We start from the raw sequence: 56,226 nt of genomic DNA, 5'->3' as shown, positions 1-56,226 counted from the left end.
ATTCCATAGACAAAAAATGCAGTGGCCATAGCCCCTATGAAAGATAGCCCTATAAGTCCAATTCCGGAAGAAATGTTCAGGTACGCAATGCCAATAACTACCATGAGAGAGGCACCTGTGTTTACACCAAGAATGCTTGGGTCTGCAATGGGGTTTCTCGTGATAGACTGCATCATTGCGCCGGAAACGCCAAGGCAGCCCCCAGCTATGAGGCCGAAGACTGTCCTTGGAACTCTGGCAGCAATCACAGCTGCAATGAACTTATCTGTTTCTTCTCCGGTGAAAAAGCTGACGATATCCGCCACGGGTACATATTTACTTCCATATACTATAGAAAGGATAGCGCCTGCGATCACCAGAGCGATCAGTATAATTGTTCCTATGATTAATTTTGTATTACTGTATCTTTTTTGCTGCTTCATTTAACACTTCCAGATAGTCATCAATTGCATAAGGGATAGAAAGAACTGTTGGTGTGCTTGCTGCTGCAAGGGCGTCATTTGAATCAAGTAAAACAAATGCGCCGTTGTTTACAGCAGGGATATTTGAAAATCTTCCATCGTTCTGCATAGCTGTAACAAGTGATTCTGTGCCATATGTGATGATGATATCAACGTCGCTTAGTACATCAGCGTTTTCAGCACTTACTGTTATTGAAAAAGCATTTGGATCATCAATAAGTCCTGTAACGCTGTCTGGAGTTACAAATCCAAGATCTCCAAGAAAGGCTGCTCTTGGATCGTTGTTTGTATAGATGTAGAAAGTTCCCAGATCATCTTCTGAAAGCCAGAAGAATGCAACTCTTTTTCCATTGAGGTCAGGGTACTGTGAAAGCTTGTCGGAAATAAGCTGTTCAACATCAGCAACAAGGGCTCTTCCTTCAGCTTCAAGGCCAAGGGCTGCAGCATCATTTATGGTCTCTTCCTGCCAAGTAGTTGTCCATGCGATTGTAGGATATGCAACTACAGGAGCAATTTCGCTGAGTCTGTCATATTCTTCCTGGCTAAGTCCTGAGTAAGCTGCAAGGATTACATCAGGCTGGCAGTCTGAAATAGCTTCATAGTCCCATCCGTCTGTATCATCAAATACATTAGGAGTAGCACCGAGATCTTCAAATGCTTTTGCTGTCCATGCAAGAAGGCCGTTTTCATCCCTTGGTCCGAAATTCGCTTCTGAAATTCCAACAGGTACAATTCCAAGAGCGAGAGGAACATCAGGATTTCCCCAGGCAATTGCAACGACGTTTTCAGGCTTCTCCTCGATAACGGTTTCACCAAGTCCATGAGTGATCGTGAGTGGGAAAGTTGCATCGCTATTAGAAGCGCTGTCTTCAGATACTGAAGAAGATCCTTCTGTTGATTCTGATCCGGAAACAGTTGCTACTTCTGAACTGTCAGTTGCTACAGTATCTACTGTGGCGGTTTCGGATGTTGTTCCACAAGCCACAACGCTAAGGCCAAGGAGGCCTGCGAATAAAGCTGAAATAAGTTTGTTCTTCATAATTTTACTCCTCTAGTGTTTATAAGATTAGTTAATGCTAACAATGTGTTAGCAAGCGCTAACAATAATCTCATAGAAAACGCCAGTTGTCAACAATTAAATCTAGTAAAATCGATTAACCAGGATAAAAAATAAGTGTAAAACAGACCTGATTAAGTGTAATCAGGCTTGCTTTTATGTTGTGTGATATATTTCAAAAAGTGTTTCGGCTTTATGTTCGCTTTATTAAATTTTTATAATTTGAATTGTTAAAGCTTGATTTTAATTGGCAATTAGCGCATGATAAAGAATGACGTGGGATTAAATTGTGTAAAAGATGCGTAAGAAAGCTTCTTACGTTGAGGAATGTTATGAAAAAACTAGTTGAGATCAAGGATGTAAGTAAGATTTATAATCCTGGAGAAAATGAGGTAAGAGCTCTAAATCACGTGAGCCTTACAATCGGAGAGGGCGAGTTTGTCGCCATAATAGGTCAGTCCGGTTCCGGAAAATCTACCCTTATGAATATGCTTGGGTGTTTGGATACGCCAACCAGTGGAAAATATTTTCTGCATGGTCAGGACGTTTCTCATATGACAGATGATGAGCAGTCTGACGTGCGTAACAGGGAAATTGGATTCATATTTCAGGGATTTAACCTGATACCATCTCTTACAGCTTTGGAGAACGTGGAACTTCCACTTATCTATCGCGGAGTTGGCAAAAGAGAAAGAGACAGGCTTGCGAATGCTGCTTTAAACAGCGTCGGCCTTGAAAAAAGAAAGACTCATAAGCCAAATGAAATGTCAGGTGGTCAGCAGCAGAGAGTTGCGATAGCCAGAGCTATTGCACAGGCACCGCCAATTCTTTTGGCAGATGAGCCCACAGGTAACCTGGATACAGCTTCAACAAAAGAGATAATTAGTATTATCAAGAGGCTCTATAAAGAAGGAAGAACCGTTATTATAATCACTCATGACCCTGGAATAGCAGAGCAGGCAAAGAGAATCATCACAATCTCAGATGGTCAGATAAAGAGTGATGTGATCAATAAGAATTATAAGGATGATTGATCTGTTTAAATAAAACCCAGTGTTGAAAAGTATGGAGGAGAAAAATGTCAGAGAACAAGAATGACAAAAATCTTGAAGAAAATAAAGAAGTTGTGACAAATGAAGCTGTTAAGGAAGATGCAGCTGAAACTGCAGTTATAAAGGAAACAACAGGAAGTACTGCAGCAGAGGTTTATGATGATTACGAGGAGGCAACACCTCCTGAAGAAGTTACAGGTAAAAAGAAATTCAAATTAAAGAAGAGATATGTTGTTGGCGGTGTGGCAGCTGTTCTGATACTTGGCGCCATAGGAAGACAGTTCCTTGTTGGTAAGAATCAGGTGACAATGGTTGAGACTTCACCTGTTGTACTTGGAAACATAGAGAATGTTCTTTCTATTTCAGGAACAGTCCAGAGTGCTGAGACCAAAACTTACTTTTCAGAAGTAGCCGCCCCTATCGAAACTCTTGATATCAAGGTTGGCGATAAGGTGTCAAGCGGCGACGTTTTGTACACATATGACACAGAGGCGCTTGACCTTGCTGAGAAGACAGCCCAGCTTGCAATCACTCAGGCAAAGGGGAATTATAATTCCCTTTATTCAGCAGTTGGAGCTGCAGACAGAAAATATGCCGAGGGAATGACTGCTCAGCAGATCAATGACAGACTTGATGCGATCACTGCGGAGATCAATTCGCTTAACGACAAGATCACTGAGAAAACAAACAGGATTAATCAGACTCTTAAAGATATACAGAATACTCAGTACGATATAAACCAGAACAGTATCGATGATAAGTATGAATCATATTTTGATGGCGGAAGCGATTCATATATCACAAGAAATGAGTCGGGTAATAAGACTGATGGAGAATACAAAGAGCCATCAGAGAGCGACAGACAGATGATCCTTGCTCTTGAGCAGACATACAATGATGTATCATATGCGCTTAAGACTGATGCCGAGATCAAGTCATGGAATGATCAGATCACAGCCCTTAAAGAGGAGCAGAGCCACCTTTCATCTGCAAAGGCAGCTCAGGTTAATGGCGGAACAGCAGCTTCATCAAAGGCTTCCTATGAGTCAACCCAGCTCACTCAGCAGGATACAATTGATAAGCTCGAAGCTGCAAAAGAAGGCGTAAAGGCAGACTTTAACGGCGTAGTTACAGAAGTTGCTGTAGTAGAGGGGGCAACAGTTACTGCAGGAGCTAAGATGGTAACAATGGCAAATCTTGAAGATGTTCAGGTTGCTCTTTCTGTTTCAAAGAGTGATCTCCCTAAGATTGCAGTTGGACAGAAGGTTGATATCACAATCAATGGAAAAGCTTATGATGGCGAAGTTATCAAGATATCAGGTAATGCCACAAAGAATAGCAATGGCGTAGCAGTAGTCGAGACAATTATAAAGGTTACTAACCCTGACAATGACATAATCCTCGGTGTTGAAGCAACAAATAAGATCCATGCTGAAAAGGCTGACAACACTATCGTTCTTCCATATGAATATATTCAGACAGATGCAGAAGGCGACTATGTATATGTTGTTGAAAATGGCGTAGTAACAAGAAAAAATGTAACAGTTGGTATTTCAACCAGCACAGAGGCACAGGTGATTGAAGGATTGTCTGAAGGAGATGAAGTTATCTCATCAGATGTATCAATGCTCACGGAAGGTATGGCAGTAGCTGTTAATAACATGTGATAAGCATGTTTTGTCAGAGATGTTTGGATAAAAGATAATGGGACAGTTTGGTGAATATTTTAAAAGTGCGATCAAGCAGATAATTGGTAATGGCTATCGTACTCTTATGACGATGCTTGGAATTGTCATAGGTATAGCGGCAGTAATTGCTGTTGTTGCTCTTGGAAATGGCATGACTGAGTTTGTACAAAGTCAGCTTAACGGAATAACCGGCAATTACGGAATAATCAGTATCAATACAAAGAAAACCTCAGATTTTTTTACCAGAGAAGATATGAGTCTCATCGAAGATGAGCTTCCGGATATAAAAGGTATATCTCCTGAGTTTTCAGGATATGGAAAGGTGAAGGCGAAAAGAGGTACTTTTGAAGCAAATGTAAGTGCCGGAACAGAAGCTTTTGAATATGCTCTTGGTAATGGGATTGTAAAGGGATCTTATTTTACAAGGCAGCAGGTTGAAGCCGGACAAAGAGTGTGTGTCATGCTCATAGATGACGCTATAAAACTCTTTGGAACAGATGAATGTATTGGCAATGAAGTAGAGATAACCATGTTGGGAAAAACTGCAACCTATACTGTTGTAGGGCTTCGTGATCACATGAATGAAATGTACACTTTTCTTATGGAGGGGCAGGACTACTACGCCCAGATAGAAGCTCCATATACGGCTTTCTGCGCAGATTTTGATTATGAAGCAGATAAGCTTTATAGTCTGGTTCTTTTTGCTGATCAGGGAATACTAAATGACAGAGTTACCGAGGCCAAAAATATCCTTATGAATACTCATGGTCTTAGGGGAACTAATGCCATATCAGGATATAGTATGGCTGATTTCTCAAAGCAGCTTGATCAGATCCTGGGCTATGCGTCTTCATTTCTTTTACTGGTTTCAGTTATTTCCCTGGTGGTAGGTGGAATAGGTGTAATGAACATTATGCTTGTTTCTGTAACTGAAAGAACAAGAGAAATTGGTATAAGAAAATCAATTGGTGCAAAGACTGCAGCTATCATGTCGCAGTTTTTGTTTGAGGCATCCATCCTTACATTCCTTGGCGGAATTGTCGGGATTATTTTGGGAATTATTCTTGCGCATATAATCTGCACTGCTATAGGATTTGACGTTATCATTACACCTTCATCAGTACTTGGAGCAGCATTTTTCTCTATTTTGGTGGGACTGTTTTTTGGACTGTACCCGGCAAGAAAAGCTGCAAAAATGAAGCCTATTGATGCGCTGAGATTATAAGGAATATAAAATGGGAACTTTTGGAGAATATATAAAAAGTGCACTTTCAAGTATAAGAAACAATAAAGGAAGATCTTTTCTGACAATGCTTGGAATCATAATAGGAATTGCTGCGGTGCTGACCGTTCTGATCATCGGTGATGGTATGAAGGCTACGGTAAACAGTGAAATGGATTCCATTGGTGCCACTACTGTATCAGTTTCATTGGATAATACAAAAACAGATAAGCTTTTTACTAAGGATGACCTGGATAGGATTAGAGCGGGGCTAAGCAATATTTACGGAGTATCTCCAAGCATTAATATTTGGGGAGAAACTATGGTGCGAGGCGAGGCTTATGATATGAGCATAAGTTGCGGAAGCGAGGCAATGGAATACTCTGCCGGTGTGAAAATGGTTCATGGTCGTTACTTCAATGCTGCAGACGTAGAAGATGGTAAAAAAGTCATTGTCCTTAGTCAGTCTGCGGCGAAAAAGCTTTTTGGATATGAAGAAGCAGTAGGAGAGACTGTTACTGTCACAGCTTATGATCTTACCGGAGAGTTTTTGGTAATTGGCATACGAGAAGATACTTCAATGGATACAGCATATGCCAGCTATATGGATGAACCAGCGTATATGGGAGATGTGCCATATACTGCAGCTGCTGGTGTATACAGTCTGAATCTGGATACCCTGAACAGTTTTACAATTTATCTCGACAGTGAGTATAAAAATGCAGTACTTTCTCAGGCAAGGTCAGTTGTTGAAAATGTAATGGGACTTAGAGGCGAAGGTGCTGTAAAGGTGTCATCCGGTTATGGCTTTGACCAGACTACAGATACTATTCTTACGATCATCACCTCTGTTGTAGCCATAATAGCAGCCATATCTCTTTTGGTTGGAGGTATCGGTGTAATGAATATAATGACTGTTTCAGTCACAGAGCGTACAAGAGAGATTGGTATCAGAAAATCTCTTGGAGCACGCACATCTTCCATTCTTACGCAGTTTTTAGCTGAGGCATCTATACTTACATTTACTGGTGGAATAATAGGAATCATCCTTGGACTTTCACTGGCGTATCTGATTTGTCAGGTGGTAGGATTTGAATTCTCAGTTAATCCGCTGTTGGTGCTGATTGTAGTAGCTATTTCAACAGCTATCGGACTTTTCTTTGGAATATACCCTGCAAAGCGCGCAGCAGCGCTTGATCCAATTGAAGCCCTTAGAACGGAGTAAAGTTAGTTTCACTGTCACTCCATGAGTACTAAAAACAGCCTTTGTGTGATATACTAGGTAGTAAGAATGTTTTTGGGGTGAGCTTGTGAGAGAGATTGTGGAGAGACTCCTTAAGGGGCAGTTTGAATATGATGATAAGAGCCTGGATTTTTCTGTGCCAAGAGTTGAGATTACTATGGGCCCGGATGAAGAAGTCGAAGGCTCTTTTACTATATTCGGACCTGAGAACAGGTTTGTCACAGGCAGGATTTCCTCTACAGATCTTAGGATGAATATTGTAACTCCGGAGTTTACAGGTTCTCCATATGAAGTTTCTTATAGGTATGATGCAAGAGGTCTTTCCAAGGGTGATGTACTTCAAGGGGATTTCAGAATCATATCCAATCAGGGAGAGTATGTTCTTCCGTTTGTAGTCACTGTAAGGCATGATCATATAGAATCAAGTCTTGGTGATATCAAAAATCTTTTCCATTTTGCAAATTTAGCTAAAACTGATTGGAAGGAGGCAGTTGACCTTTTTTATTCCAAGGACTTTATAAATGTTTTCCAGGGAAATGACAGTCAGTATGAAAGTCTCTACAGAGGTCTTTCTGTAGCCAAAGGCAATGAGCAGAATGTGGAAGAGTTTCTCATAAGTATCAATAAAAAGAAGCCTGTTGAATATATAATTGATCAGGAAGAGATACATATTGATTTTACCGGAACGATTCACGACTATGGGATCCTTATAACCAGAAATGGCTGGGGGTATACTGATCTTCATGCAGATACTGATGGGGATTTTATAAACCTCGATAAGATGAATTTAAGTGATGAGAGTTTTAGTGGCAGTTCCTGTCATATAAAGATAAGGCTAAGGACCGAAATGCTCCATGAGGGCAATAATTTTGGCAGAATTATTTTCAGTAACGCTTTCTTTAAGACTGTGCTTCCTGTGACAGTGGCTGTTGAGCTTACAGGCAAGCATCCTACAGCGGATTATCACGAAAAAAAGAAGCTTAAGGTTGATCTTGTCAGGGCATATGAAGATTATAGATGTAAAAAGATAACAGCCAAAGCGTGGGTTTCAGAAACGGGCAAGATTATTGCAAAGATGAATGCAATTGATGATAAAAATCTGGAGTTCAGGCTTTATACAGCTCATTACTATATTACTGCCGGAAGAGTAAATGAAGGAAAATGGATACTTGACAGAGCAGAGGGCGAAGCTCTCGATTCTCCAGGAGATACACTCTACAGCTATTATCTTTATCTTTCTACTCTTTGCAGTAGAGAAGATAGCTATTTAAATGATGTGGCTGAAAGACTTGAGGGTATTTTTAGGCGTAATCCAGATAGCTGGCGCATTGCTTTGCTTATTCAGTATGTAACAGATGAGTATTCAGCATCAAGTCCCAGAAAATGGATGAGTATTGAAGAGCAGTTCTCTTTGGGATGCAGAAGTCCGATACTTTACCTTGAGGCTATGGGGCTCTTGAATGAATCACCATCTATCCTTAGCAGACTTGAGGATTTTGAACTCTATGTTCTTGAATATGGTGCCAAAAAACAGATCATCAGTTTAAACCTGATGGATCAGATAATATATCTTTCTGCCCGCGTAAGAGGCTATAGCGACAGACTGTACAGAATTTTGAAGTCCTGCTATGAAGTAAAAGAGAATGATATGATACTTGAAGCTATCGTATCTCTATTGATAAAGGGTGGTAAGACATCAAAGACTGCTTTTGAGTGGTATGCGCTTGGAGTTGAAAGGCAGCTTCGTATAACGAGGCTATATGAGTATTACATGATGTCTATCTATACGACTGATGAAGGAACGCTTCCTTGCGAGATCAGCAAGATGGTGCTCATGTACTTCTCCTACCAGAGTGACCTTGAATATGATAAGAACGCCATTCTGTATCGATATATCCATGAGAGAAGAGAAGAGTATCCTGAACTATACGAGACATATATGCCTCAGATTGAGAAGTTCCTTATGGCTCAGCTTGATAAGGGCAGGATAAACAAGGATCTTGGGTATCTCTACAAGAATATGTTGACCAAACAGATGGTAGATGCTTCTAATGCGTCTAAGGTCTTATATGTTATCAATACTGCTGAGATAAAGACTAAGGACAAAAGAGTAAACAGTATCTGCGTTATTTACGACAAGTGCGCGAAGGAAATGCGTTATCAGGTAACTGATGGCAATGCATATGTTCCTTTGTATGGCAATGATTACACAGTTCTTTTGACAGACAGGGATGATAACAGGTACGCAACTTCGATTTCATATACCAACACAAGGATGATGCTTCCCGGAAGAATTGCAGAATATGCAATTCCTTACATTCAAAAGGGAAAAGAGAATCTGGATCTGTTTTTGTGCGACCTTGTGAAAAATGCTTACACCATTGATATGGACAATGTTAGCAGATACAGGGATCTTGCAGATTCCGAGTATGTCAGGAGAAAAGTTAAGAATGAAATAAGAAAAAATCTTATCAAGTTCTACTATGACAATGATTTTACAAGACAGCTTACTGAATATCTTGTGAATATTGATCCACTGGATATCAGCAGTTCAGAGCGCAATGAGCTTTTGGAACTCATGGTAATGGCAGGTCTTTTTGACAAGGCTATGGAGTGGATCAAAGCGTATGGAACCTATTCTCTTGATCCAAAAGTTGTCCTGCGCATGTGCTCAAGGATGCTTGACAGGGAAATTTTTGGGAACGGTCCGGAAGAAGTTGAGATAGCTTTTTATGCGTTCTCCAAGTCGAAGTATGATGAACAGCTCTTAAAGTATCTGGTTGCTAATTACAATGGAACGATAAAGGAAATGAGGGATGTGTTCAGAGCTGCGCAGTCTTTTGGACTTGACACGTATCCTTTGGCTGAGAGGATGCTTTTACAGATGCTCTATAGCGGTTCTTTTGTGGGTGAAAAAATTGAGATTTTCAAATCCTATGTAAAGAGCGGTGCCAGCACTGATATTGAGGTCGCGTTCATCTCTCAAAGTGCGTATGACAGCTTTGTACGTGGAAAAGTCACTGACCGCTTTGTCTATGAGAGGATTGAGAGTCTTGCACTTTCAGGTGTTACACTGCTTGATGTATGTAAGCTTGCTTACCTTAGATATTATGCAACTGAGAAAAAAACAGGCGAGGAATACAATGCGGATGTGGCCATAGCATTCCTTAGAGAGCTTGTGGATAAAAATGTGTATTTTCCGTTCTTTACGGAATTTGAGGAGTTGCTTCCTGAAATGGTTCAGTTCACCGACAAGACCATGCTTGAATATAGAACTCTGCCTAAGAAGCACTGCTTTGTGCATTACAGGCTTGCAGGTGATGAGGACAGTGAGTACAAGCAGATGGAAATGCGTGAGATGTATGAAGGAATATTTGTTGCTTCTTTTGTTCTTTTCTTTGGAGAACAGCTTCAGTATTATATTACAGAAAACGGAGATAATGGTGAGGATGTTTTGACAGAGAGCGGAACAATCCAGAAGAGCGATATTATAAAAACCCATACCAGCAGCAGGTTTAGTTATATCAATGACATCATGATCGGTGAAACGCTTCAGGATTATGACACTGTTGATAAGCTCCTTTTGGAACTTGGGAAAAAGAGATTTATTTGTGACAGGCTTTTTACGGCCTTTTTAGATAATGGCGAAGAAGGATGATAGGATATGCTTTTTGGTAGTTCGGATGAAAAGCACTTTGTGCTGGGATATGATTTGGGCGAGAAGGTTTCGCAGATAAGCTATCTGGTTTCTGATGCGGATATGCCTGAGACTCTCTCAGTACTTGCCGGGGCAGAACTGTATAATATTCCTACCGTACTGTGTAAAAGAAATGATGTAAATCAGTGGTTTTATGGGAAAGAAGCAGTGCGTCATATTGAGGAGGGAGACTCAATGGCTGCTCCTGATCTTCTGGCGTCTGCAAGGGCTGGTAAGCCTGTTACAGTGGCAGGGATAGAGTATGACCCGATAGCTCTTTTGACATTGTTTGTAAAAAGAAGCCTTTCGCTTTTGTCTATGGAATTATCACTTGATAATCTGGATGCCATAATGATAACTACAAGTAGCCTTGATCATAGGATGGTGCAGGTTCTTAATGCTGTTACATCAGCGCTTGAACTAAAGACAAAAAATATTTTCTATCAGAGTCATCAGGAGAGTTTTTTTAACTATATGCTTTACCAGCCGGATGAATTGATGCATCATGTGATTCTCGCCTGCGACTATGATATGGAAAAACTCAATGTCTACGAAATGACGTTAAATCATAATACCACACCGATTGTGGCAACTATCGATACATCATCGTATGATGGACTTAAGAATGACAGAAAAGGCTTTCCGGTAGAAGCTGCCATGTACCATCGAATCTGTGAGCGTCTCGATGATGAGTTTCTGATGATAATGCAGAAAATCTGTAAGGATAAGATAATATCAACAGTATTTTTACTTGGAGATGGTTTCAGGGATAAATGGGCAAAGAGATCACTGGAGTTTCTTTGCAGGACCGGCAGGGTGTTTCAGGGGAACAACCTCTTTAGTAAGGGTGCCAGCATTGCAGCCAGAGAGAGGATAAAACCCTCGGAACATTCCAAAAAATATGTTTATCTTGGTGATGATAAATTAAAGTCGAACCTGGGGATGAATCTTATGAAGTGCGGAACAGAAGTATACTGTGCACTTCTTGATGCAGGTACAAACTGGTATGAAGCTGAAGTCTCAATTGAGGTAATAATGGATCCAAGCGGGGTGCTTAATGTTGAAGTAACACCACTTACTGGTAAGAGACCTCAAATAGTGCAGCTATACCTGGATGAGCTTGAGAAGAGACCGGAAGGAACTACAAGACTTCGGATTACCATGAAGATGAATTCTGTAAATGAGGTGGGAGTTAAAGTTCAGGATCTTGGATTTGGAGAGCTTTTCCCATCTTCCGGTAGAATCTGGGAGCAGATAATTGAACTGTAAAGAGGTTGATTTATGAGTAAGCCAATTCTTTGTATCGGAACATATGCAAAGACACCCTTTCATATAGAAAAGGTAGGCAAAAATGTCTACTGTATTGAGGAACTTTGCTACATACTTGTAAATAATGCATTTTTGCTGGACGAGGATAGTTTTGGTGAGGAGCTGTTTGATTGGATTGAAAAGGAGTGCTCCTTGGAGAGACTTGCTGATGAGCTCCGGAGCATGTACTTAAAGAAGTGTTCCATTGCTTCGCTTGCAGGCACCATTCTTGATTATGTGGGATATAACAGCAAGAAGGAAGTTGATCGTACAGAAGAAATACTTAGAGCGAATGCCGGGATGGATGTTTACAGAAAAAAGATGGCACGTGCGGATTTTCTTTTGAAAAACAATCGATACAGCCTGGCATTTAAGGAATATGAATTTCTTTTAAAGAATACTGATGAACTGGATAAGTTGACAAAGGCCAAGATAGAGCACAATGAAGGTGTTATGTACGCGAGACTCTTTTTGTTCGAAAGGGCAGCGGATATGTTTCTTAAAGCTTATAAGGATGGAGGGGATGAGGCTTCCTTAATCCAGTATCTTGCTGCAGTAAGAATGGGACTTTCTGATAAGGATTATGTTTCATTTGTGGCTGATCATGAAGATATGTATGATACTTCCATGAAGCTTGAGAGAAAAGTAAATGAGCTTGAAGAACTGTTTGGAAGCAGCAAGTCCAATCATGCAATAGGAACGCTTTCAGTTTACAAGGCTGAGGGCAAGATGAGTGAGTATTATGACGTTGTGGGGAAATTTACAGAGGAGTTGAAAACAGAGTACAGAAATCTTGTCAAAAGTAAAGTGGGATAACCCGGGGGGACTTACAAATGAGGTTTTTGGATAAAATTTTTGGGAAGAATAAACCTGATGACAGAGTGCTTCAGGAAGAGCTTCAAGACTGGAATGATATTGTCTATACCAGAAAAGATCTTGATATGGATGATCCTGTACAGCGAAGGGAATATATAGGAAGTTGCCTTCAGCAGATGGAAGAAGCATCAAAACAGCTAGATGCACTTGAGGTGGAATATGCCGATGTTACCAGTCATCTTAGGGATATGGAGGAAATTGATGCTCTGCCACCTGAACAAAGGGCTGAAGTCACCGATTGCGCTCAGAGAATAATTGAGACTCAGGAACAACAGGAAAAATTTGTAAAGCGTAAGGGGAAAATGAGTGATGAAGACTTTGAACATATGGAAAGACTTCAGGCTCAGGCGCTTATTGGATCTGAAAAACTACTTGAAGCTGAAAAATATCAAAAAAAGATAAAAAGTGATTTAAAGAGGCTTGATTCTGAACATGAGGCATATCTTTTCAGAGAGGAAGAGCTTGAAAAGACCATAGACAGTTCGAAGACTCTTACGATAGTAATTGGTGTAACTCTTTGTATTATAGTAATCTTCCTGCTGATACTTCAGTTTGGTCTTAAGCTGAATGTGACCTATGGCTATATGATAAGTATTCTTTTGTCAGCAATTCTGATTACTTTGCTGTATGTACAGAGCACTGGGGCTGTGGTTGAACTAAAGAGCGTCAGGAAGTCTATTTCCAGGCTTATCATGCTTCAGAATTCAGTGAAGATAAGATATGTTAATAATACCAATCTGATTGATTATCTGTGTATGAAGTACAGGGTCATGAGTTCTGCAGAGCTTACCAATATGTATGACAGATATCTGAAGGAGAAAAAAGAACGAGAAAAATACGAGGATTCCCGCAGGAGCCTGGATGCCTACCAAAAGGATCTTATTTATATCCTAAGGCATTACAGAGTAAAAGATCCTGATATATGGGTTCATCAGGTGGAAGCTCTTTTAAGTCACAATGAAGAGGTTGAAATAAGGCACAGTCTCAACGTTCAGAGACAGTCCCTCAGAAAACGTATGGAATACAATAGAAATGTCGTTGCAGGTAATGCAAAAAGAGAAATCCAGGACACGGCAAAACTCTATCCACAATATGCTCAGGAAATACTGGATATGGTTTCAAGATATGAAGAAATGTACCCAAATGTGTAATCATTTGGGTATTTTTTGCGTGTGAAGCAGAGTCATATGTCAAGAAAATAATACTGTGCTGGCACAGTTTTTTATTTTTTTTGACATATGACGAGCAACACGAACGAGGAAATGCGAAGCATTTTCGAGTTTGTGTCTGCTTCACACGAAAACACATGTGTCTGCTTCACACCCACATATTTGTATCTGCTTGACGTGTAAATATTCATTGTCATAGAGGGTGATAGATGTTATTATTTTTGTGTTTGAGCATTCATTACGTATTTAATGAGGAGAACCAAATGGTGGGAGAAAACAGATTGGAGAATTACAAGCACCTGGGCGAAGAGTGTGGTGTCTTTGGCATGTACGACTTCGATGGTGGTGATGTAGCAGAATCTATCTACTATGGGCTCGTTTCGCTCCAGCACAGAGGACAGGAAAGCTGTGGTATTGCTGTGAGCCAGACAAATGGTCCAAAAGGCAAGGTTTCCAGTTATAAAGATATGGGACTTGTCAATGAAGCGTTTACACCGGATATTCTGGATGGACTAAAGGGTGATATTGGTGTAGGTCATGTTCGCTATTCTACAGCAGGAAGCAGCACCAGAGAAAACGCTCAACCCTTAGTTCTTAATTATGTAAAAGGTACCCTGGCACTTGCCCATAACGGTAACCTAGTCAATGCACCTGAGCTGCGTCAAGAGCTCGCTTATACTGGTGCGATTTTCCAAACAACTATTGATTCAGAAGTAATTGCATATTATATTGCCAGAGAGAGGCTTGTGTCAAATTCGGTAGAAGAGGCAGTTGGAAAGGCTATGCTAAAGATAAAAGGCGCATACAGTCTTGTTATCATGTCTCCGAGGAAACTTATTGGCGCAAGAGATCCTTATGGATTTAAGCCTTTGGTAATAGGAAGAAGAGATAACTGTTATGTTCTGGCTTCTGAGACCTGTGCGCTTGACACAATAGGAGCTACATTTATAAGAGATGTTGAGCCGGGTGAGATAGTTACTATTTCTCCTGAAAAGGGAATCCAATCAGATAAATCAATGTGCATTGAGAAAGAAAAACATGCAAGATGCATATTTGAATATATTTATTTTTCAAGACCTGACAGTTCAATAGATGGGATTAGCGTTTACGATGCAAGAATCGCAGCAGGAAGGTTTTTGGCTAAGGATTCACCGGTAGAAGCGGATATGGTTGTGGGTGTTCCTGAATCCGGAAATGTGGCAGCTCTTGGATATGCCATGGAATCAGGAATTCCATATGGACAGGCCTTTGTAAAAAACTCTTATATCGGAAGAACATTTATTAAGCCAAAGCAGAAAAACAGAGAATCAAGTGTGCAGGTTAAGCTTAATGCACTGACAAGCGGTGTTAAAGGCAAGAGGATCATCATGATAGATGATTCCATTGTAAGAGGAACAACATCTGACCGAATTGTGAGGATGCTTCGCGATGCAGGGGCAAAAGAGGTGCATATGAGAGTAAGTTCACCGCCATTTTTGTGGCCTTGCTATTTTGGAACAGATGTGCCTGCAAGAGATCAGCTTATTGCATACAACAGGAATGTTGAAGATATTTGCAAGATAATAGGAGCAGATTCACTAGCTTACCTTAATATTGAGAGATTAGAGGAAATGGTAGGCGGAAAGCTTGGAATTTGCAAAGGATGCTTTACGGGGAAATACCCTGTTGAACCCCCGGTGGATGACATCAGAGGGGACTATGAGCGATAAAAATACCAGTATTATTCAGGAGGAATAGAATGAGTACAGACAGATACACAAGCCCATTATCAGAGCGTTATGCCAGCAAGGAGATGCAGTATATCTTTTCACAGGATATGAAGTTCAAGACCTGGAGAAAATTGTGGATTGCTCTCGCAGAAATAGAGAAAGACCTTGGGCTCAACATTACTCAGGAACAGATAGATGAACTTAAAGAGCATCAGGATGATATCAATTATGATGTTGCAAGAGCAAGAGAAAAGGAAGTTCGCCACGATGTTATGAGCCATGTATATGCTTATGGTCAGCAATGTCCTAAGGCCAAAGGCATTATCCACCTTGGCGCCACAAGCTGTTATGTTGGTGATAACACAGATATCATCGTTATGACTGAAGCTCTTAAGCTTGTTCGTAAAAAGCTTGTTAATGTAATTTATGAGCTTTCTAAGTTTGCTGACAAGTATAAGGATCTTCCAACTCTTGGTTTTACACACTTTCAGCCCGCACAGCCAACAACTGTAGGAAAAAGAGCTTCTCTATGGCTTCAGGACTTTACGATTGACCTTGAAGACCTTGACTATGTTATTGATAACATGAAGCTTTTGGGCTCAAAGGGAACAACAGGTACACAGGCTTCTTTCCTGGAGCTCTTTGACGGAGATCTATCAAAGGTAGACAAGCTTGATCCTATGCTCGCTGAAAAAATGGGATTTAAGGGCTGTATGTCTGTTTCAGGTCAGACCTACAGCAGAAAGATAGATATGAAGGTTATAAATGTTCTTGCAGGTATTGCGTCATCTGCAACAAAGATGGCTCAGGACATCAGACTCCTTCAGCATTTAAAAGAGGTTGAGGAACCATTTGAAAAGAGCCAGATCGGTTCATCAGCTATGGCCTATAAGAGAAATCCTATGAGAAGTGAAAGGATATGTTCTCTCTCAAGATATGTTATAATAGATACTCTTAATCCTGCTATTACTGAAGTGTCACAGTGGTTTGAAAGAACACTTGACGATTCAGCCAATAAGAGACTTTCAATTCCTGAAGGATTCCTGGCAACAGACGGTATCCTTGACCTTTGCCTTAATGTAGTAGACGGTCTTGTGGTTTACCCTAAGGTTATTGAGAAACATCTTTTGGCAGAACTTCCGTTCATGGCTACAGAGAATATCATGATGGATGCTGTTAAAGCAGGCGGAGACAGACAGGAACTCCATGAAAAGATCCGTGAGCTTTCTATGGAAGCCGGAAAGACAGTTAAAGTAGAGGGTAAGGACAATAACCTCCTTGAGCTTATAGCTGCTGATCCTGCATTCCATCTTTCACTTGATGAACTCAAGGCATCAATGGATCCTAAGAAGTATGTTGGATGCAGTGCACATCAGGTAGAGAAGTTCCTTACAGAAGTAGTTAATCCTATCATTGAGGAAAACAAGGATCTTCTTGGAGTTACAGCTGAGATTAATGTATAAAGGGCAAAAATATGAAGATTACAGAAATTTTTAAAGAAAAGGAAGTGACACTTTCATTCGAGGTATTTCCACCAAAGACAGATAATGGATATCCCGCTGTCGAGAAGGCTGCAGCTGAAATTGCAGCCCTCGGCCCGGATTTTATGAGCGTTACTTACGGAGCCGGCGGCGGAACAAGTAAAAACACAGCAAGTATTGCGGCAGATCTTCAGGATAAATATCATGTGCCGGTGCTTGCGCATTTGACATGTGTTTCATCTGATAAGGATCATGTCAGAAAAATGATCAATACCTACAAGGAAAAAGGCATTGAGAATATTATGGCTTTGCGTGGGGATATTCCAAAGGAGGGAAGAACTCATTTTGATTATAACCATGCAACAGAGCTTATCTATGACATTAAGTCCGTAGATCCTGATATATGTATTGGAGGAGCCTGCTATCCGGAGGGACATATAGAGTGCACAAGACAGTCAGAGGACATTCAGCACCTCAAAGAAAAAGTTGAGGCTGGATGCGACTTTTTGACCACTCAGATGTTTTTTGACAATTCCACTCTTTATCAGTTCTTGTATCGAATAAAGGATAAGGGCATTGATGTTCCTGTAATTCCTGGTATTATGCCTATTACAAATGAAAAACAGGTGGCCAGAAGTGTGGCTTTGTCAGGTTCAACAATTCCACAGAAGATGAAGATCATGGTGGACAGATTTCAGGATAATCCTGAAAAGCTTAAAGAGGCGGGAATCATCTATGCATGTGATCAGATAATTGATCTTATTTCAAACGGCGTTAGCCATATTCATGTTTATTCCATGAATAAGCCGGATATTGCAGCAGGAATCATGCGCAATCTAGGGGCTATTATAAAGTAATACTGTTAGGGGAAAAATAAAAAATGAACATTCAAAACAACATAAACCAAGAGGACTTTGATTATTCACAGGATGTAATAAAAAAGCTTTCTGATTATTTTGATTCAAAGGTTGTTGGACAAAAGGGGCTTAAATTTTCGCTTATCGCATCGATAATTGCAGACGGACATATACTTGTGGAATCAGTGCCCGGTCTTGCAAAGACTACAGCTGCCAAGGCAATTTCTGATGCTGTTGATGGCAAATTTGCACGTATTCAGTGTACACCTGATCTTTTACCGGGCGATATTGTGGGTACTCAGATCTATAACCAGGCTACACAGAAATTTGAGACTATTTTAGGACCTGTATTTGCCAACTTTGTCCTTCTTGATGAGGTAAACAGGTCTAGTGCCAAGACGCAGTCAGCCATGCTTGAAGCCATGCAGGAAAAGCAGGTTACAATCGGTGGAAAAGCTTACCACATGCCTGAGGATATCTTTATTGTAATTGCCACACAGAACCCGATCGAGCAGGAAGGTACATATCCTCTTTCAGAGGCTCAGACAGACAGATTCCTGATAAAAGAGGTAATCACATATCCTACAGCTGCTGAGGAGGTTGAGATTCTTAGCAGAATTGAGTCTGGAACTATTTCAAGAGTTGATCCGCCTGTTCTTACTATCAAGGATGTGGATAAGGTTCAGGATATTGTGGATAAGGTTTATGTTGATGATGCTATTAAATGGTATATTTCAAGCATTGTTGTTGCCAGCAGAAGAGCCAATCAGATTCCTGATTTTGAGCTTGGCAAGTATGTAAGGATAGGCGTAAGCCCGCGTGCTTCAATTGCTTTCCTTAAAATGTCCAAGGCAGCAGCCCTTATGCAGGGAAGAACTTATGTTACCCCTGAAGATGTCAAGCTTGTTCGCCATCAGGTATTAAGACACAGAATAGGTCTTAACTATTCAGCGGTTGCGGACAATATTTCTGTTGAGATGGTAATTGACGGAATCGTTAATTCCGTAAAAACTCCATGATAGAGAGCTGACAAAAATGAACATAGATTACGAGTATTTATCTAGAATAAGAAGGGCTGTAGCTCTTTATACCACAAAAAAGACCTCTAATATTCTTGAGGGAGATTTTCATTCTATCCATAAGGGCCGCAGCATGGATTTTGAGGATCTTAAGGAGTATACTCCGGGAGATGAAGTCCATGATATCGATTGGAAGTCATCTTCGAGAATGGGAAAAATTCTTGTACGAAGATATATGACAGACAGAAGACACAATATGATGTTTGTGTGCGATAGTGGTCTGAAAATGAAGGGCGATACTCCTTGCGGTGATTCCAAAAAGGAGATTGCCCTTATGACTTTTGGAATGCTTGCATATATTGCCGGTAGAAACGGATCTGATTTTGCTATAGCTTATTCTAAGGCAGATCAGCCAAGTGTCAGTTTGTTCAAGTCGGGACCTGACCATCTTGAGGGGCTTTTGTATGAGTACGAAAAGCATATTTGTGAGGACAACCAAAGAACAATAAGTCAGACTCTGATGGATGTTGTAAGTATGGTTCACAAGAGAATGATAATCGTTCTCATTACAGATATGGAAGGTCTATCAAGTATAAGTAAGGATACTGTCAGGGCGATAACCAAGGATCATGATCTCTTGGCTTTTGGAATTGAGGATGCGTCTTTATTTGGAGACAATGTATATGATCTCGAGAGCAGCCGATACGAGAGATTTTTCTTTTCTCACAGCAGAAAGTTAAAAGAGCTGGATAAAGAGATGAGAAAAGAACTCGGAGATCAGGTTCATGAGACCTGTAAGCAAAGCCGCGTTGCAGCAGTATCGCTCAAGGCTGAAAGCGAAATAATAGACAAGGCGATTGTCTTATTTGAAAGGTATCGACATGGAAACTACGGTTACATTACAACCACCCTTTGAGTATGGTATATGGGTGCTTGTAGTTTTTAGCATCTTGCTGGTGGCAGGAATAGCAGCAGTTATTTTTGCCATTTTTAAAATGAGAAACAGGGAAAATGTCCGTGAAGTAACTTCTGAAGATAAGGCTGTATATAAGAAGGCTGGACAGATTACACTTTATAATGCAAAAAGAAAGTATGTTTTGCAGACGCAGCGCTTAATTGCTGATTACAAAGCAAAAAAGATATCAAAGAGAGACGGCTATCAGAAGCTGAGTCTGATAATCAGGGGATTCGTGTTTGAGACAACTAAAATAGATGTCACAAAATGCACGTTAAGAGATTTGAAAGAATTAAAGCTATCTAAGCTTGATACTCTTATTGAGGAATATTATGTGCCTGAGTTTGGTGAGGATGCGAGATCAAAGAATATGAATCTTGAGGCTTCATGCAACAGGGCAATGGGAGTGATCAAAACATGGAACTGATGTATGAAAAGGTGGTTGTCTTTGGCTTAATAGCCGTTGCAGCTTTTGTTGCAGGGCTCTTTTATATAAAGAGGAAGACAAGCATTATATATGCAACGGGGATTAAGGCGGCTAACACAAAAAGATTAAGGCAGTCAAAGATTTATAAGAGTCTTGAGCAAAAGTATCTTGTGCTCAGATGCATTCTTATAGCGGGGATTATAGGAAGTATTGTTTCATCTTTGTTTCTTATAGCAAGACCTTATAAAAAAGATGATATATATAGTGGGGTAAAGAAGAGAGATATTATTCTTTGTTTGGACGTATCCTATTCTCTTTATGATCTTAACTACGAGATAACAGATTATCTTAAGGAAGTGGTTAAGGGACTTGAGGGAGACAGGATAGGAATAAACATCTTTAACACATCTACAGTCACATATGTCCCTTTAACTGATGATTATGAATATGTTCTTCAAAAGCTTGATGAGCTTAGTGAGTACTTTGCGCTTCAGAAAGAATATCAGGATAAGTACGGAGAGTATGTATATATTCCGGACGAGCTATTAGATGAGTACAATGAACTGGCTTTTAAGCTTGATTATTATGATGCGGGAACTCTTTACAATAATCAGGTCAAGGGATCGTCGCTTGTGGGAGAAGGACTTGGAACAGCTCTATATTCATTCCCATATCTTGGAGAGTCTGATAGGACAAGAGTTATCATAATGTGCACGGATAATGAGTTAAATGCCAGAAAGAAGCAGATAATGGATATTGAGGATGCAGCTAAAGCCTGTGCTCAAAATAAGGTTACTGTATTTGGCATATTTCCAAGCAAAGAAGCTTTCTATGCTCCTGATGAATATGATTATAATTCCTGTAAGGAAGAGTTCAAAACGGCTGTTGAATCAACCGGTGGCAAGTTTTATGTCCGCACACAGGATCAGGCTGTATCAGAGATTGTAAAAGATATACAGAAACAGGAAGCCATGCTGGTTAAGGTAGTTATGTCCAGACAGTATGTAGACCTTCCATACATTCCGTTTATTATTTTAATTATATGTCTGGCACTTGGATTGTCAGCAGGATTGGTGTTGCAAAGATGAGTATTTGGCCTATTTTTCCTGTTGTAGTTATGGTGTTTGTTCTTCTTGTGGTAGTAGCAGTTACTATGACTATAATTTTCAGGAACCCATTAAAACTAAAAGATAAGATATTAACCATTATCAGACTTGGACTTATATATGCTTTGGTTTTTTGCATAGGTTTAAGACCTGTGACTATGGACGATGAATATGAATTTTCGACAAAGAATCTAGACGTTCTTTTTGTAGTGGACACGACCATAAGTATGTGGGCTGGCGACTACAATGGATCAAAGGAAAGAATGGATGGTGTTATTAACGATACCAAATTCATAATCGATGAACTTGCAGGTTCTAATTTTGCACTGGTTACATTTGATGATCAGGCACATGTGCTTGCTCCGTTTACACAGGATTTTCAGTATATTGAGAATCTCTTTGAAACATTTTCTTCTCCGGACAGTACTATGGCAACGGGAAGTGACCTTTCTCTTCCATATAAAGATATTGAGTCATTGCTCTTATCATCGTCAAGAAAAGAAAACAGAAAGACCATTGTCTTTTATATAAGTGATGGTGAGATAACAAACGGTACAACTCTCTCTTCGTATACAGATCTTGCACAGTACGTAGATGGCGGTGCGGTCTTTGGATATGGCACTGAAACCGGTGGTAAAATGAAAGATGGCAGTTGGGGATATATCTACGATTATGACACTCATCAGGATGCAGTTTCCAGAATTGATGAAACAAATCTTAAACAGGTAGCACAGGATCTTGGAATAAATTATTACAATGTAAATGATGGTAATGCTGCCATAAAGGGTGAAATTGAACTGATTAAGCAAAGCAGTAAGACTATCGTTGAAAAGGGCATGGGAGCTGAAGCCTTTCAGGATACATATTTTTACTTTGCGATAGTTTTGGCATTTGTGCTTCTTTGGGAGCTCTTTGTAATTATAAGGAAAGGGAGGCTCTGATCATGAAAAAGATACCTATAAAGTATCTGACGATGCTTATAATATCAGTGGCTGTCGTGGCTATATCATTTTCTGCAATAGTCAGGGTCTTTGTGAATAAAGGATTTGTTGTTTCCTATGAACAGGGAATATATGATACTTCAAAAGAAAAGACGCTGTTTTTTATGAATTTTCCTCAGGGGTATATTCCTTATTATAATGTGGGAAATGTTTCATATCAGCAGGGTGACTACGTTAGCGCAATAAGTTATTACTATGATGCTCTGCGACTTAATCCAAAGGAACCATGGGACTGCCAAATCAGGATAAACCTGGCTCTTGCCCTTTGTTATACAATCGATTTTGACAATCTGGATTCTGAAGAAAAAATACAAAATGCTCTTTCTGTACTGTATCAGGCAAGAGGGGTACTGATTGAACATGGCTGTGCTGAAGATAAGGGCGAAAATGGTCATAATAAAGATGCACAGCAGTTAAAAGATGATATAGATAAGATGATCGAAAAGCTTCAGAAAAACGGTTCAGGTGGTAGAGAAGACGATCAGGAGCAAAAAGAATCAGAAGGTGAAGAGGAGCAGAAACAGTCAGGTGAATCTTCGAATTCCAGCAAGCAAAAGCAACAGCAGCAAGCTCTTGAGCAGAATAAAAAGAATGCTATGCAGGAACGACAGGAAGAAATAGATGATCTTGATGAGCATAAAAAGTATTCGGGTCAGAATTCGGACAACGGTGATCCGGAGGGTGGAAATGGTGAGAGTGGCGAAGATGAGGGCACTTCGTCAGGGCCCAAACATCCATGGTAGTATTAAACTTTTTTGTATCTTTGTTACTGTTCAGACAGAAATGCGCACTAAGCTGCGCATTTCGTGAGAACTTGATACGGGAGTGAGCGCATTCCATCGACGAAGTCGATTTGGAATGAATGCGCGAAGTGGTTACTGGAGCGAGCTGTATGCGAGTGAACAGTAACGTATCTTTATCTGCCCGGACGCATTGCTTCGTGAAGATGTTTGAATTGTATACAAGATGATGTATAATATATTCTGAAAAAGTGAATATGTTGTGTGAAAGGGGAAAATTATGAAAAAAAGTTTGTCAGCTACAATCGGGATTCTGCTGACAGTGTTGCTTGTGACTATCATGGGGCTTTCTGCTCCTAGTGTATCAAGGGCAGCTGAAACCACATTTTCCGGTACTGTTTCCGATAAGACAACTTCAGAAATTTTATATCTAAGCACCAGCGGTGGAACAATGGAGATAAAGATTGACAGCAATACTTCTATAAGCGGTACAAAGCTTGTTCTCCCTGGAAACACCATAAATTGTTCCTGCTATAGAGGAAGTGATGAGTACTGGCATGTATCTTCGATATCAGGATCAAGCCAGGTTGGCAAAGTTACATTAGATGCCTCTACCAAAACTACAGTGACGGGAAGAATAGTCAAGGGAACATCAGAAGAGTTATTATATCTTGTTATTGATAATGGAACGATGCAGATAAAAATGGATGATGATACAAACCTTGATGAGGTAACAATGCTTATAATTGGTAAGAAAGTAAAGGTTGTTGTTGAAAGAGGTTCTGATGCATATATGCATGCGATTTCAATTTCGGACGCAGAAAAAACTTCATCATCATCTGTAACAACTAATAATTCGAGCTCATCGTCTTCAGGGACTTCTGTTTCTGGGACAGTAGAGAAAGGAACTACATCTTCAGTCTTATACTTATCAACATCTGCGGGTACAATGGAATTTGTACTGGATCTTGGCACTGATGCGAGTGCATGTAGAGTTCTTTTACCCGGACAGAAGATATCAGTTGGCTATTATAGAGGAACGGATGCATGGAATCATACATCCAAACTTGTAAATAATTCAGACAGTGCATCAGCAACTGCTTCTCTTGATCCGTCAACTCAAGCTACCGTAACTGGTACTGTGGATGAAGATACCGATGAAGGAACACTTTATCTTGATACAAATGATGGTATGATGGAAATAAGACTTGATTCAAATACTAATTTCTCGAAGTGCCCCGTACTTCTTCTTGACAAGAGTGTTACAGTTGTTGCGCAGAGGGGAAGCGATGCTTATTATCACGCAGTAACAATTACATCAAATTATTGATGAGATATTTATATAAAATAAAAAAGCTCATAAGAGCTTTCGGTCCACTTTGTCTATAGTCTGGGGGCTTCGCAAGTAAAATCCGTGCGAAGCCTCTTTTTTATTTATTTTGCAGTCCAGCGGCCACTGGCACCGCAGGGAAGAACGAGACCATTGCCTTTTACGGGAAGACCGATTTCGTTTGCTTCTATAGTTCCGTCATGAATGGGATCAAGAACTGTATGGAGCATATACGAAAGTACTGCGGGCTGTAAACCTGTTGTATATGAATTAATGAGGAAGAATAAAGGATTATCGGAAAGAAGTTTTGAAGAAAGCTGTATAAATGGAAAAACAGATTCTTCAATTTTCCAGATTTCACCCTTTGGGCCTCTTCCATATGAAGGAGGATCCATTATAATTCCGTCGTACTTGTTTCCTCTTCTTATTTCTCTTTCTACAAACTTAACGCAGTCATCAACAAGATATCTGATAGGTGCATCTGATAAGCCTGAAGAAGCAGCGTTTTCTTTTGCCCATGCGACCATTCCCTTGGCAGCATCAACGTGTGTTACACTTGCTCCGGCCTTGGCAGCGGAAATAGTAGCGCCACCTGTGTAAGCGAATAAATTGAGTACCTTGATCGGTCTGTTTGCGTTAATAATTAATGAAGAGAACCAATCCCAGTTAGTAGCTTGCTCGGGAAAAAGACCTGTGTGCTTGAAACTAAATGGCTTAAGATTAAATGTAAGTTCCTTATAATTAATGGCCCATTCTTCCGGGAGTTTATGAAATTCCCATTCACCGCCACCTTTATTGCTTCTATGATAATGTCCGTTTGGCTTTTTCCATCCAAAATGCTTTTTCTCTGTATTCCAGATAACCTGAGGATCTGGACGAACAAGGAGATAGTCTCCCCATCTTTCAAGCTTCTCTCCGCTCGAAGTGTCCAAAACTTCATAGTCTTTCCAACCATCTGCAATCCACATATTATAATGCCTTTCCTCTATATTAATTTGTATTGTATAAAACATGCGTTTATAGTCTTTATGCTCGAAACATTGTATGTTACTGTTCAGTTCCTGACCAGTAACAAAGCAATTTTGCAATTAAATTGCTTCGCGATGGGCAAAATTGCCACATGAATCACTTTTTTACGCAGCCCAGCAGCACAGTGCTGGCTGCTGAATGAATAGTAATCATTGTACTACAGCGATCAGTTTTTCGTCATCATAATAGCATAAGAGATTAATAAACATCAAGAAAAACTGTCAAAAAAGGTGGATTTTGCGATAAAAGTGATTAATTTAAAAAAAGTTGTTGCAATATAAAATAAAATGCTTTATAGTAACATATGCTGTGACATGATAGCTATGAAGCGTGAGGTTGCTGCTTTATCCAGTTAAGCAGGTTTTCCGTGGAGCGAATGTCTAGAGGCCAGTTGCTTTGGCCAACCAAACTGACGACAAGTCACTGTACAGTTAATTCAATGTCTGCCGACTAACCCAAGGCAGAAACGACGTGTAGAAGTTCAAAGCCTTATTATGCATTCGAGGTTAGGACACACACGGGAGAGTGTACAGTCACCGCTTGTCGTACTTCATTAAAAGTGCGAAAAGGAGGCGACTTTTTTTATGGCAAATCAGGTAATGAGAATTACACTTAAGGCATATGATCATCAGCTTGTTGATGCATCTGCCAAGAAAATTATCGAGACAGTCAAGAAGAACGGTTCTCAGGTAAGTGGACCAGTACCTCTTCCTACAAAGAAGGAAGTAGTTACTATTCTTAGAGCGGTTCACAAGTACAAAGATTCTAGAGAACAGTTCGAGCAGAGAACACATAAGAGACTTATCGATATCATCACACCTACATCAAAGACAGTTGAGGCTCTTCAGAGACTCGAGATGCCAGCAGGTGTAAATATAAATATCAAGATGAAATAATTAAAAATCAATTCACCTCTACTAGTATGATGCGAGACGCATGATGCCGTGACTAACTGGATAATTGACACTGAAGTGCAATTTAAGCGACATTGCGAACGAACCAAGCATCCGCTGTAGATGTAATAAGGAGGTAAACAAACATGAAGAAGGCTATTTTAGCTACAAAAGTTGGAATGACTCAGATCTTCAAGGAAGATGGTTCATTAGTACCTGTAACTGTTCTTCAGGCAGGCCCATGCGTAGTAACACAGGTTAAGACAGTTGAGAACGATGGTTACAGCGCTGTTCAGGTTGGTTTTGTTGACAAGAAAGAAAAAGTTGTTAACAAGGACAAGAACGGAAATAAGACAATTTACCACCGCCACGGTGCTACAAAGGCTGAGCAGGGACATTTCAAAAAAGCAGGAGTTTCTTGCAAGAGATATGTAAGAGAGTTCAAGCTTGAAAACGCAGCTGAGTATTCACTTGGCGCTGAGATCAAGGCTGATATCTTTGCTGAAGGCGACAAGATTGATGCAACAGCAATATCAAAGGGAAAAGGATTCCAGGGTGCTATTAAGAAAAATGGTCAGCACAGAGGACCTATGGCACACGGTTCTAAGTTCCACCGTCATCAGGGTTCTAATGGTTCAAGTTCAGATCCTAGCCGCGTATTTAAGGGCAAGGGAATGCCTGGTCACATGGGTAGTGTAAAGGTAACAGTTCAGAATCTTGAGGTTGTAAGAGTAGATGCTGACAAGAATCTTATTCTTGTTAAGGGTGCTATTCCAGGACCTAAGAAGGGACTTGTTACAATTAAGGAAACAGTTAAAGTGGTAGGCTAATAGAACGCGAAAGGAGGACCATACAGATGGCTAATGTATCTGTTTACAATATGGAAGGCAAAGAAGTTGGCACAATCGATTTAAACGATGCTATCTTCGGAGTTGAAGTAAATGAACATCTCGTACACATGGCAGTTCTTCAGCAGCTCGCTGACAAGCGCCAGGGTACACAGAAAGCAAAAACACGTTCTGAAGTTTCCGGAGGCGGAAGAAAGCCTTGGAGACAGAAGGGAACCGGTCATGCAAGACAGGGTTCTATCAGAGCTCCTCAGTGGAAGGGCGGCGGAGTTGTATTCGCTCCAGTTCCAAGAGATTATTCTTTCAAGATGAACAAGAAGGAAAAGAGAGCTGCTCTTAAGTCTGCACTTACAGACAAGGCTCAGGCAGGCAACCTTATCGTTGTTGATGAGCTCAAGTTTGATGAGATCAAGACAAAGAGATTTGCAGAGGTTATGAACAACCTTAAGGCAACTCGTAAGGCTCTTGTAGTACTTGCTGATAATGACAAGAACGTAGTTCTTTCAGCTAGAAATCTTGTTGAGGCAAATACAACACTTACAAATACACTTAATGTATATGATATCGTAAACGCTAGAACACTCGTCCTTACAAAGGATGCAGTTGCTAAGATAGAGGAGGTGTATTGCTAATGGCAGCATTACAGTATTATGACGTAATCCTTAAGCCGGTTCTTACAGAGAAGAGCATGGCTGGCATGAGCGAGAAGAAGTACACTTTCCTTGTTAATCCTGAAGCTAACAAGACACAGATCAAGGAAGCTGTAGAGAAGATGTTCGAAGGTGCTAAGGTTGCTAAAGTTAACACAATAAATGCAGCTGGTAAGATGAAGAGACGTGGAATGACAGTCGGATTCACAGCTAAGACAAAGAAAGCAATCGTACAGCTTACAGAAGATAGCAAGGATATCGAGATCTTCCAGGGACTCTAATTTAGATAATGATAATTATACGTGCGAATCCAATATTGAGTCCGGGATTCAAGTGATAAGTCACTAGTCACGTGATAAAGAAAAAGGAGAAAAAATCATGGGAATTAAGAAATACGGCCCATATACCCCATCCAGAAGAAACATGACTGGATCTGATTTCTCAGAGATTACAAAGTCTGCTCCAGAGAAGTCACTTGTTGTTTCAAAGAACAGCAGAGCTGGTCGTAACAACCAGGGTAAGATCACTGTTAGACATCGTGGATGCGGCGGCAGAGTTAAGTACAGAATCATTGATTTCAAGAGAAATAAGGACGATATGCCTGCAAAGGTTATCGGAATTGAGTATGATCCTAACAGATCAGCTAATATTGCACTTATTCAGTACGAGGATGGCACAAAAGCTTACATCCTTGCACCTAACGGTTTAACTGATGGAATGACAGTTATGAACGGAGCAGGCGCTGAAATTCGTGTTGGTAACTGCCTCCCTCTTTCAGAGATTCCTGTCGGTGAAAACGTACACAACATTGAGCTTTATCCTGGAAAGGGCGGCCAGATGGTTCGTTCAGCAGGAAACGCTGCACAGCTCATGGCTAAAGAAGGAAAGTATGCAACACTTCGTCTTCCTTCAGGCGAGATGAGAATGGTTCCTATCGAGTGCAGAGCAACAATCGGTGTTGTAGGAAATGGTGATCACAACCTTATTAACTATGGTAAGGCCGGAAGAATTCGTCACATGGGTATCCGCCCAACAGTTCGTGGTTCTGTTATGAACCCTAATGACCATCCACACGGTGGTGGTGAAGGAAGAGCTCCTATCGGACGTTCTGGTCCTAGCACACCTTGGGGTAAGCCAGCTCTTGGTTATAAGACACGTAAGGCTAAGAAGGCTTCTAACAAGCTCATCGTAAGAAGAAGAAACGGTAAAGCCATCAAATAAGGAGGAATAAAATGTCTAGATCACTTAAAAAGGGACCTTTTGCAGACGCAAGCCTGCTTAAGAAGATAGATGCTATGAACGCTGAGGGCCAGAAGCAGATTGTTAAGACATGGTCACGTCGTTCTACAATTTTCCCGTCTTTTGTTGGACACACAATTGCTGTTCATGACGGAAGAAAGCATATTCCTGTATATGTTACTGAAGATATGGTTGGACACAAGCTCGGTGAGTTTGTTCCTACAAGAACATTCAGAGGACATGCTGGAAATACTCCCGCTGAGAGAAAGAGCAGCATAAACTAATTATTCGTTCGATGAAAGGAGGAAATTTCCATGGAAATGGAGATCAAGCATAGATCAAAGATTAAAAGAGAAAGAAATCGTGACAATAAAGAAACAAGACCTTTTGCAAAGTTATCTTACGCAAGAATACCAGTTCAGAAGGCATGCTTTGTCATGGATGCTATCAGAGGAAAGGATGTTGAGACTGCACTTGCAATCCTTCAGTACAATCCTAGATATGCTTCAAGCGTAATCTACAAGCTCCTTAACAGTGCTGTAGCTAACGCTGAGAATAACAAAGGTATGAACAGATCAAACCTCTACATTGCTGAGTGTACAGCTAGCAACGGCCCTATCATGAAGAGAATTCAGCCTAGAGCGCAGGGTAGAGCGTACAGAATCAACAAGAGAATGAGTCATCTGACTGTTATTTTGGACGAAAGATAATTGAAAGGAGAACCTAAGAATGGGACAGAAAGTTAATCCTCATGGCCTCAGAGTTGGTGTAATCGCTGACTGGGATTCCAAGTGGTATGCTGAATCTGGCGATTTCGCCAATAATCTTGTAGAAGATTATAATATCAGAAAATTTCTGAAGAAGAAGTTATATGCAGCTGGTGTTTCTAAGATTGAAATCGAGAGAGCATCAGATAGAATTAAGGTTATCGTTTACACAGCAAAGCCTGGTGTTGTTATTGGTAAGGGCGGTGCTGAAATCGAGGTAACTAAGAAAGAGCTTTCAAAGCTTACAGATAAGAAAGTTCTTGTTGATATTAAAGAAATCAAGAAGCCTGATAAGGATGCACAGCTTGTTGCAGAGAATATCGCTCAGCAGCTTGAGAATCGTGTATCATTCAGAAGAGCAATGAAGTCATGCATGAGCAGAACAATGAAGACAGATGCTCTTGGTATCAAGGCATGCTGTTCAGGTCGTCTTGGCGGCGCTGATATCGCTCGTTCAGAGTTCTACAGCGAGGGAACTATTCCTCTTCAGACACTCAGAGCAGATATCGATTATGGTTTTGCTGAAGCAGATACAACCTACGGTAAGGTTGGTGTAAAGGTATGGATCTACAAGGGTGAAGTACTTCCAACTAAAGCAGGTGAGAGTTCAGATAAGGAAGGGAGCGATAAATAATGTTAATGCCAAAGAGAGTTAAGCACCGCAAGCAGTTCCGCGGTTCAATGGCTCATAAAATTACTCGTGGTACCACAATCACTTATGGTGAGTATGGAATTGTTGCGCTTGAGCCTTGCTGGATCAATTCAAACCAGATTGAGGCAGCCCGTGTAGCTATGACACGTTTCATCAAGCGTGGTGGTCAGGTTTGGATCAAAATCTTCCCTGACAAGCCTATCACTTTAAAGCCTCTTGGAACTCGTATGGGTTCTGGTAAGGGCGCAGTTGATAGATGGGTAGCTGTTGTTAAGCCAGGTCGTGTAATGTTCGAAATCGGCGGAGTTTCCGAGGACGATGCAAGAGAAGCACTTCGTCTTGCAACACATAAACTTCCTTGCAAGTGCAAGATTGTTTCAAAGGCTGATTTGGAAGGCGGTGTATCTAATGAAAACTAATAAGTATGTAGAAGAGCTTCTGGCAAAGTCTGCTGATGAACTTCAGACAGAGCTTGTTTCAGCTAAAAAGGAACTTTTCAACTTAAAATTCCAGAACGCTACAAACCAGTTGGATAATACAGCAAGAATTAAAGAAGTAAGAAGAAATATTGCAAGAATCCAGACTGTAATCACACAGAATGCAAAGGCAGCTAACTAAGCACTTTGTTTAATCTAAAAGGAGAAAAGATCGTGGAAAGAAATTTAAGAAAAACGCGTGTTGGTAAAGTAACAAGCGATAAGATGGACAAGACCATCACAGTTTCCATTGAGGACCATGTTAAGCATCCTCTTTACAAGAAGATCGTAAAGAGAACATATAAGCTTAAAGCTCATGACGAGAACAATGAGTGCCGTATTGGTGACACAGTTAAGGTCATGGAGACAAAGCCTATCTCCAAAGATAAGAGATGGAGACTTGTATCCATTATAGAACGTGCAAAGTAATTCGAAAAAAGGAGAAATATCATGATTCAGCAGGAAAGTAGACTTAAGGTCGCTGATAACACTGGTGCTAAAGAGCTCCTTACAATTCGTGTTATGGGTGGATCTACAAGAAGATATGCGAGAATCGGCGACACAATCGTTGCTTCTGTTAAAGAAGCAACACCCGGTGGAGTTGTAAAGAAGGGTGATGTAGTTAAAGCTGTTGTCGTTCGTACTGTAAAAGAGACACGTCGTAAGGACGGTTCCTACATCAGATTTGATGAGAACGCTGCTGTTGTTATCAATGAAGATGGTACGCCTAAGGGAACACGTATTTTTGGACCCGTAGCTAGAGAGCTTCGTGAGAAGAAATTCATGAAGATCCTTTCTCTTGCTCCGGAAGTATTATAAGGAGGCGCCCAGATGTCAACAAGTAAGATTAAGAAGGGTGATATGGTTAAAGTTATCGCCGGAAGAGAAATCGATAAAGAAGGAAAGGTTCTTTCTGTTGATACTAAGAACGGAAAGGTCGTTGTTGAGGGCCTTAACAAGGTTACAAAGCACGAGAAGCCTTCTGCTAAGAATCCTAATGGCGGTATTGTAGAGCGCGAAGCTGCTCTTGATATCTCAAACGTTGTGTATCTTCATAACGGACAGCCTACCAAGATCGGATTCAAGGTTGAAAAGGATGAGAATGGTAAGGTTGTAAAGAAAAACCGCATCGCTAAAAAGACTGGTGAGGTTATCGACTAATTTAGGAAGGAGGTATTAAGCGTTGAGTAGATATAAAGATTTATACAAGAACGAGATCGTTGATGCAATGACAAAGAAGTTCGGTTACAAGAATGTAATGGAAGTTCCAAAGCTTGACAAGATCGTTATCAATATGGCAGTTGGTGAAGCTAAAGAGAATGCTAAGCTTCTTGAGAATGCTGCTAACGATATGGCTATTATTTCAGGTCAGAAGCCTGTTTACACAAAGGCTAAGAAGTCAATCGCTAACTTCAAATTAAGAGAGGGTATGCCAATCGGATGTAAGGTTACTCTTCGTGGCGACAAGATGTACGATTTCCTTGATCGTCTCGTAAACCTTGCTCTTCCTCGTGTACGTGACTTCAGAGGAATCAACCCTAACTCTTTCGATGGAAGAGGAAACTATGCTCTTGGTATCAAAGAGCAGCTTATCTTCCCTGAAATCGAGTATGATAAGATTGACAAGACAAGAGGTATGGACATTATTTTCACAACAACAGCAAAGACAGATGAAGAGGCTCGTGAGCTCCTTACACTGTTCAATATGCCTTTTGCAAAGTAATTAAGGAGGAAATAGGACAAGATGGCTAAATTATCCATGAAGTTGAAACAGCAGATGAAACCAAAGTTCTCTACACGAGCTTACAATCGTTGTAAGATCTGTGGTCGTCCTCATGCTTACCTTAGAAAATACGGAATCTGCAGAATTTGTTTCCGTGAACTTGCATATAAGGGCGAAATCCCAGGTGTTCGTAAGGCATCTTGGTAAGCTGCAAAAACTTGGCGAAGTATTTTTAAGCCTGGTTTGAGCGTGTTCTGGCGAGGACTTTAGTCCGAGAGCGGAACTTCATTTGCTGATAAGTGGTCCGGGATGGGGACCACAAACTATTAATATGATTCCATTGCGGCTTCGTGTCTCTGCTCAATTTGGGGAGTAGTAAGGCGAAGCAAGAATAATTAAGGAGGCAATTATAAAATGGCAATGAATGATCCTATTGCAGATATGCTTACAAGAATTCGTAATGCAAATACTGCTAAGCATGACACAGTTGATGTTCCTTCATCAAAGATGAAGCTTGCAATTGCAAACATTCTTCTTGAAGAAGGTTATATTAAGAAGCTTGATGTTGTTGAAGATGGTGTTTTCAAGACTCTTCACATCACTCTTAAGTACGGCGTTGACAGAAATGATAAAGTTATCACAGGGCTTAAGAGAATCTCAAAGCCTGGTCTTCGTGTATACGCAGGCAAGGATGAGCTTCCTAGAGTATTAGGTGGTCTTGGTATTGCAATCATTTCTACAAACCAGGGCGTTGTAACTGATAAAAAAGCAAGAGAGCTCCAGGTTGGTGGAGAAGTTCTTGCATTCATTTGGTAAATTGGAGGTACGGGCATGTCACGAATCGGAAAAATGCCAATCGCAATTCCTGCAGGTGTAACTGTAGAGGTTGCAGAAAATAATAAGGTGACTGTAAAGGGTCCTAAGGGTACTCTTACAAGAGTTTTCCCAGCTGAGATTATTTTCTCACAGGAAGATGGAAAAATCGAGGTTAAGAGACCTGACGATCAGAAGAAGACTAGAGCTTTACATGGTCTTTCAAGAAGCCTTCTTAATAACATGGTTATTGGTGTTACAGATGGCTACGAAAAGAAGCTTGAGGTTAACGGTGTAGGTTACAGAGCTGCTAAGAATGGTAAGACACTCTCTCTGACACTTGGTTATTCTCACCCTGTAGAACTTGTTGATCCAGAAGGAATTGAGACAGTTGTTGAGGGTCAGGTAATTACAGTTAAGGGAATTGATAAGGAAGCAGTTGGACAGCACGCTGCAATCATCAGAGAAAAGAGAGCTCCAGAGCCATATAAGGGCAAGGGTATCAAGTACGCTGATGAGGTTATCAGACGTAAAGTTGGTAAGACTGGTAAGAAATAATTAAGATAAGGAGAGTGCAAAATGGTTAGTAAGGAATCAAGATCAAAAATTCGTGCTAAAAAGCACATGAGGATTCGTAATCGTTTCAGCGGTACAGCTGAAAGACCACGTCTCGCAGTTTTTAGAAGCAATAATCATGTATATGCACAGGTTATTGATGATGTAGCCGGCAAAACAATTGTATCTGCTTCAACTCTTGAGAAAGATATCAAGGCTGAGCTTAAAAATACAGATGACATTGATGCTGCTTCAAAGGTAGGAAGCGTAGTTGCTCAGAGAGCAATGGAAAAAGGTATCAAAGCCGTTGTATTTGACAGAGGTGGATATGTCTACCACGGCAAGGTAAAAGCACTTGCTGATGCTGCCAGAGAAGCTGGCCTGGAATTCTAAGAAGGGAGAAAACACATAATGAAGCGTACAATCGTAGATGCTAGTCAGCTCGAATTGACAGATAAAGTTGTAACCATCAAACGTGTTACAAAGGTTGTTAAGGGTGGACGTAACATGAAGTTCACAGCACTTGTTGTAGTTGGTGACAACAATGGACACGTTGGTGTTGGTCTGGGCAAATCAACAGAAATCCCAGATGCTATCCGTAAGGGTAAGGAAGATGCTACAAAGAACCTTATTACTGTTCCTCTTGATGAGAACAACAGTATTACACATGATTTCGTAGGTAAGTTTGGTTCAGCCGAAGTATTACTTAAGAGATCTCCAGAAGGTACTGGTATCATCGCTGGTGGTCCTGCTCGTTCCGTATGTGAGCTTGCTGGAATCAGAAATATCAGAACTAAGTCACTTGGTTCTAACAACAAGCAGAACGTTGTTTATGCTACAATCAATGGTCTTGCTCAGTTAAAGACACCTGAAGAAGTTGCAGCAAAGCGCGGTAAGTCTGTATCAGAAGTAACCGCATAATAGGAGGAAGAGTGATGGCAAGCGAGAAGAAACTTAAAATCACATTGGTTAAGTCCACAATCGGTGCTGTACCTAAGCAGGTAGCAACAGTAAAATCAATGGGATTCAAGAAACTTAACAGTTCTGTTGAACTTCCTGACAACTCAGCTACTAGAGGTCAGATTCAGCAGATCAGACACCTTGTTAAGGTTGAAGAAATCTGATAAGGTAAGCGAAACATAAAATGTAACTGGAGCTGTATTACGTACGCGCAAGTGGTGTATAATAGTTATATGCTGCGCATAGCGGTATAAGCTCCAGTGTTTATAAGGAGGAATATCATGGAATTATCCAACTTAAGACCTGCAGAAGGTTCAGTTCAGAGCGATAATTTTAGAAGAGGCCGTGGTCATGGTTCAGGAAACGGTAAGACTGCTGGTAAGGGACACAAGGGTCAGAAGGCTCGTTCAGGAGCTCCAAGACTTGGTTTCGAAGGTGGTCAGATGCCACTTTTCAGAAGACTTCCTAAGAGAGGCTTCAAGAACATCAATCGTAAGAATATCATAGGTATCAATGTAAGCGCACTTGAAGTGTTCGACAACGGAGCTGTTGTTGATGTTCAGGCACTTAAGGATATGGGCATCGTAAAGAAAGAGCTTGACGGTGTAAAGATTCTTGGAAATGGCGAATTTACTAAGAAGCTTACGGTTAAGGCTAATGCTTTCAGCGCATCAGCTAAAGAAAAAATCGAGGCACTTGGTGGAACAACAGAGGTGATCTAATGTTTAAGTCCCTAATGAATGCATTAAAAGTAAAAGAAATTCGTTTGAAAATTCTATTTACTCTTGCAATGCTAGCCCTGATCAGACTTGGTTCTGCAATTCCAGTACCTGGAATGAATACATCAGTATTTAGAAATTGGTTTCAGGGTTTGACAGAGAGTGATGCATTTGGCTTTATGGATCGATTTACCGGTGGATCATTTGAGAATATGTCAATTTTGGCACTCAATATTACACCATACATTACATCTTCTATTATCATTCAGCTTCTCACAATTGCTATTCCTAAATTTGAAGAATGGCAAAGGGATGGTGAGGATGGAAGAAAGAAGCTTACAGCACTTACAAGATATATCACTGTAGCTTTAGCACTTATCGAATCCATCGCAATGTCAATCGGGTTCTATAGAAATACAGGCTTCTTAACATCACAGTCTATTTTTCTTGTAATTCAGATTGTAGCAGCACTCACAGCTGGTAGTGCATTCCTGATGTGGATTGGTGAAAGAATCACAGAAAATGGGGTTGGAAACGGTATATCAATAGTTCTGACTATCAACATTCTTTCAAGAATGCCGTCAGATATTAGCTCACTATTCGGACAGTTTGTGAGCGGAAAGCCTATTGCAAGGGGAGTAGTATCAGCAATTGTTATTATTGCAGTTATTATTGCAATGGTAGTGTTGGTCGTTCTTCTTAATGGTGCTGAGCGTAGAATTCCTGTTCAGTATGCTAAGAAGATTCAGGGAAGAAAAACTTACGGTGGAAGCCGTTCAGAGATTCCTCTCAAGGTCAATACAGCAGGCGTTATGCCTATTATTTTTGCAATGTCTCTCTTCCAGTTCCCAATCATTATTAGTCAGCTTGTTGGCTATAATGGTTCAGGATTTTGGGGACAGTTTATTGCATATTTAAACCAGAGTAACTGGTGCAATCCCAACCATTGGAATTATTCAATTGGGTTGGTTGTTTACATTTTACTGCTTATCTTTTTTGCATATTTCTATACATCAATCACATTTAATCCGATTGAGATTGCAGATAATATGAAAAAGCAGGGCGGCTTTATTCCTGGAATCAGACCAGGTAAGCCAACAAGTGATTATCTTACAAGTATCTTGAACTATATCATTTTTATAGGAGCATGTGGTCTTACAATCATTGGTGTATTACCAATCTTCTTTAATGGTATGTTTGGAGCAAGCGTTTCATTTGGTGGAACAAGCCTTATCATCGTGGTAAGTGTTATCTTAGAGACAATCAAGCAGATTGAATCTCAGATGCTTGTACGTAATTACAAAGGATTCCTGGAAGATTAATTGGTAACTTAAAAGAGGTCGCAGGGGAGCATATGCGCCCTTGCTGCCTCTTATTTGTCTTTAATCAGAAAATAATGATATCATTTAACATAAAAAGAGGGTCATGGTATGAAGATAATAATGTTGGGCGCACCAGGCGCAGGAAAAGGCACACAGGCTCAGATGATCGCGGATAAGTTCAATATTCCACACATCTCAACTGGTGACATTTTTAGGGCAAATATTAAAAACGGAACAGAACTTGGCAAGAAGGCAAAAGAATTTATGGATAAGGGACAGCTTGTTCCTGATGAACTTACAGTTCAGCTCCTTCTTGACAGAGTAGCAAATGATGATTGCAAGAATGGATATGTACTTGATGGTTTTCCACGTACAATTCCTCAGGCAGATGTACTTGACAGTGAGCTTACAAAGCTTGGTGATAAGGTTGATTTTGCCATTAACGTAGATGTTCCTGATGAGAACATTGTTCGCAGAATGTCAGGCAGAAGAGCTTGCCTTAAGTGCGGTGCAACTTATCATATTGAGCATATCCCTCCAAAGAAAGAAGGAATATGTGATAAATGTGGAAGTGAGTTAGTTCAGAGAGAAGATGACAAGCCTGAGACAGTACAGAACAGGTTGTCAGTTTACCATGAGCAGACTCAGCCTCTTATCGATTACTATGATAAGAAGAATATTCTTAAGACTGTTGACGGTACAAAGGATATGCAGGAAGTATTTAGCAATATCGTAGGTATTTTGAATGCGTAAAGTTATTACAATTAAGACTGATGAAGAAATTGAGCTTATGAGGCAGTCCGGACAGAGACTTGCAAAAGTGCATGAGGCACTTCATGCTGCGCTTAAACCCGGAATTTCTACATTGGAACTTGATCAGATTGGAGAAGATACTATCCGTTCTCTTGGTGGAATACCTAATTGCAAAAACTACGAAGGTTTTCCGGCTTCCGTGTGTATTTCCGTGAATGATGAAGTTGTTCATGGAATTCCTAGTGCTGATAGGATCCTGAAGGAGGGTGACATTGTTACCTTTGATACAGGACTTATATATAAAGGGTATCATTCTGATGCTGCCAGAACATGGGGCGTTGGTAAGATAAGTGATGAAGCACAAAAACTTATTGATGTTACAAGAGAGAGCTTCTTTGAAGGGATAAAAAAGGCCAAAGCCGGACATAGGCTGCATGAAATATCAAGAGCAATTGATGACTATATAAATCCATATGGATATGGTATAGTAAGAGAGCTTACAGGTCATGGAATTGGTACTAGCCTTCATGAAGAACCAATGGTACCTAATTATAAAAAGTTGTTGCCCGGGGTAAAACTAAAGAAAGGCATGACAATATGTGTTGAACCTATGATAACCATGGGGGAGAGATATGTTGGATGGCTTGATGATGATTGGACAGTGGTAACTGTAGATGGTTCCCTGGCTGCACATTATGAAAACACTATCGCTATAACAGATGGCGAACCAGAGATATTAACTATTATTTGATAGTAAAGGATAGGAGGAAAGAAATGTCTAAGGCTGATGTAATTGAAATTGAAGGAAAGGTTATTGAGAAGCTTCCTAACACAATGTTCCAGGTTGAGCTTGAGAATGGTCATGTTGTTCTTGCTCATATCAGTGGAAAGCTTCGTCAGAACTTCATCAGAATCTTACCTGGTGATAAGGTAACTCTTGAACTTTCACCATATGACCTTACAAAAGGAAGAATTATTTGGAGAGACAAATAATTTTGAAAAAGTGGCTGTCGCACTAAGACAGCCACTTTTGAATTATTTAGAATACTTATCTATTTCTTTTAACTCATCTTCTGTAAAAGTAGTATTTTCGATGGCTTTTATGTTATCAAGAATCTGAGAAGATCTGGATGCGCCGATGATTACTGAAGTTATATAGTCATCTTTAAGGTTCCATGCAAGCGCCATTTCAGCAAGTGTCTGTCCACGTTTTTTTGCAATTTCATTTAAAGCTTTAATATTGGCAAGCTTTTCCTCTGTAAGCTGCCCCTCTTTAAGAAAACGTCCATCGGTGCGGATTCGGCTATCCTCAGGAATACCATCTATATATCTGTCTGTTAAAAGCCCCTGCGCGAGAGGAGAGAAGCAGATGATTCCTGTTCCGACTTCCTTGGACTTTTGTTTCAGACCGTTTTTCTCTATTGTTCTGTCAAAAATATTGTAGCGATTCTGATTAATGATAAATGGAACATGAAGCTCTTTTAATATAGCATGAGCTCTCTCGAGATTAGGTCCATCATAATTGGAAATGCCAACATAAAGAGCTTTACCACTCCTTACAATCTGGGCAAGAGCCTCCATTGTCTCTTCAAGAGGCGTTTCAGGATCCATTCTGTGGTGGTAAAAGATATCTACATATTCGAGACCCATTCTCATAAGTGACTGATCAAGGCTTGCGATAAGATACTTGCGGCTTCCCCAGTCACCATATGGACCGGGCCACATGTAGTAGCCGGCTTTTGTTGAGATGACCATCTCATCTCTGTAGCTTTTAAAGTTTTCTTTTAGTATTTTACCGAAGTTTAGCTCGGCAGCTCCTTCTGCAGGACCATAATTATTGGCAAGATCAAAATGTGTGATGCCGTGGTCAAATGCGGTTTTACACATGTCTACCATGTTGCTGTAAGCGGAGTTATCACCGAAGTTGTGCCATAACCCAAGAGACACGGCAGGAAGCTTCAGACCGCTTTTTCCACAACGGTTGTATGTCATGTTTTCGTAACGAGCAGTATTTGCTGTGTACATATAACCCTCCCTATGCTAAAAAACTTTGTTATAGTTTAATACAATTTTAGGAAAAAAGCACAGAAAAAATGCGCAATTTCTGTTAAAAAACAATCATGTTTTTTAGTGAAATATTAATGCACATAAAGATACATCATGCTATAATTCACTTTGGTAAAAAACAACCTTTCAGGTTAATAAACGGAGGAGAAAAATGGGAGAAAAACGACAGGCTATCTATGATGCCACGACTCTGGGGAAACCCAAAATGGCGCTCTTGGGATTGCAGCATATGTTTGCTATGTTCGGAGCGACAATTTTAGTTCCAATTTTAGTTAATGGTTATTTTAATGGGGAAGGACTTTCCGTTCAGGTTACATTGTTCTTTGCAGGTATTGGTACACTTCTGTTTCATCTTTTTTCTAAATTCAAGGTTCCCGCTTTTCTGGGATCATCATTCGCATTCCTTGGTGGCTTTGCTACCGTAGCTAATTTAAATTCCGGTAAATATGCTGATATGACATATGGAGAAAAACTTCCTTATGCATGTGGTGGTATTGTTGTTGCAGGGCTTCTTTATCTTATTCTTGCAGTAGTTATCAAAATCGTGGGAGTAAAGAAGGTTATGCATTTCCTTCCTCCTGTAGTTACAGGCCCTATTATTATTTGTATCGGACTTTCACTTGCACCATCTGCTGTTTCTAATGCTTCTGCAAACTGGTTTCTTGCTCTTGTTGCACTTTCAATAGTAATTATCTTTAATATCTGGGGTAAAGGAATGTTCAAGATCATTCCTATACTTATGGGCGTTGTTATTTCTTACTGTGTTGCCCTTATAATGAATGCGTTAGGCTTTACAAATGCAGATGGCAGTGCAATTATTGATTTTGCACCTGTTGCTGCAGCAAATTGGATAGGACTTCCACCTTTCCAGTTTGCAAAATTTGATCTTACAGCAATTCTTGTTATGGCTCCTATAGCAATTGCAACTATGATGGAGCACGTTGGTGATATCTCAGCTATTTCAGCTACAACAGGCAAGAGCTTTATTGAAGATCCGGGTCTTCACAGAACACTCTTTGGAGATGGAATTGCAACAGCAGTTGCAGGACTTTTCGGAGGACCTGCGAACACAACTTACGGTGAGAACACAGGTGTTCTTGAGCTTTCAAAGGTTTATGATCCAAAGGTCGTTGAAATTGCAGCTGGATATGCAATTGTAGTCAGCTTCATTCCAAAGATTTCAGATATCATCGGCACAATGCCAACAGCTATCATCGGTGGTATCAGCTTCATATTATATGGAATGATCTCAGCAATTGGTGTCAGAAACGTAGTAGAGAATAAGGTTGATTTCACAAAATCAAGAAATCTCATTGTTGCAGCAGTTATTCTTGTATCAGGCCTGGGATTCTCTGATGGAATCACATTTGCAATCGGAAATACTCCTGTAACGCTTACAGCTCTTGCTATAGCAGCTCTTCTTGGAATAGTGCTAAATGCAATACTTCCTGGAAACGATTATGATTTTGGTGTTAACCATAAGGGCGACATCAATAGAGGAGTAAGCTTCAATAACCACGAAGAAGCAGGCTGATAAGCGAGTAATATAGTACCAGGATTTCGGTAAAAAGATTTATCGAAATCCTGGTATTTTTTTTGTAAAAACCTGTTGATTATTGATTAAACATATGCTATGATATCAAATGGTCTTTTTAGGAAAAGGGGTAATTGTGCCCTTTTTCGGGCATTATTCTGTTACCATGCAGGAAAGGAGAAACAATGAAAGTTAGGTCTTCTGTTAAGCCTATGTGCGAAAAGTGCAAGGTTATTAAGAGAAAGGGCGTTATCAGAGTTATCTGTGACAACCCTAAGCACAAACAGAGACAGGGTTAATTCGAGCCGTTTCGGATTACTTTTTGATACCAATAATGAATTGAGTATTGGAAAGATCGGATTAAGTACTGTCCGGTTGGGCGTTAGATGCCCCAATCAAACAAGTAACAGCTCTGGCAAAAAAGTCCGGGGCAAGAGGAGTAAAGCTTCTCATTAAACTATTTTTTATTTGTAAATGGAGGAATTAAAATGGCTCGTATTGCAGGTGTAGATTTACCTAGAGATAAGCGAGTAGAGATCGGTTTGACATATATCTACGGTATCGGTAGAACAAGCTCAAACAAGATTCTTGAAGCAGCAAAAGTAAATCCGGACACACGTGTTCGCGATCTTACAGACGAAGAAGTAAAGAAAATTGCCGAGATTATCGGTAACGACTACGAAGTAGAGGGTGACCTTAGAAGAGAAGTTGCTATGAACATCAAGAGACTCACTGAGATCGGATGCTTCAGAGGAATGCGTCACAGAAGAGGACTTCCTTGCCGTGGTCAGAGAACTAAGACAAATGCAAGAACAAGAAAAGGACCAAAGAGAACAATCGCTAATAAGAAGAAGTAATTCTTTCCAGAGGCTATTGGGACCAGTTGAATTTGTGCATGGCGAATTCATAAGTAACATTATAACTAGTATTTATAGGAAGAAAGTAGGTTAGTTTAAAATGGCAAATCAGAAATCAGCTACAGCTGCAAAGAAGGCAGCTGCAAAAAAGCGTGTCAAGAAAAACGTTGAACACGGACAGGCACATATCCAGTCATCTTTCAATAACACAATCGTTACATTGACAGATGCTGCAGGAAACGCTCTTAGCTGGGCAAGTGCCGGCGGTCTGGGATTTAAGGGTTCAAGGAAATCTACTCCTTATGCTGCACAGGTAGCTGCAGAAACAGCAACTAAGGCTGCACTTGTACATGGCCTTAAGACTGTTGATGTATTCGTTAAGGGACCAGGATCAGGAAGAGAAGCTGCTATCAGAGCTCTTGCTGCAAGCGGCCTTACAGTTACATCTATCACAGATGTAACACCTGTACCACATAACGGATGCCGCCCACCTAAGCGTCGTAGAGTATAATCGTTGGTTTTGAATCGCGATTATAAGCAGTTATTTGTGCATATATAAATGTAAACAATAACTCGTTGGACGAAGGTGCATAACACTGTAAACAACATCAGAATGTGAAAATATTCTGAGGAAAAGAAAGGAGCCAAAAAATGGCAGTAAACAGAGTTCCCGTATTAAAGAGATGCAGATCACTTGATTTGGATCCAACATTTCTTGGATATGACAAGAAATCCAAGAGAACATCAGCTAGAGCTGGTAAGAAAATGAGCGAGTATGGACTTCAGCTCCGAGAGAAGCAGAAGGCTAAATTTATCTATGGCGTTCTTGAGAAGCCTTTCAGAAATTATTATGTTCGTGCTGACAGAATGAAGGGTCAGACAGGTTCAAACCTTATGACAATTCTTGAGAGCAGACTTGATAACGTAATCTTCAGAATGGGATTCGCTAGAACAAGAAGAGAAGCTAGACAGGTTGTTCTTCATAAATTCATCACAGTTAATGGAAAAATGATCAACATCCCTTCATACCTTATCAAAGCTGGTGATGTAATCGAAGTTAAAGAAGCAGCTAAAAATATTCAGAGATTCAAGGATATTTCAGAGATCACAGCAGGAAGACTTGTTCCTGAATGGCTTGATGTTAACAAGGAAGGCCTTAAGGGTACAGTTAAAGAACTTCCTTCAAGAGAAGTTATTGATGTACCAGTTGACGAGATGCTTATCGTCGAGTTGTACTCAAAATAATGATATAATTAACTTGTTAACAAACCACTTAAGGAGGGTATATCAGTGTTTGATTTTGAAAGACCAAATATTGAAGTTGCTGAAATCTCAGATGATAAGAAGTATGGTAAATTCGTAGTAGAGCCTCTTGAGAGAGGATACGGTATTACACTGGGCAATTCCCTTCGCAGGATTATGCTCTCTTCATTACCTGGAGCAGCAGTGAGCCAGGTTAAGATTGAAGGCGTTCTGCATGAGTTCAGTTCTATTCCTGGTGTTAAGGAAGATGTAACTGAGATCATTATGAATATTAAGAATCTTTCAATTAAGAATTCTTCTGACACAAATGAACCAAAGACTGCTTATATAGAGTTCAATGGTGAAGGTGTTGTGAAAGCTTCTGATATTCAGGTAGATCAGGATATAGAGATCATGAATCCTGATCAGGTAATCGCTACACTTTCCGGAAAAGATGCTAAGCTTTATATGGAGCTTACTATCACAAAGGGAAGAGGTTATGTAAGCTCAGATAAGAATAAGACTGGCGATCTTCCAATCGGTGTTATCGCTATCGATTCTATCTACACTCCTGTAGAGAGAGTTAACGTAACTGTTGAGAATACTCGTGTAGGTCAGGTTACTGATTTTGATAAGCTTACACTTGATGTTCACACTGATGGAACACTTGCTCCGGATGAGGCTGTAAGCCTTGCTGCAAAGGTTCTTTCAGAGCATCTTAGCCTCTTCATCGATCTTTCAGAGAATGCCAAGACTGCAGAAGTTATGGTAGAGAAGGAAGATGATGAGAAGGGTAAGGTTCTTGAGATGTCAATTGATGAACTTGAACTTTCAGTTCGTTCATTTAACTGCCTCAAGAGAGCTGGAATCAATACAGTTCAGGAACTTGCTAACAAGACTCCTGATGATATGATGAAGGTTCGTAATCTTGGCCGTAAGTCACTTGAGGAAGTTCTTGCAAAGCTTGACGAGCTTGGACTTTCACTCAGAGCAGATGGCGAATAATTACTAATATCATTAAAATGAATATCCGGATCAGATAAAGCCGATGTGTACTGATCCGGGTTCTCATATGTAACATTTACAGCATCTGGAAAGTAAGACCGATGGGCATTTCCTCATGTTAACTGGCAGGGGAAACCGGCAGATGAGAAAGGAATTAAAACAATGGCAATGTACAGAAAGCTTGGAAAAGCAACAAAACCTAGAAGAGCACTTCTTCGTAACCAGGTAACAGCACTTCTTTACAATGGTAAGATCATTACTACAGAAGCAAGAGCAAAAGAAATCAAGAAGATCGTAGAGCCTATGATCACTCTTGCAGCTAAAGAGAAGGACAACTTTGAGTCACTTACAGTTGACTGCAAAGTTCCTGAGAAGGACAAAGATGGCAGAAGAGTAAAAGAAGTTGTTGATGGCAAGAAGGTTACAAAGTATACAACAGTTAAGAAGGAAATCAAGAAAGATATGCCTTCACGTATGCACGCAAGAAGACAGCTTCTCAAGACTCTTTATCCTGTAGTTGAAGTTCCACAGGAGAACAAGGGAAGAAAGAGAAACACAAAGGAAATCGATCTTGTAGCAAAACTTTTCGATGAGTATGGTCCTAAGTATGCAGACCGTAAGGGTGGATACACAAGAATCATCAAGATTGGTCAGAGAAAAGGTGACGCAGCAATGATGGTTGTATTAGAGCTTGTGTGAGCAACGAGCCACGCCAGATGAAATGATAAGAGAGAGTTTATGGATGCTTGCATCTGATAAACTCTCTCTTTTTATTTCAGTTGATGCGGCGACTGCCGCGTCAACGAGGAACAAGCGAAGCGGTTCCGAGTCTGGTGTGTGAATTTTGTGAGACATGCGTTCCACTCGAAATTTTGCTATGCAAAATTCCTCGTTGTACGGCATTCGCCGTATCCATAAAAAATAGACTATAGCCTTATGAAAGTAAACTTTCAACGTCTATAGTCTATTTTTTCTTGCGCATGGCTCATTTTGAACGCTCAAAGTGTTGATAGTCTTTTACTGAATTCCAGTTGCCGCCCCATGTAAAACCATGCTCTTTAAAAAGTTTATAGGCAAGGTCATTTTCATCAATCTTATATGGAAAATTGGAACTTCTGTCTGCGTAAGCTTCACTTCCTTCTGGTGATATATTTATAGAACCATCTTTATTGTATGTGATATAAGGGTTATAAAAAGGATTTAAATCTACAGCAAGCCCTTTTGCATGATTGGAAAGTCTTGTTGTACCTTCAACTACACGGTAGTTAAAACAGGAAGTGTTATTGGCAAGCATTGATGAGGTATCATCTCCGTCAAACTCGTCAATGAGCTTAATGCTCTCAATCTGGTAACCGTTTTGATATAATTCATAGAATATTTCCAATAAATCCTTTGCTACGGCTTTGTTACAGATCATCTCACCTGTCTGGGTATCCCCGTTAAAGTCATTGTATAAGAGGCTGAGATACCTGAGATCATCTAATGGTACTGAACAGTCTACCGGATAAGAAATCCCCGAAATTCTTTTAAAGATCTCATTTGAAATTGGTTCATAGCAAAAACCATCTTTATATATAAATGTGCTTGATAAAGCATCTGACAGAGTCTGTGTATTTTCCAATGATGATATTAAAGATGCTTCCTTATTAGAATTTTTAGAAGAAATGACTGATTCCTCATTTGATGACTGATTTGCAGTGTATGTTCCATAGGTAGTAATAAGTTCTTTTGACGAAATGAATGAAGAGGATTCATCAGTGCTTGAAGTCTCCGCACCTGTTGAAGCAACTTCGGAGGATTCAGGAATTATGTCATTTTTTTGTGCATATTCTTCCAAAGTTTCACCTCTGGCAAGCACTCTAGCTGCAATTGCGCAGCATATGATAACCCCGGCTAAAAAAGCAAAATCTTTTAAATATTTCTTGTTCATTTGAATAAACCTCGCATATAATACATAAATGATATCACATTTGTGATATACTGTTGCAGTATGGTAGGTAAAAAACATGATACGTACTGATAATCTTGTATTTGAATATATTAGAAGAGATGAAGAAGGCAATGTTGAGGGCATTACAAGGGCAATTGATAATGTTAACCTTGATATAAAGCCCGGGCAGTTTATTGCCATTCTCGGACATAATGGCTCTGGTAAATCTACCCTGGCCAAGCATTTTAATGCGCTTTTATATCCTACAGAAGGCCAGGTATTTGTAGATGGCATGAATACTGAGGACGAGTCACATCTTTGGGATATCAGACAGGAAGCAGGAATGGTATTCCAAAACCCGGATAATCAGATAATCGGGCAGGTTGTGGAAGAGGATGTTGGATTCGGACCTGAAAATATGGGAGTTCCGACAGATGAGATATGGGAAAGGGTAGAAGAGAGCCTTCGTACGGTGGGCATGCTTAAGTTTAGAAAGTCGTCGCCCAATCATCTCTCTGGCGGTCAGAAACAGCGAGTGTCCATAGCAGGTGTAATAGCGATGCATCCCAAGTGCATTATTTTTGACGAGCCTACAGCCATGCTTGATCCTAACGGCCGTAAGGATGTTATCAGGGCCGCAAGAGCGCTTAATAGCGTTGAAGGAATAACCATAATACTTATTACACACTATATGGAAGAAGTAATATATGCCGACAAGGTCTTTGTTATGGATGGCGGCCATATAGAAATGCAGGGAACACCAAGGGAGATTTTTTCACAGGTTGATAAGTTAAAAGAGCTTCGATTGGGGGTTCCGCAGGTTACTCTTTTGGCACATGAACTTAAAAAGAGCGGTTTGCCTCTTCCTGATGGAATACTTTCGAGAGAAGAACTTGTTGATGAATTGAAAAAACTGAAATACGGACAGAGTTGACATTTATATTACTAATAAACTCTTTTTAATAATCAGAGAATGAGAGAAACATATAACTATGTCGATTATACTTGATCATGTTAATTTCATATATGATGAAGACACTGCCATGGCTCATGCAGCACTGATAGACGTCAATCTTGAGATTCCCAAGGGACAGTTTATCGGGCTTATTGGTCATACCGGATCAGGAAAGTCTACGCTTATTCAGCACATGAACGGACTTATTAAGCCTACAAGCGGCAATGTTTACTTTGATGGAAAAGACATTTTTGATGCTGATTTTGATAAAAAAGCTTTAAGAGCCAAGGTTGGTCTTGTGTTTCAATATCCTGAACATCAGCTTTTTGAGATGGATTGCTTTAAGGATGTGTGTTTTGGACCTAAGAACCTGGGACTTCCGCAAAAAGAGGTGGAGCTTAGAGCTTACGAGGCTTTAAAACAGGTTGGCTTTGATGATGAGTATTTTTATCAGTCACCCTTTGACCTCTCAGGTGGACAAAAGAGGCGTGTGGCAATTGCAGGAGTACTTGCCATGAAGCCAGAAGTGCTTATTCTTGATGAACCTACAGCCGGGCTTGATCCCAAGGGGCGTGAAGATATACTGGGACTAATTTCTAAGCTACACAAGGAGATGGGCATTACAGTTATTCTTGTAAGCCACAGTATGGATGATGTAGCGGATTATGTTCAGCGAATAATTGTAATGAACAAGGGAAAAGTAACCTTTGATGGTGAACCCAAGGCAGTATTTAAGCACTATAAAGAACTTGAAGAAATAGGCCTGTCAGCTCCTACCGTTACTTATGTGATGCAGGAATTAAAGTCGGCAGGATTTGATGTTGATACAGAGGCTACCACTATTGAGGAAGCCAAAAATGAGATACTTAAGGTGTTTGGAAAATGTTAAGAGACATTACGCTTGGACAATATTATAGAACAGACTCGGTGATACACAGACTTGATCCAAGGGTTAAGCTGGTGGCGACATTTGCGTTTATCATTTCTCTTTTTCTTGTAAAAAATGTGTGGGGATATGTTATTGCTGCTGTATTTTTAGGAGCATGCATTGCACTTTCAAATGTTCCTGTCAAGTTTATGTTCAGAGGAATGAAGACTATCTTTTTCCTTTTGGTCATAACTATGGTGTTTAACCTGATTTTGACACCCGGAACGCCAATTGTGAGCATATGGAAAATAAAGATCACCTATGAGGGACTGAGGCTTGCTATTTTGATGGCTATAAGGCTTGTTTTTCTTATAACAGGCTCATCAATAATGACACTTACAACTACGCCTAATAATCTTACAGATGGCCTGGAAAGCGTGTTAAAACCTCTTAAGGCTCTTCATGTCCCGGTGCACGAGATAGCAATGATGATGTCAATTGCCCTCAGATTTATACCGATTCTTTTGGAAGAGACAGATAAGATCATGAAGGCACAGATGGCAAGAGGTGCTGACTTTGAGAGCGGCTCACTTATAAACAGAGCTAAGAGTCTTGTGCCCTTACTTGTTCCTCTTTTTATATCTGCATTCAGAAGAGCTCTTGACCTTGCTATGGCTATGGAGGCAAGGTGCTATCGTGGCGGCGAGGGAAGAACCAAGATGAAGCCGCTTATCTATCAGAACAGAGACAGAATTGCTTATGCGATTTTAGTTATATATCTTGTGTCTATAATTGTATTTGGCAGACTACTGTTTAGGTAATGATCTTTTTTTAGGAGCATGATACCGACCGAAGCGTATTTTGCTGAGTTACGGTATCAGCATCCGAACGGACTAAAGTAAGAATATAAAACTGGCGTTTATAGAGGGAAAATAGTTGAAAAAACGCAGGATAATGCTGGTTGTTTCCTATGATGGAACAGCTTATAACGGATGGGCACTTCAAAAAAGTACCCACAATACAATTGAAGAAATGCTTAACAGGGCGATTCATGGACTGACCGGTGAGGAAGTGGAAGTTATCGGTGCAAGCCGCACGGATGCAGGAGTTCATGCCTATGGTAATATAGCGGTTTTTGATACTTCGTCGTCAATTCCCGGAGACAGGTTCTCGTATGCGCTTAATCATATTCTTCCGCAGGATATATGCGTTACTGAGTCAAGAGAGGTGCATCCGGATTTCCATCCAAGGCACTGTGATACCCTTAAAACATATGAGTACAGGGTGCTGAATTCAAAGATGCCTGTTCCGACAAGGCGCTTTTATACTTACCATTTTAGTATGCCTCTTGATATTGATGTTATGAACGAGGCAGCTCATTATCTCGAAGGAGAGCATGATTTTACGAGCTTTTGTAATGTTGAATCACAGGCAGTCACTCATGTCCGCACCATAAAAAAGGTTGAGGTTTTTCTCCACGGTGATGAGGTAGTTATAAGGGTTATTGGAAATGGTTTTCTTTATAACATGGTAAGGATAATTGCAGGTACTCTTTTACAGATTGGAAGAGGAAAAGGAAAACCATCAGATATTAAGGAAATGATCGATAAACAGGATAGAAAAGCAGCAGGGCCTACAGCTCCGGCATGTGGCTTATTCCTGATGAAATATGAGTTTTTAGACGGAATTCCCGGACCGGAAACAGCTGAAGATGACTGAACCCAAAATATAGATGCTTTATCCGAAAAAGAGGCAAAACATCTTGACAAATCTTTTGTTTGCGTCCTATAATATCTTACTGTGTGACGAAGTTTATTCTATAACTATGCCCACAAAATTGTAAGTGACATATTGATGTCCCGGTAAGCTTCAATATGTTCATATATATACTGCAGGATCAGGTGAAGGGTTTTGCAGAGGTTACAAATTAAGTATTAGTTTTAATTTGGAGGAAACATAATGAAAACTTATATGCCTAGTGCAACTACAGTAGAGAAAAAGTGGTATGTAGTTGATGCTACAGATATGACACTTGGACGTCTTGCTTCTAACGTTGCAAACGTACTTAGAGGAAAGAACAAGCCTATTTACACACCTAATATCGATACAGGTGATTATGTAATCGTAATCAATGCAGAGAAGATTAAAGTTTCTGGTAAGAAGCTTGATCAGAAGATGTATTGGCACCACACAGATTATGTTGGACATCACAAGGAGTTCTCACTTCGTCAGATGCTCAACGATAAGCCAGAGAGAGTTATCGAGCATGCTGTAAAGGGAATGCTTCCTAAGGGATCTCTTGGTAGAGAAATGTACACAAAGCTTCACGTATATGCTGGTTCAGAGCATCCACACGCAGCTCAGAAGCCTGAAGTATTAACATTTTAATCTGGTAAGTGAAGGAGAATAATAAAATGGCAAAGTCAGCTAATTACTATGGAACAGGTAGAAGAAAGAAATCAATCGCTAGAGTATACCTTGTTTCTGGAAATGGAAATATAACAATCAATAAGAGACCTATCGATGAGTATTTCGGACTTGAGACACTCAAGGTTATCGTTAGACAGCCTCTCGTAGCTACAGAGACAGCAGATAAGTTTGATGTAGTTGTTACTGTAAGAGGTGGCGGCACAACAGGTCAGGCTGGTGCTATCAGACACGGTATTTCAAGAGCTCTTCTTCAGGCTGATTCAGATGAGTACAGACCTGTACTTAAGAAGGCTGGATACCTTACAAGAGATCCTCGTATGAAGGAAAGAAAGAAGTACGGCTTAAAGAAAGCTCGTCGTGCTCCACAGTTCTCAAAGAGATAATCTTTCGAGATTCAAAAAGAATTTACAAACCTCAGAAACTCAGTGTTTCTGGGGCTTTTCTTTTATCTATAATTGTATTCAGTTGTGGTGAAACGCAGAAAATTTTGTACCGTAAACAGCGAGTAAACAGCAGGTAGACAGCAAAATTCTCAAGCCTTAGATTTTGTTAATTGCTTCTACCAGAGACTGGATATCAAGGTGTGTGTACACTTTCTCTGTCAGAGACATTGCTCCGGAGTGTCCTACGATTTTCTTGATCATTGTAGGATCCACATGAGCTTCCGCCAGCATTGATATGCAGGTGTGCCTAGTATCATGAGGATTGTGCTCCATACCAAGGTTTTCTATTAGTGGTGTCCAGTAGCTGTCTTTATAGTTCCTGTAGGTGAATTTTTTGTTGTCATCTGTGTGAAGAAGGTATTTACAGTCAGAGGATTCATACCAGGCTTTGTAGAATGGTAGAACCTTATCTGCTATAGGAACCTTTCTGATACCATTTTCAGTCTTACTTAGTATCACATCGAAATACTGTTCTTCAAGATGAACATTTTTCTTTTCCAAATCCAGTAGTTCAGATATTCTACAGCCGTTGTAAATCAGCATCAGTACTGTCTGGTAGAACGGATCATCCTTGAGTTCCCATAGCCTGTCAATCTCAGCTTTTGAAAAGATATCTCTCTCAACCTTGTTTGGATTCTTGTCCTTATACTTGAGGATATCTACAAATTCGGAATAGTCCTTGTTACAGATATCGTTCTTAAGGGCATAATCGTAAAGCTGATTGAAAAGGACTTTGATCTTACGGAGTGTAGGATAATTCTTTCCGCAGGTATCAATGACATTCTGAAGCTCTGCCAGCCTTATATCTCTAAAAGTTTTGTTGTAAAGGGTGCCACATACGTTATATGAGGCTGTATACCCATGTACGTTGGAGTTAGAGATGGTAGGATACTTTGCTTCAGACCAGGCATTATATACGTCTGTGAATGTCATTTTGGCTGCTTTTGTATCAAATGGATTCTGATGATAATCTGATAGCATTTGCAAGCCTTCCTGCTTGGTTTCAGCATATCCTATGACATTGTACGTCTGCTTTTTGGTACCTTTTTCCGGATCAATGGTCCATGCGGTGGTTACTCTTACCATATAGGGCTTTCTGCGTTTCCCGGACATTTTCATAACACTTCCATATCCGTTTGGTAATTTCAAATAATATCGACCTCCTTTGATGCTCAGGTAATTTATGAAAAAGGGGATAATCCCTTAATCACCTTTTTTATTGGGCAATGCCACATTCGCGTAGTATGCCAGCTCTGTTTCGAACCAGTGATTAAATCTATCTTCATTTGATAGGCCTTGTTCGAGGCTTTCTCGTTCATCTGCGTATCTTTCCAGAAAAAGGCAGAGATCTGCGTTGTTTTCTGCTATTTCATCGTTTCCCATGAATTTAAGGCTACAGCTCCACTCTTCAGTTTTTGGCGGGCGATTTACGTCTATATTGAAGTGAAGACCTGCTTTTTTATTTAATTCGTTTAGAACATAGAGGACATCTGAGAGAGTATCTAAAGTAATGTTCTTCTTCTGATATCCAATAAGTTCTGCCGGGGAGATATTAAGAATATTTGCAATCTCATTCAGTATACCTATTGAAGGTTCTATTTCACCGCTTTCATATTTCTGTACGGTACGCATAGTTTTGCCTAGCCTGTTAGCCAGTTCAGTCTGACTGAGGTGCTGAGCTTTGCGAGCCTGCTTAATTCTGTTTCCAATATCAGATCCATTATTCATTGTACTGACCTCCTTGTGTGAATTGTAACACGTAGCAATACGAATTGCAAGAACGTATTACGAATTGAAAATACATATTTATTGTTGACAAATGAATTATGAAGACGTATTATCAAAATACGAACTGATAATTCGCATTTTGAAAGAAGGGAGGTGAAAAGTATGGAAGACAAAAAGTTATATGTAGAACTACCAAGATTTACCGGTAGAAATGTTCCTATAACTGAGGTTGCCGAGGCAATGCACAAGGATGCACAGTTCGTAAGAATTGGAATCCAGCAGGGGATATTCAAATTTGGATATGCCATGAAGAAAGAGAATTCCAGTGAATACAACTACTATTGTCCAGACAGAAAGGTATGGGAAGAGATTGGATACTTTAGTCCAGAAGCAGTCTAAAATGAAAAAACTCTCTTGCTGGTAACAAGAGAGTGAATGAAAAGCCGGAGCTTTTGTAAATTCGATTAAATTAAGTATAGCAAGGGTTCCGGCCAAGTTCAACAAAAAGTAAGATTGGAGGAATCAAAATGGAAACAAGCAAACCAGAATTAAAGCTTATCCAGATGTCAGATGTAGAAGCTGAAGAAGTTTCCTGGCTATGGTATCCGTTTATACCATATGGAAAGCTTACCATCATTCAGGGAGATCCCGGTGATGGAAAAACAACTTTTGTACTAAATGCAGCAGCGAAGTTATCAAAAGGTATTTCGTTAGATACAGGTCTGCAGAGTGAGGAACCAATAAACATCATATATCAGACAGCAGAAGACGGACTGGCTGATACGGTAAAGCCAAGACTTGAAGGTGCCGGGGCTGACTGCTCCAAAATCAATGTGATAGATGAGAGTGATAAATCGCTATCAATGGTAGATGAGAGAGTTGAACAGGCAATCATAAGGACTGGAGCAAAACTCTTGATTCTGGATCCACTGCAGGCATATCTCGGAGGCGGAATGGATATGAATAGAGCTAACGAAGCAAGAGATATGACTAAGAAGCTGGGAGCTCTGGCGGAGAAGTACAAATGTGCAATCATCCTAATCGGACACATGAACAAGGCTTCCGGAAACAAGGCAGCCTATAGAGGGATGGGATCAATTGACTTCTACGCAGTAGCAAGAAGTGTCCTGCTGGTAGGAAGGATAGAAGGAGAACCGGAACTAAGGGCAATAGTCCAAATAAAGAACAACTTAGCAGCATTTGGACATTCAAAGGCCTTCAGATTATCAGAAAAGGGATTCGAGTGGATTGGAGATTATGAAATAACCGCAGACGAAGTTCTCGGAGGAATTGCACCGAAAGCAAATAAGCAGGAAAAGGCGATAGCTCTTCTGAGAGAATTGGCTGAAGACCATAATATGATCCCAAGTAACGAGGCAGTAGAACTGGCTAAAGAAGAGGATATATCAAAAAGAACTCTGGAAATAGCCAAAAACGAACTTGGAATAAAAGCCAGGAGAATAAACAATACCTGGTACTGGATATTAAAAGAAATCGAATGATAATCAAGACCGCAACAATGTAAGGTGCCTGAAGTTACACTCTTAAGATTGCAAGGTTGTAAAAAGACAAAGACACTGCATTGTTGCAGACTAGAAGAAAGGGACGAATGAAAAACGTACAGATATCACAAGAATTATTTATAAGGCTGGTACGATTACTAGTCTTTGAGTTTGACGAAGATACTAATCTGATCAAAAAAGAACTTGAAGACAAGATGGAAAAACTAGCGAGGCATGAAATCTATTCAAAGTTCAAGACAGCACCCACAGAAGAGGAGAAAGAAAAAGCTCGTCAGGACTACCTCGACATGGTGGGAATGCACAAGGATTTTATATGGTGATTTCCCTTGATGGATTGAACGGGAGCGTGACACGCTCCGGTAATAATCAGCCAAGGAATGAATGGTTTGGCAGGCGAGCGGAGCGAGCTTCCCCATAACGTGGCGTTATGGGTAACCCCCTATGGATAATGACATTACACATCATTATCCGGGGGCTCTCCGAGGGGCTTGCCGGCGGCAAAAAAATACGAAAGGATTTAGTTTATGATAACAGTAACATTTCACATTTCATGTAAAAAGCATTCGCTCACTAAAACACGAGATGTGGTTTCGGTGAGTAAACACAATCTTCGACTATTTCAAAGTGAAGAGTATAACGAAGAAATGATCGAAGTGGAAGTCGGGAGTGAAGTAAATATTCTCGATGATGTAAAGGAGATTTATGAAAAGGAATTCTCTGAGGCACTGGCGGAATACAACAAAGGTAAAAGAAGTGACAGACAGATTCATGACTATCTGGAGTATGTATCCGAAAGTAAAAAGAATGATGTGGCTACGGAGGTAATTCTCCAAGTAGGGGATAAGGAATTCTGGGCGGATAAGACGAGAGAACAGTGGAATGCAATGAAGCCACTCTTGAGGGAACAGCTTGAATATGTAAAAGAGATAGTTCCGGAATTCAAAATCGCATCGGCGGTAACACACTTGGATGAGGATTCACCTCATATGCACGTAGTAGGAGTTCCGGTAGCAACAGGATACAAGCGAGGACTAAGCAAACAGGTGGCAAAAACAAAAGTGTTTGATCAGGAGAGACTAGAAAAAATACAAGATCTAATGCACGATTTTGTAGAGCATCAGATGAAAGACCACCCGGAGATCTTTGGAGATGAAACCTTAAAGCCAAAGGAAAAAGGAAGGAATAGCGACTTCTCAAAAGAATTCTACTTAAGGCTAAAGCAGCAAGAATATGAAAAGCTGGAAGATAAGTGCCAGGAGAAAGAGACACAGATCGAAGCTTTGGATGATACGGCTAAAGAAATGAAGCAGGATATAGAAAGCAAAGTCGACCAATATGTGGACTCAGTAGTGAATTCGGAAATGAAGAAGGAATTCATGAGATACGCAACACTTGAAAATCCCAAGACTACACTGGGAAAACTTGTCTCGAAAGCATTCAAAACATTCAAAGAATGGTGGGATAAAACCAAGAAGCCTGAGGTAGCTGAAAAGGCTAGGACAAGTCTCTTACAAAAGCTTAGAGAGAACCAGGCAATCGTAGATCAGAGGAAGGAACAGCAAGGTCCGAATCTCAAAAGGAATAATCTCAGTCCGGAGAGATGAATACTATGATAGCAGTAGGCAGGGGCGTGAAAACGCCCTTGTTTTATGTGGGTACATTGGATAGAATAAGGAATAGTGGTTATAAATTCAATCATACCAAAGAAGTAATGATTATATTCCAGGATAAACGACTAATACAAACTGGAATTTGGGGGCAATAGCAAAAATGAGAATCGTCGACACCTCAATTGGCTTTCAGTCAGTATTTATTGATGGTCAATTTAATCTTGATAAGTGGGAAAT

67 protein-coding genes (1 of these 67 only partly in view) are annotated in these 56,226 nt (G+C 40.3%); 60 read left to right on the top strand and 7 right to left on the bottom strand.

Going from position 1 to position 56,226, the window contains the following annotated elements; all coding sequences use genetic code 11:
* Positions 1-422, bottom strand: the 5' portion of a protein-coding gene (locus BM146_RS12985; protein WP_074889766.1) for a FecCD family ABC transporter permease. 595 nt of this gene lie to the left of the window's left edge; 422 of the gene's 1,017 nt are visible here — the first part of the coding sequence; the start codon lies at positions 420-422; its stop codon lies off the left edge, out of view.
* Positions 397-1,500, bottom strand: a complete 1,104-nt coding sequence (locus BM146_RS12980) for an ABC transporter substrate-binding protein (RefSeq protein WP_074889763.1) — start codon at positions 1,498-1,500, stop codon at positions 397-399. Before BM146_RS12980 ends, BM146_RS12985 begins: the two co-directional genes overlap by 26 nt.
* A 350-nt stretch (positions 1,501-1,850) precedes the next feature.
* On the opposite strand from BM146_RS12980, the gene BM146_RS12975 reads away from it, so the two are divergent.
* The 18 genes from BM146_RS12975 to BM146_RS12890 all read left to right on the top strand — a co-directional run bounded on the left by BM146_RS12975 (position 1,851) and on the right by BM146_RS12890 (position 24,398).
* A complete protein-coding gene (locus BM146_RS12975; protein WP_074889759.1) occupies positions 1,851-2,552 on the top strand; it encodes an ABC transporter ATP-binding protein in 702 nt (233 codons plus the stop codon).
* 44 nt (positions 2,553-2,596) lie between these two features.
* On the top strand, positions 2,597-4,237 hold the full coding sequence (locus BM146_RS12970) for an efflux RND transporter periplasmic adaptor subunit (protein WP_074889755.1): 1,641 nt from the start codon (positions 2,597-2,599) through the stop codon (positions 4,235-4,237).
* A 37-nt stretch (positions 4,238-4,274) separates the two neighbouring features.
* Positions 4,275-5,483, top strand: a complete 1,209-nt coding sequence (locus tag BM146_RS12965) for an ABC transporter permease (protein WP_074889751.1) — start codon at positions 4,275-4,277, stop codon at positions 5,481-5,483.
* A 10-nt stretch (positions 5,484-5,493) separates the two neighbouring features.
* Entirely contained in the window at positions 5,494-6,705 is a 1,212-nt protein-coding gene (locus BM146_RS12960) for an ABC transporter permease (protein WP_074889748.1), read from the top strand.
* 85 nt (positions 6,706-6,790) lie between these two features.
* Complete coding sequence (locus BM146_RS12955) at positions 6,791-10,381, top strand: DUF5717 family protein (protein WP_074889744.1); 3,591 nt, start codon at positions 6,791-6,793, stop codon at positions 10,379-10,381.
* Between the two features lie 6 nt (positions 10,382-10,387).
* On the top strand, positions 10,388-11,689 hold the full coding sequence (locus tag BM146_RS12950) for a DUF5716 family protein (RefSeq protein ID WP_074889741.1): 1,302 nt from the start codon (positions 10,388-10,390) through the stop codon (positions 11,687-11,689).
* Positions 11,690-11,701: 12 nt separating this feature from the next.
* A complete protein-coding gene (locus BM146_RS12945) occupies positions 11,702-12,544 on the top strand; it encodes a hypothetical protein (RefSeq protein ID WP_074889737.1) in 843 nt (280 codons plus the stop codon).
* Between the two features lie 17 nt (positions 12,545-12,561).
* On the top strand, positions 12,562-13,755 hold the full coding sequence (locus tag BM146_RS12940; RefSeq protein ID WP_074889733.1) for a hypothetical protein: 1,194 nt from the start codon (positions 12,562-12,564) through the stop codon (positions 13,753-13,755).
* 281 nt (positions 13,756-14,036) lie between these two features.
* Positions 14,037-15,482 (top strand): amidophosphoribosyltransferase, encoded by a 1,446-nt coding sequence (purF, locus tag BM146_RS12935; protein ID WP_074889730.1) that lies wholly within the window; start codon positions 14,037-14,039, stop codon positions 15,480-15,482.
* A gap of 29 nt (positions 15,483-15,511) precedes the next feature.
* Positions 15,512-16,945, top strand: a complete 1,434-nt coding sequence (gene purB, locus BM146_RS12930; RefSeq protein WP_074889727.1) for an adenylosuccinate lyase — start codon at positions 15,512-15,514, stop codon at positions 16,943-16,945.
* A gap of 11 nt (positions 16,946-16,956) precedes the next feature.
* Complete coding sequence (metF, locus tag BM146_RS12925) at positions 16,957-17,820, top strand: methylenetetrahydrofolate reductase [NAD(P)H] (RefSeq protein ID WP_074889724.1); 864 nt, start codon at positions 16,957-16,959, stop codon at positions 17,818-17,820.
* 23 nt (positions 17,821-17,843) lie between these two features.
* Entirely contained in the window at positions 17,844-18,839 is a 996-nt protein-coding gene (locus BM146_RS12920) for an AAA family ATPase (RefSeq protein ID WP_022772914.1), read from the top strand.
* Between the two features lie 16 nt (positions 18,840-18,855).
* Positions 18,856-19,755: a DUF58 domain-containing protein gene (locus BM146_RS12915; protein WP_074889721.1), complete on the top strand. Its 900-nt coding sequence runs from the start codon at positions 18,856-18,858 to the stop codon at positions 19,753-19,755.
* On the top strand, positions 19,721-20,221 hold the full coding sequence (locus tag BM146_RS12910; protein WP_143087488.1) for a hypothetical protein: 501 nt from the start codon (positions 19,721-19,723) through the stop codon (positions 20,219-20,221). Before BM146_RS12915 ends, BM146_RS12910 begins: the two co-directional genes overlap by 35 nt.
* Complete coding sequence (locus tag BM146_RS12905) at positions 20,212-21,309, top strand: VWA domain-containing protein (RefSeq protein ID WP_074889715.1); 1,098 nt, start codon at positions 20,212-20,214, stop codon at positions 21,307-21,309. The genes BM146_RS12910 and BM146_RS12905 overlap by 10 nt, the downstream gene beginning before the upstream one ends.
* On the top strand, positions 21,264-22,268 hold the full coding sequence (locus BM146_RS12900; RefSeq protein ID WP_083413543.1) for a vWA domain-containing protein: 1,005 nt from the start codon (positions 21,264-21,266) through the stop codon (positions 22,266-22,268). Before BM146_RS12905 ends, BM146_RS12900 begins: the two co-directional genes overlap by 46 nt.
* A 2-nt stretch (positions 22,269-22,270) precedes the next feature.
* Positions 22,271-23,071: a tetratricopeptide repeat protein gene (locus tag BM146_RS12895; protein WP_074889709.1), complete on the top strand. Its 801-nt coding sequence runs from the start codon at positions 22,271-22,273 to the stop codon at positions 23,069-23,071.
* Between the two features lie 277 nt (positions 23,072-23,348).
* On the top strand, positions 23,349-24,398 hold the full coding sequence (locus BM146_RS12890) for a hypothetical protein (protein WP_074889706.1): 1,050 nt from the start codon (positions 23,349-23,351) through the stop codon (positions 24,396-24,398).
* Positions 24,399-24,502: 104 nt separating this feature from the next.
* On the opposite strand, the gene BM146_RS12885 is transcribed toward BM146_RS12890, so the two are convergent.
* Positions 24,503-25,366 carry a class I SAM-dependent methyltransferase gene (locus tag BM146_RS12885; protein WP_074889703.1) on the bottom strand — a complete coding sequence of 288 codons (864 nt, stop codon included), beginning with the start codon at positions 25,364-25,366 and terminating at the stop codon, positions 24,503-24,505.
* Positions 25,367-26,011: 645 nt separating this feature from the next.
* Here BM146_RS12885 and rpsJ point away from each other — a divergent pair.
* From rpsJ to infA, 25 genes are all read left to right on the top strand, one after another.
* Positions 26,012-26,323 carry a 30S ribosomal protein S10 gene (gene rpsJ / locus BM146_RS12880; protein ID WP_013279995.1) on the top strand — a complete coding sequence of 104 codons (312 nt, stop codon included), beginning with the start codon at positions 26,012-26,014 and terminating at the stop codon, positions 26,321-26,323.
* 143 nt (positions 26,324-26,466) lie between these two features.
* The gene (rplC, locus tag BM146_RS12875; RefSeq protein WP_074889700.1) at positions 26,467-27,150 is read left to right on the top strand and encodes a 50S ribosomal protein L3; all 684 of its coding nucleotides are present in this window, start codon (positions 26,467-26,469) and stop codon (positions 27,148-27,150) included.
* Positions 27,151-27,176: 26 nt separating this feature from the next.
* Positions 27,177-27,800, top strand: a complete 624-nt coding sequence (rplD, locus tag BM146_RS12870) for a 50S ribosomal protein L4 (RefSeq protein WP_074889697.1) — start codon at positions 27,177-27,179, stop codon at positions 27,798-27,800.
* Entirely contained in the window at positions 27,800-28,099 is a 300-nt protein-coding gene (rplW, locus tag BM146_RS12865) for a 50S ribosomal protein L23 (protein WP_022772927.1), read from the top strand. Before rplD ends, rplW begins: the two co-directional genes overlap by 1 nt.
* A gap of 97 nt (positions 28,100-28,196) precedes the next feature.
* Positions 28,197-29,039: a 50S ribosomal protein L2 gene (gene rplB / locus BM146_RS12860; protein WP_074889693.1), complete on the top strand. Its 843-nt coding sequence runs from the start codon at positions 28,197-28,199 to the stop codon at positions 29,037-29,039.
* Positions 29,040-29,050: 11 nt separating this feature from the next.
* Complete coding sequence (gene rpsS, locus BM146_RS12855; protein WP_074889689.1) at positions 29,051-29,341, top strand: 30S ribosomal protein S19; 291 nt, start codon at positions 29,051-29,053, stop codon at positions 29,339-29,341.
* A gap of 36 nt (positions 29,342-29,377) precedes the next feature.
* Entirely contained in the window at positions 29,378-29,767 is a 390-nt protein-coding gene (rplV, locus tag BM146_RS12850; RefSeq protein ID WP_026663744.1) for a 50S ribosomal protein L22, read from the top strand.
* 19 nt (positions 29,768-29,786) lie between these two features.
* Positions 29,787-30,458, top strand: a complete 672-nt coding sequence (rpsC, locus tag BM146_RS12845; protein WP_074889686.1) for a 30S ribosomal protein S3 — start codon at positions 29,787-29,789, stop codon at positions 30,456-30,458.
* Positions 30,458-30,895, top strand: a complete 438-nt coding sequence (gene rplP, locus BM146_RS12840) for a 50S ribosomal protein L16 (protein WP_074889683.1) — start codon at positions 30,458-30,460, stop codon at positions 30,893-30,895. Before rpsC ends, rplP begins: the two co-directional genes overlap by 1 nt.
* Positions 30,885-31,094, top strand: a complete 210-nt coding sequence (gene rpmC, locus BM146_RS12835; RefSeq protein WP_022772935.1) for a 50S ribosomal protein L29 — start codon at positions 30,885-30,887, stop codon at positions 31,092-31,094. The genes rplP and rpmC overlap by 11 nt, the downstream gene beginning before the upstream one ends.
* A gap of 32 nt (positions 31,095-31,126) precedes the next feature.
* Positions 31,127-31,381, top strand: coding sequence for a 30S ribosomal protein S17 (gene rpsQ / locus BM146_RS12830; RefSeq protein ID WP_013280005.1), 255 nt, complete (start codon positions 31,127-31,129; stop codon positions 31,379-31,381).
* 21 nt (positions 31,382-31,402) lie between these two features.
* Positions 31,403-31,771 carry a 50S ribosomal protein L14 gene (gene rplN / locus BM146_RS12825; protein WP_013280006.1) on the top strand — a complete coding sequence of 123 codons (369 nt, stop codon included), beginning with the start codon at positions 31,403-31,405 and terminating at the stop codon, positions 31,769-31,771.
* 12 nt (positions 31,772-31,783) lie between these two features.
* Positions 31,784-32,113: a 50S ribosomal protein L24 gene (rplX, locus tag BM146_RS12820; protein WP_022772937.1), complete on the top strand. Its 330-nt coding sequence runs from the start codon at positions 31,784-31,786 to the stop codon at positions 32,111-32,113.
* A gap of 22 nt (positions 32,114-32,135) precedes the next feature.
* On the top strand, positions 32,136-32,675 hold the full coding sequence (gene rplE / locus BM146_RS12815) for a 50S ribosomal protein L5 (protein WP_022772938.1): 540 nt from the start codon (positions 32,136-32,138) through the stop codon (positions 32,673-32,675).
* Positions 32,676-32,696: 21 nt separating this feature from the next.
* Positions 32,697-32,882, top strand: coding sequence for a type Z 30S ribosomal protein S14 (locus BM146_RS12810; protein WP_022764364.1), 186 nt, complete (start codon positions 32,697-32,699; stop codon positions 32,880-32,882).
* Between the two features lie 207 nt (positions 32,883-33,089).
* Positions 33,090-33,491: a 30S ribosomal protein S8 gene (rpsH, locus tag BM146_RS12805; protein WP_074889680.1), complete on the top strand. Its 402-nt coding sequence runs from the start codon at positions 33,090-33,092 to the stop codon at positions 33,489-33,491.
* Positions 33,492-33,506: 15 nt separating this feature from the next.
* Positions 33,507-34,046 carry a 50S ribosomal protein L6 gene (gene rplF / locus BM146_RS12800; protein WP_074889676.1) on the top strand — a complete coding sequence of 180 codons (540 nt, stop codon included), beginning with the start codon at positions 33,507-33,509 and terminating at the stop codon, positions 34,044-34,046.
* Between the two features lie 21 nt (positions 34,047-34,067).
* On the top strand, positions 34,068-34,436 hold the full coding sequence (gene rplR / locus BM146_RS12795; RefSeq protein ID WP_074889672.1) for a 50S ribosomal protein L18: 369 nt from the start codon (positions 34,068-34,070) through the stop codon (positions 34,434-34,436).
* Positions 34,437-34,454: 18 nt separating this feature from the next.
* Positions 34,455-34,964: a 30S ribosomal protein S5 gene (rpsE, locus tag BM146_RS12790; protein ID WP_022772944.1), complete on the top strand. Its 510-nt coding sequence runs from the start codon at positions 34,455-34,457 to the stop codon at positions 34,962-34,964.
* 14 nt (positions 34,965-34,978) lie between these two features.
* Positions 34,979-35,167, top strand: coding sequence for a 50S ribosomal protein L30 (gene rpmD / locus BM146_RS12785; RefSeq protein WP_022764368.1), 189 nt, complete (start codon positions 34,979-34,981; stop codon positions 35,165-35,167).
* A 117-nt stretch (positions 35,168-35,284) separates the two neighbouring features.
* Entirely contained in the window at positions 35,285-35,725 is a 441-nt protein-coding gene (gene rplO, locus BM146_RS12780; RefSeq protein ID WP_074889669.1) for a 50S ribosomal protein L15, read from the top strand.
* Positions 35,725-37,044, top strand: coding sequence for a preprotein translocase subunit SecY (gene secY, locus BM146_RS12775; protein ID WP_074889666.1), 1,320 nt, complete (start codon positions 35,725-35,727; stop codon positions 37,042-37,044). The genes rplO and secY overlap by 1 nt, the downstream gene beginning before the upstream one ends.
* Positions 37,045-37,152: 108 nt before the next feature.
* Entirely contained in the window at positions 37,153-37,797 is a 645-nt protein-coding gene (locus BM146_RS12770; RefSeq protein ID WP_022772948.1) for an adenylate kinase, read from the top strand.
* Positions 37,790-38,548 carry a type I methionyl aminopeptidase gene (gene map / locus BM146_RS12765; RefSeq protein ID WP_074889662.1) on the top strand — a complete coding sequence of 253 codons (759 nt, stop codon included), beginning with the start codon at positions 37,790-37,792 and terminating at the stop codon, positions 38,546-38,548. Before BM146_RS12770 ends, map begins: the two co-directional genes overlap by 8 nt.
* 23 nt (positions 38,549-38,571) lie before the next feature.
* Complete coding sequence (gene infA, locus BM146_RS12760; RefSeq protein WP_013280019.1) at positions 38,572-38,790, top strand: translation initiation factor IF-1; 219 nt, start codon at positions 38,572-38,574, stop codon at positions 38,788-38,790.
* A 42-nt stretch (positions 38,791-38,832) separates the two neighbouring features.
* Here infA and mgrA read toward each other — a convergent pair whose 3' ends face one another.
* Complete coding sequence (mgrA, locus tag BM146_RS12755) at positions 38,833-39,822, bottom strand: L-glyceraldehyde 3-phosphate reductase (protein ID WP_074889658.1); 990 nt, start codon at positions 39,820-39,822, stop codon at positions 38,833-38,835.
* A 193-nt stretch (positions 39,823-40,015) separates the two neighbouring features.
* Between mgrA and BM146_RS12750 the strand changes: the two genes are divergently transcribed.
* The 7 genes from BM146_RS12750 (at position 40,016) to BM146_RS12720 (ending at position 45,201) form a co-directional block, all read left to right on the top strand.
* Positions 40,016-41,398 carry a uracil-xanthine permease family protein gene (locus BM146_RS12750; RefSeq protein ID WP_074889653.1) on the top strand — a complete coding sequence of 461 codons (1,383 nt, stop codon included), beginning with the start codon at positions 40,016-40,018 and terminating at the stop codon, positions 41,396-41,398.
* Positions 41,399-41,583: 185 nt separating this feature from the next.
* Positions 41,584-41,697 (top strand): 50S ribosomal protein L36, encoded by a 114-nt coding sequence (gene rpmJ / locus BM146_RS12745; RefSeq protein ID WP_013280022.1) that lies wholly within the window; start codon positions 41,584-41,586, stop codon positions 41,695-41,697.
* Positions 41,698-41,886: 189 nt separating this feature from the next.
* Positions 41,887-42,255 (top strand): 30S ribosomal protein S13, encoded by a 369-nt coding sequence (gene rpsM / locus BM146_RS12740; RefSeq protein WP_029233633.1) that lies wholly within the window; start codon positions 41,887-41,889, stop codon positions 42,253-42,255.
* A gap of 100 nt (positions 42,256-42,355) precedes the next feature.
* Positions 42,356-42,766 (top strand): 30S ribosomal protein S11, encoded by a 411-nt coding sequence (gene rpsK / locus BM146_RS12735; protein WP_022772964.1) that lies wholly within the window; start codon positions 42,356-42,358, stop codon positions 42,764-42,766.
* A gap of 140 nt (positions 42,767-42,906) precedes the next feature.
* Complete coding sequence (gene rpsD / locus BM146_RS12730) at positions 42,907-43,500, top strand: 30S ribosomal protein S4 (RefSeq protein ID WP_022772965.1); 594 nt, start codon at positions 42,907-42,909, stop codon at positions 43,498-43,500.
* 45 nt (positions 43,501-43,545) lie between these two features.
* The gene (locus tag BM146_RS12725) at positions 43,546-44,502 is read left to right on the top strand and encodes a DNA-directed RNA polymerase subunit alpha (RefSeq protein ID WP_022772967.1); all 957 of its coding nucleotides are present in this window, start codon (positions 43,546-43,548) and stop codon (positions 44,500-44,502) included.
* 162 nt (positions 44,503-44,664) lie between these two features.
* Positions 44,665-45,201 (top strand): bL17 family ribosomal protein, encoded by a 537-nt coding sequence (locus BM146_RS12720; protein ID WP_074889649.1) that lies wholly within the window; start codon positions 44,665-44,667, stop codon positions 45,199-45,201.
* Positions 45,202-45,487: 286 nt separating this feature from the next.
* Here the strand turns inward: BM146_RS12720 and BM146_RS12715 are convergent, their stop codons facing one another.
* Positions 45,488-46,432: a M15 family metallopeptidase gene (locus BM146_RS12715; protein ID WP_074889646.1), complete on the bottom strand. Its 945-nt coding sequence runs from the start codon at positions 46,430-46,432 to the stop codon at positions 45,488-45,490.
* A 76-nt stretch (positions 46,433-46,508) separates the two neighbouring features.
* On the opposite strand from BM146_RS12715, the gene BM146_RS12710 reads away from it, so the two are divergent.
* The 6 genes from BM146_RS12710 to rpsI all read left to right on the top strand — a co-directional run bounded on the left by BM146_RS12710 (position 46,509) and on the right by rpsI (position 51,068).
* Positions 46,509-47,366: an energy-coupling factor transporter ATPase gene (locus BM146_RS12710; RefSeq protein ID WP_074889643.1), complete on the top strand. Its 858-nt coding sequence runs from the start codon at positions 46,509-46,511 to the stop codon at positions 47,364-47,366.
* A gap of 58 nt (positions 47,367-47,424) precedes the next feature.
* Positions 47,425-48,276 (top strand): energy-coupling factor transporter ATPase, encoded by an 852-nt coding sequence (locus BM146_RS12705; protein WP_074889639.1) that lies wholly within the window; start codon positions 47,425-47,427, stop codon positions 48,274-48,276.
* Positions 48,270-49,076 (top strand): energy-coupling factor transporter transmembrane component T family protein, encoded by an 807-nt coding sequence (locus tag BM146_RS12700; RefSeq protein ID WP_074889636.1) that lies wholly within the window; start codon positions 48,270-48,272, stop codon positions 49,074-49,076. Before BM146_RS12705 ends, BM146_RS12700 begins: the two co-directional genes overlap by 7 nt.
* A gap of 133 nt (positions 49,077-49,209) precedes the next feature.
* On the top strand, positions 49,210-49,974 hold the full coding sequence (truA, locus tag BM146_RS12695) for a tRNA pseudouridine(38-40) synthase TruA (RefSeq protein ID WP_074889632.1): 765 nt from the start codon (positions 49,210-49,212) through the stop codon (positions 49,972-49,974).
* A gap of 240 nt (positions 49,975-50,214) precedes the next feature.
* Complete coding sequence (gene rplM, locus BM146_RS12690; protein ID WP_022772976.1) at positions 50,215-50,643, top strand: 50S ribosomal protein L13; 429 nt, start codon at positions 50,215-50,217, stop codon at positions 50,641-50,643.
* 26 nt (positions 50,644-50,669) lie between these two features.
* The gene (gene rpsI / locus BM146_RS12685) at positions 50,670-51,068 is read left to right on the top strand and encodes a 30S ribosomal protein S9 (RefSeq protein WP_026663746.1); all 399 of its coding nucleotides are present in this window, start codon (positions 50,670-50,672) and stop codon (positions 51,066-51,068) included.
* A 156-nt stretch (positions 51,069-51,224) separates the two neighbouring features.
* Here the strand turns inward: rpsI and BM146_RS12680 are convergent, their stop codons facing one another.
* Both BM146_RS12680 and BM146_RS12675 read right to left on the bottom strand, forming a co-directional pair.
* Positions 51,225-52,277 carry a tyrosine-type recombinase/integrase gene (locus tag BM146_RS12680; protein ID WP_074889629.1) on the bottom strand — a complete coding sequence of 351 codons (1,053 nt, stop codon included), beginning with the start codon at positions 52,275-52,277 and terminating at the stop codon, positions 51,225-51,227.
* Between the two features lie 54 nt (positions 52,278-52,331).
* Positions 52,332-52,856 (bottom strand): helix-turn-helix domain-containing protein, encoded by a 525-nt coding sequence (locus tag BM146_RS12675; RefSeq protein WP_074889626.1) that lies wholly within the window; start codon positions 52,854-52,856, stop codon positions 52,332-52,334.
* Positions 52,857-53,018: 162 nt separating this feature from the next.
* On the opposite strand from BM146_RS12675, the gene BM146_RS12670 reads away from it, so the two are divergent.
* From BM146_RS12670 to BM146_RS12655, 4 genes are all read left to right on the top strand, one after another.
* Entirely contained in the window at positions 53,019-53,255 is a 237-nt protein-coding gene (locus tag BM146_RS12670; protein ID WP_013280038.1) for a hypothetical protein, read from the top strand.
* Between the two features lie 128 nt (positions 53,256-53,383).
* A complete protein-coding gene (locus BM146_RS12665) occupies positions 53,384-54,358 on the top strand; it encodes an AAA family ATPase (RefSeq protein WP_074889621.1) in 975 nt (324 codons plus the stop codon).
* Positions 54,359-54,465: 107 nt separating this feature from the next.
* A complete protein-coding gene (locus BM146_RS12660; RefSeq protein WP_074889617.1) occupies positions 54,466-54,699 on the top strand; it encodes a complexin-2 in 234 nt (77 codons plus the stop codon).
* A gap of 324 nt (positions 54,700-55,023) precedes the next feature.
* Positions 55,024-55,983, top strand: coding sequence for a plasmid recombination protein (locus BM146_RS12655; RefSeq protein WP_242949401.1), 960 nt, complete (start codon positions 55,024-55,026; stop codon positions 55,981-55,983).
* Positions 55,984-56,226: the final 243 nt, after the last annotated feature.

Source organism: Butyrivibrio proteoclasticus (genome assembly GCF_900115735.1).
GTDB lineage: Bacteria > Bacillota > Clostridia > Lachnospirales > Lachnospiraceae > Butyrivibrio > Butyrivibrio proteoclasticus_B.
Note: the sequence above shows the minus strand (reverse complement) of the source record. Positions and strands in the feature narration are given on the sequence as shown.

What these genes read in the sequence shown, in the direction of transcription:
- rpsC (WP_074889686.1), top strand. Translation starts at nt 29,787, where the DNA reads ATGGGACAGAAAGTTAATCCTCATGGCCTCAGAGTTGGTGTAATCGCT.
- rplN (WP_013280006.1), top strand. Translation starts at nt 31,403, where the DNA reads ATGATTCAGCAGGAAAGTAGACTTAAGGTCGCTGATAACACTGGTGCT.
- BM146_RS12965 (WP_074889751.1), top strand. Translation starts at nt 4,275, where the DNA reads ATGGGACAGTTTGGTGAATATTTTAAAAGTGCGATCAAGCAGATAATT.
- BM146_RS12960 (WP_074889748.1), top strand. Translation starts at nt 5,494, where the DNA reads ATGGGAACTTTTGGAGAATATATAAAAAGTGCACTTTCAAGTATAAGA.
- BM146_RS12900 (WP_083413543.1), top strand. Translation starts at nt 21,264, where the DNA reads ATGTCTGGCACTTGGATTGTCAGCAGGATTGGTGTTGCAAAGATGAGT.
- rpsK (WP_022772964.1), top strand. Translation starts at nt 42,356, where the DNA reads ATGGCAAATCAGAAATCAGCTACAGCTGCAAAGAAGGCAGCTGCAAAA.
- rpsM (WP_029233633.1), top strand. Translation starts at nt 41,887, where the DNA reads ATGGCTCGTATTGCAGGTGTAGATTTACCTAGAGATAAGCGAGTAGAG.
- rpsS (WP_074889689.1), top strand. Translation starts at nt 29,051, where the DNA reads ATGTCTAGATCACTTAAAAAGGGACCTTTTGCAGACGCAAGCCTGCTT.
- rpsE (WP_022772944.1), top strand. Translation starts at nt 34,455, where the DNA reads ATGAAGCGTACAATCGTAGATGCTAGTCAGCTCGAATTGACAGATAAA.
- rplR (WP_074889672.1), top strand. Translation starts at nt 34,068, where the DNA reads ATGGTTAGTAAGGAATCAAGATCAAAAATTCGTGCTAAAAAGCACATG.
- BM146_RS12705 (WP_074889639.1), top strand. Translation starts at nt 47,425, where the DNA reads ATGTCGATTATACTTGATCATGTTAATTTCATATATGATGAAGACACT.
- BM146_RS12970 (WP_074889755.1), top strand. Translation starts at nt 2,597, where the DNA reads ATGTCAGAGAACAAGAATGACAAAAATCTTGAAGAAAATAAAGAAGTT.
- BM146_RS12890 (WP_074889706.1), top strand. Translation starts at nt 23,349, where the DNA reads ATGAAAAAAAGTTTGTCAGCTACAATCGGGATTCTGCTGACAGTGTTG.
- BM146_RS12710 (WP_074889643.1), top strand. Translation starts at nt 46,509, where the DNA reads ATGATACGTACTGATAATCTTGTATTTGAATATATTAGAAGAGATGAA.
- infA (WP_013280019.1), top strand. Translation starts at nt 38,572, where the DNA reads ATGTCTAAGGCTGATGTAATTGAAATTGAAGGAAAGGTTATTGAGAAG.
- rplO (WP_074889669.1), top strand. Translation starts at nt 35,285, where the DNA reads ATGGAATTATCCAACTTAAGACCTGCAGAAGGTTCAGTTCAGAGCGAT.
- rpsJ (WP_013279995.1), top strand. Translation starts at nt 26,012, where the DNA reads ATGGCAAATCAGGTAATGAGAATTACACTTAAGGCATATGATCATCAG.
- rplW (WP_022772927.1), top strand. Translation starts at nt 27,800, where the DNA reads ATGGCAGCATTACAGTATTATGACGTAATCCTTAAGCCGGTTCTTACA.
- BM146_RS12940 (WP_074889733.1), top strand. Translation starts at nt 12,562, where the DNA reads ATGAGGTTTTTGGATAAAATTTTTGGGAAGAATAAACCTGATGACAGA.
- rplB (WP_074889693.1), top strand. Translation starts at nt 28,197, where the DNA reads ATGGGAATTAAGAAATACGGCCCATATACCCCATCCAGAAGAAACATG.
- rplF (WP_074889676.1), top strand. Translation starts at nt 33,507, where the DNA reads ATGTCACGAATCGGAAAAATGCCAATCGCAATTCCTGCAGGTGTAACT.
- BM146_RS12895 (WP_074889709.1), top strand. Translation starts at nt 22,271, where the DNA reads ATGAAAAAGATACCTATAAAGTATCTGACGATGCTTATAATATCAGTG.
- BM146_RS12700 (WP_074889636.1), top strand. Translation starts at nt 48,270, where the DNA reads ATGTTAAGAGACATTACGCTTGGACAATATTATAGAACAGACTCGGTG.
- purB (WP_074889727.1), top strand. Translation starts at nt 15,512, where the DNA reads ATGAGTACAGACAGATACACAAGCCCATTATCAGAGCGTTATGCCAGC.
- rplP (WP_074889683.1), top strand. Translation starts at nt 30,458, where the DNA reads ATGTTAATGCCAAAGAGAGTTAAGCACCGCAAGCAGTTCCGCGGTTCA.
- BM146_RS12750 (WP_074889653.1), top strand. Translation starts at nt 40,016, where the DNA reads ATGGGAGAAAAACGACAGGCTATCTATGATGCCACGACTCTGGGGAAA.
- truA (WP_074889632.1), top strand. Translation starts at nt 49,210, where the DNA reads ATGCTGGTTGTTTCCTATGATGGAACAGCTTATAACGGATGGGCACTT.
- rpsD (WP_022772965.1), top strand. Translation starts at nt 42,907, where the DNA reads ATGGCAGTAAACAGAGTTCCCGTATTAAAGAGATGCAGATCACTTGAT.
- rplV (WP_026663744.1), top strand. Translation starts at nt 29,378, where the DNA reads ATGGAGATCAAGCATAGATCAAAGATTAAAAGAGAAAGAAATCGTGAC.
- BM146_RS12980 (WP_074889763.1), bottom strand. Translation starts at nt 1,500, where the DNA reads ATGAAGAACAAACTTATTTCAGCTTTATTCGCAGGCCTCCTTGGCCTT.
- BM146_RS12770 (WP_022772948.1), top strand. Translation starts at nt 37,153, where the DNA reads ATGAAGATAATAATGTTGGGCGCACCAGGCGCAGGAAAAGGCACACAG.
- BM146_RS12910 (WP_143087488.1), top strand. Translation starts at nt 19,721, where the DNA reads ATGGAAACTACGGTTACATTACAACCACCCTTTGAGTATGGTATATGG.
- BM146_RS12675 (WP_074889626.1), bottom strand. Translation starts at nt 52,856, where the DNA reads ATGAATAATGGATCTGATATTGGAAACAGAATTAAGCAGGCTCGCAAA.
- rpsI (WP_026663746.1), top strand. Translation starts at nt 50,670, where the DNA reads ATGGCAAAGTCAGCTAATTACTATGGAACAGGTAGAAGAAAGAAATCA.
- BM146_RS12945 (WP_074889737.1), top strand. Translation starts at nt 11,702, where the DNA reads ATGAGTAAGCCAATTCTTTGTATCGGAACATATGCAAAGACACCCTTT.
- BM146_RS12670 (WP_013280038.1), top strand. Translation starts at nt 53,019, where the DNA reads ATGGAAGACAAAAAGTTATATGTAGAACTACCAAGATTTACCGGTAGA.
- BM146_RS12810 (WP_022764364.1), top strand. Translation starts at nt 32,697, where the DNA reads ATGGCTAAATTATCCATGAAGTTGAAACAGCAGATGAAACCAAAGTTC.
- BM146_RS12915 (WP_074889721.1), top strand. Translation starts at nt 18,856, where the DNA reads ATGAACATAGATTACGAGTATTTATCTAGAATAAGAAGGGCTGTAGCT.
- BM146_RS12715 (WP_074889646.1), bottom strand. Translation starts at nt 46,432, where the DNA reads ATGAACAAGAAATATTTAAAAGATTTTGCTTTTTTAGCCGGGGTTATC.
- metF (WP_074889724.1), top strand. Translation starts at nt 16,957, where the DNA reads ATGAAGATTACAGAAATTTTTAAAGAAAAGGAAGTGACACTTTCATTC.
- rplD (WP_074889697.1), top strand. Translation starts at nt 27,177, where the DNA reads ATGGCTAATGTATCTGTTTACAATATGGAAGGCAAAGAAGTTGGCACA.
- BM146_RS12975 (WP_074889759.1), top strand. Translation starts at nt 1,851, where the DNA reads ATGAAAAAACTAGTTGAGATCAAGGATGTAAGTAAGATTTATAATCCT.
- mgrA (WP_074889658.1), bottom strand. Translation starts at nt 39,822, where the DNA reads ATGTACACAGCAAATACTGCTCGTTACGAAAACATGACATACAACCGT.
- rpmC (WP_022772935.1), top strand. Translation starts at nt 30,885, where the DNA reads ATGAAAACTAATAAGTATGTAGAAGAGCTTCTGGCAAAGTCTGCTGAT.
- secY (WP_074889666.1), top strand. Translation starts at nt 35,725, where the DNA reads ATGTTTAAGTCCCTAATGAATGCATTAAAAGTAAAAGAAATTCGTTTG.
- rplC (WP_074889700.1), top strand. Translation starts at nt 26,467, where the DNA reads ATGAAGAAGGCTATTTTAGCTACAAAAGTTGGAATGACTCAGATCTTC.
- rpmD (WP_022764368.1), top strand. Translation starts at nt 34,979, where the DNA reads ATGGCAAGCGAGAAGAAACTTAAAATCACATTGGTTAAGTCCACAATC.
- BM146_RS12660 (WP_074889617.1), top strand. Translation starts at nt 54,466, where the DNA reads ATGAAAAACGTACAGATATCACAAGAATTATTTATAAGGCTGGTACGA.
- BM146_RS12720 (WP_074889649.1), top strand. Translation starts at nt 44,665, where the DNA reads ATGGCAATGTACAGAAAGCTTGGAAAAGCAACAAAACCTAGAAGAGCA.
- rpsH (WP_074889680.1), top strand. Translation starts at nt 33,090, where the DNA reads ATGGCAATGAATGATCCTATTGCAGATATGCTTACAAGAATTCGTAAT.
- BM146_RS12920 (WP_022772914.1), top strand. Translation starts at nt 17,844, where the DNA reads ATGAACATTCAAAACAACATAAACCAAGAGGACTTTGATTATTCACAG.
- BM146_RS12655 (WP_242949401.1), top strand. Translation starts at nt 55,024, where the DNA reads ATGATCGAAGTGGAAGTCGGGAGTGAAGTAAATATTCTCGATGATGTA.
- rplM (WP_022772976.1), top strand. Translation starts at nt 50,215, where the DNA reads ATGAAAACTTATATGCCTAGTGCAACTACAGTAGAGAAAAAGTGGTAT.
- BM146_RS12665 (WP_074889621.1), top strand. Translation starts at nt 53,384, where the DNA reads ATGGAAACAAGCAAACCAGAATTAAAGCTTATCCAGATGTCAGATGTA.
- map (WP_074889662.1), top strand. Translation starts at nt 37,790, where the DNA reads ATGCGTAAAGTTATTACAATTAAGACTGATGAAGAAATTGAGCTTATG.
- BM146_RS12950 (WP_074889741.1), top strand. Translation starts at nt 10,388, where the DNA reads ATGCTTTTTGGTAGTTCGGATGAAAAGCACTTTGTGCTGGGATATGAT.
- BM146_RS12905 (WP_074889715.1), top strand. Translation starts at nt 20,212, where the DNA reads ATGGAACTGATGTATGAAAAGGTGGTTGTCTTTGGCTTAATAGCCGTT.
- BM146_RS12885 (WP_074889703.1), bottom strand. Translation starts at nt 25,366, where the DNA reads ATGTGGATTGCAGATGGTTGGAAAGACTATGAAGTTTTGGACACTTCG.
- rplX (WP_022772937.1), top strand. Translation starts at nt 31,784, where the DNA reads ATGTCAACAAGTAAGATTAAGAAGGGTGATATGGTTAAAGTTATCGCC.
- purF (WP_074889730.1), top strand. Translation starts at nt 14,037, where the DNA reads ATGGTGGGAGAAAACAGATTGGAGAATTACAAGCACCTGGGCGAAGAG.
- rpmJ (WP_013280022.1), top strand. Translation starts at nt 41,584, where the DNA reads ATGAAAGTTAGGTCTTCTGTTAAGCCTATGTGCGAAAAGTGCAAGGTT.